Annotated in this window: 48 protein-coding genes and 4 tRNA genes (1 of these 52 running past the window's edge); 36 read left to right on the forward strand and 16 right to left on the reverse strand. The window is 74.6% G+C overall.

Annotation, left to right across the window (positions count from 1 at the left end; genetic code table 11):
• From GJV82_RS03905 to GJV82_RS03955, 11 genes are all read left to right on the forward strand, one after another.
• Positions 1–637, forward strand: a 637-nt coding sequence (locus GJV82_RS03905; RefSeq protein ID WP_155098339.1) for an FHA domain-containing protein, incomplete at its 5' end; no start/stop codon positions are given.
• Complete coding sequence (locus tag GJV82_RS03910) at positions 634–1,491, forward strand: PP2C family protein-serine/threonine phosphatase (RefSeq protein WP_115942038.1); 858 nt, start codon at positions 634–636, stop codon at positions 1,489–1,491. The genes GJV82_RS03905 and GJV82_RS03910, both read left to right, overlap by 4 nt.
• Positions 1,488–3,137 carry an FHA domain-containing protein gene (locus GJV82_RS19370; RefSeq protein ID WP_024842336.1) on the forward strand — a complete coding sequence of 550 codons (1,650 nt, stop codon included), beginning with the start codon at positions 1,488–1,490 and terminating at the stop codon, positions 3,135–3,137. The genes GJV82_RS03910 and GJV82_RS19370 overlap by 4 nt, the downstream gene beginning before the upstream one ends.
• Positions 3,134–4,903: a serine/threonine-protein kinase gene (locus GJV82_RS03920; RefSeq protein ID WP_318657253.1), complete on the forward strand. Its 1,770-nt coding sequence runs from the start codon at positions 3,134–3,136 to the stop codon at positions 4,901–4,903. Before GJV82_RS19370 ends, GJV82_RS03920 begins: the two co-directional genes overlap by 4 nt.
• Positions 4,900–5,598, forward strand: coding sequence for a hypothetical protein (locus GJV82_RS03925; RefSeq protein WP_115942041.1), 699 nt, complete (start codon positions 4,900–4,902; stop codon positions 5,596–5,598). The genes GJV82_RS03920 and GJV82_RS03925 overlap by 4 nt, the downstream gene beginning before the upstream one ends.
• 95 nt (positions 5,599–5,693) lie before the next feature.
• On the forward strand, positions 5,694–10,166 hold the full coding sequence (locus GJV82_RS03930) for an FtsK/SpoIIIE domain-containing protein (RefSeq protein ID WP_318657254.1): 4,473 nt from the start codon (positions 5,694–5,696) through the stop codon (positions 10,164–10,166).
• A gap of 135 nt (positions 10,167–10,301) precedes the next feature.
• The gene (locus tag GJV82_RS03935) at positions 10,302–10,574 is read left to right on the forward strand and encodes a WXG100 family type VII secretion target (RefSeq protein WP_021482523.1); all 273 of its coding nucleotides are present in this window, start codon (positions 10,302–10,304) and stop codon (positions 10,572–10,574) included.
• A 146-nt stretch (positions 10,575–10,720) separates the two neighbouring features.
• Positions 10,721–11,194 carry an LpqN/LpqT family lipoprotein gene (locus tag GJV82_RS03940; protein WP_115942043.1) on the forward strand — a complete coding sequence of 158 codons (474 nt, stop codon included), beginning with the start codon at positions 10,721–10,723 and terminating at the stop codon, positions 11,192–11,194.
• A 217-nt stretch (positions 11,195–11,411) separates the two neighbouring features.
• The gene (locus tag GJV82_RS03945; RefSeq protein ID WP_115942044.1) at positions 11,412–12,824 is read left to right on the forward strand and encodes an FAD-dependent oxidoreductase; all 1,413 of its coding nucleotides are present in this window, start codon (positions 11,412–11,414) and stop codon (positions 12,822–12,824) included.
• Positions 12,825–13,052: 228 nt separating this feature from the next.
• A complete protein-coding gene (gene htpX / locus GJV82_RS03950; protein WP_024842343.1) occupies positions 13,053–13,937 on the forward strand; it encodes a zinc metalloprotease HtpX in 885 nt (294 codons plus the stop codon).
• A 270-nt stretch (positions 13,938–14,207) separates the two neighbouring features.
• Positions 14,208–15,965 (forward strand): L-aspartate oxidase, encoded by a 1,758-nt coding sequence (locus tag GJV82_RS03955; protein ID WP_155098341.1) that lies wholly within the window; start codon positions 14,208–14,210, stop codon positions 15,963–15,965.
• On the opposite strand, the gene GJV82_RS03960 is transcribed toward GJV82_RS03955, so the two are convergent.
• Genes GJV82_RS03960 through rarD form a run of 3 tightly spaced genes read right to left on the reverse strand, consistent with a single transcriptional unit; the run spans position 15,918 to position 18,462 of the window.
• Positions 15,918–16,874, reverse strand: coding sequence for an HAD family hydrolase (locus GJV82_RS03960; RefSeq protein WP_155098403.1), 957 nt, complete (start codon positions 16,872–16,874; stop codon positions 15,918–15,920). The genes GJV82_RS03955 and GJV82_RS03960 overlap by 48 nt on opposite strands.
• 10 nt (positions 16,875–16,884) lie before the next feature.
• Positions 16,885–17,379: a YajQ family cyclic di-GMP-binding protein gene (locus GJV82_RS03965; protein ID WP_115942046.1), complete on the reverse strand. Its 495-nt coding sequence runs from the start codon at positions 17,377–17,379 to the stop codon at positions 16,885–16,887.
• Between the two features lie 57 nt (positions 17,380–17,436).
• On the reverse strand, positions 17,437–18,462 hold the full coding sequence (gene rarD, locus GJV82_RS03970; protein ID WP_404812918.1) for an EamA family transporter RarD: 1,026 nt from the start codon (positions 18,460–18,462) through the stop codon (positions 17,437–17,439).
• Positions 18,463–18,647: 185 nt separating this feature from the next.
• Between rarD and GJV82_RS03975 the strand changes: the two genes are divergently transcribed.
• The 7 genes from GJV82_RS03975 (at position 18,648) to GJV82_RS04005 (ending at position 22,048) form a co-directional block, all read left to right on the forward strand.
• Positions 18,648–18,729, forward strand: a tRNA-Tyr gene (locus GJV82_RS03975).
• 199 nt (positions 18,730–18,928) lie between these two features.
• Positions 18,929–19,001 (forward strand) — tRNA-Thr (locus tag GJV82_RS03980).
• Positions 19,002–19,063: 62 nt separating this feature from the next.
• Positions 19,064–19,140 (forward strand) — tRNA-Met (locus GJV82_RS03985).
• 86 nt (positions 19,141–19,226) lie between these two features.
• Positions 19,227–19,397 (forward strand): 50S ribosomal protein L33, encoded by a 171-nt coding sequence (gene rpmG / locus GJV82_RS19875; RefSeq protein ID WP_021482899.1) that lies wholly within the window; start codon positions 19,227–19,229, stop codon positions 19,395–19,397.
• A 28-nt stretch (positions 19,398–19,425) separates the two neighbouring features.
• The gene (locus tag GJV82_RS03995; protein WP_024840276.1) at positions 19,426–19,887 is read left to right on the forward strand and encodes an FAS1-like dehydratase domain-containing protein; all 462 of its coding nucleotides are present in this window, start codon (positions 19,426–19,428) and stop codon (positions 19,885–19,887) included.
• Positions 19,884–20,318: a MaoC family dehydratase gene (locus tag GJV82_RS04000; RefSeq protein WP_155098342.1), complete on the forward strand. Its 435-nt coding sequence runs from the start codon at positions 19,884–19,886 to the stop codon at positions 20,316–20,318. The genes GJV82_RS03995 and GJV82_RS04000 overlap by 4 nt, the downstream gene beginning before the upstream one ends.
• Positions 20,319–20,524: 206 nt before the next feature.
• Complete coding sequence (locus GJV82_RS04005) at positions 20,525–22,048, forward strand: Tat pathway signal sequence domain protein (RefSeq protein WP_155098343.1); 1,524 nt, start codon at positions 20,525–20,527, stop codon at positions 22,046–22,048.
• A 9-nt stretch (positions 22,049–22,057) separates the two neighbouring features.
• Here GJV82_RS04005 and GJV82_RS04010 read toward each other — a convergent pair whose 3' ends face one another.
• Positions 22,058–23,197, reverse strand: a complete 1,140-nt coding sequence (locus GJV82_RS04010) for a LacI family DNA-binding transcriptional regulator (protein ID WP_115942051.1) — start codon at positions 23,195–23,197, stop codon at positions 22,058–22,060.
• Positions 23,198–23,389: 192 nt separating this feature from the next.
• Between GJV82_RS04010 and GJV82_RS04015 the strand changes: the two genes are divergently transcribed.
• The 3 genes from GJV82_RS04015 to GJV82_RS04025 all read left to right on the forward strand — a co-directional run bounded on the left by GJV82_RS04015 (position 23,390) and on the right by GJV82_RS04025 (position 27,443).
• The gene (locus GJV82_RS04015; protein WP_318657255.1) at positions 23,390–24,826 is read left to right on the forward strand and encodes an MFS transporter; all 1,437 of its coding nucleotides are present in this window, start codon (positions 23,390–23,392) and stop codon (positions 24,824–24,826) included.
• On the forward strand, positions 24,823–26,139 hold the full coding sequence (locus tag GJV82_RS04020; RefSeq protein ID WP_155098344.1) for an MFS transporter: 1,317 nt from the start codon (positions 24,823–24,825) through the stop codon (positions 26,137–26,139). Before GJV82_RS04015 ends, GJV82_RS04020 begins: the two co-directional genes overlap by 4 nt.
• Positions 26,140–26,234: 95 nt before the next feature.
• Complete coding sequence (locus GJV82_RS04025) at positions 26,235–27,443, forward strand: UDP-N-acetylmuramate dehydrogenase (RefSeq protein ID WP_034604116.1); 1,209 nt, start codon at positions 26,235–26,237, stop codon at positions 27,441–27,443.
• Between the two features lie 19 nt (positions 27,444–27,462).
• Here the strand turns inward: GJV82_RS04025 and GJV82_RS04030 are convergent, their stop codons facing one another.
• From GJV82_RS04030 to GJV82_RS04040, 3 genes are all read right to left on the reverse strand, one after another.
• Positions 27,463–28,437 carry a L,D-transpeptidase family protein gene (locus tag GJV82_RS04030; protein ID WP_024840283.1) on the reverse strand — a complete coding sequence of 325 codons (975 nt, stop codon included), beginning with the start codon at positions 28,435–28,437 and terminating at the stop codon, positions 27,463–27,465.
• A gap of 224 nt (positions 28,438–28,661) precedes the next feature.
• Entirely contained in the window at positions 28,662–29,060 is a 399-nt protein-coding gene (locus tag GJV82_RS04035; protein ID WP_034604119.1) for a GntR family transcriptional regulator, read from the reverse strand.
• On the reverse strand, positions 29,047–30,027 hold the full coding sequence (locus GJV82_RS04040) for a hypothetical protein (protein WP_155098345.1): 981 nt from the start codon (positions 30,025–30,027) through the stop codon (positions 29,047–29,049). Before GJV82_RS04040 ends, GJV82_RS04035 begins: the two co-directional genes overlap by 14 nt.
• Before the next feature lie 124 nt (positions 30,028–30,151).
• Between GJV82_RS04040 and GJV82_RS04045 the strand changes: the two genes are divergently transcribed.
• Positions 30,152–31,471 (forward strand): phosphotransferase family protein, encoded by a 1,320-nt coding sequence (locus tag GJV82_RS04045; RefSeq protein ID WP_196217182.1) that lies wholly within the window; start codon positions 30,152–30,154, stop codon positions 31,469–31,471.
• A 64-nt stretch (positions 31,472–31,535) separates the two neighbouring features.
• Positions 31,536–31,952, forward strand: a complete 417-nt coding sequence (locus GJV82_RS04050; RefSeq protein WP_155098347.1) for a hypothetical protein — start codon at positions 31,536–31,538, stop codon at positions 31,950–31,952.
• A 138-nt stretch (positions 31,953–32,090) separates the two neighbouring features.
• On the opposite strand, the gene GJV82_RS04055 is transcribed toward GJV82_RS04050, so the two are convergent.
• The 8 genes from GJV82_RS04055 to GJV82_RS04090 are packed head-to-tail and all read right to left on the reverse strand — an operon-like array spanning position 32,091 to position 39,631.
• Entirely contained in the window at positions 32,091–32,756 is a 666-nt protein-coding gene (locus GJV82_RS04055) for a response regulator transcription factor (protein ID WP_024840287.1), read from the reverse strand.
• Positions 32,753–34,384: a sensor histidine kinase gene (locus GJV82_RS04060; protein ID WP_196217183.1), complete on the reverse strand. Its 1,632-nt coding sequence runs from the start codon at positions 34,382–34,384 to the stop codon at positions 32,753–32,755. The genes GJV82_RS04055 and GJV82_RS04060 overlap by 4 nt, the downstream gene beginning before the upstream one ends.
• A complete protein-coding gene (locus GJV82_RS04065) occupies positions 34,381–34,716 on the reverse strand; it encodes a hypothetical protein (protein WP_155098348.1) in 336 nt (111 codons plus the stop codon). Before GJV82_RS04065 ends, GJV82_RS04060 begins: the two co-directional genes overlap by 4 nt.
• A 46-nt stretch (positions 34,717–34,762) precedes the next feature.
• Positions 34,763–35,782 carry an adenosine deaminase gene (locus GJV82_RS04070; RefSeq protein ID WP_115942057.1) on the reverse strand — a complete coding sequence of 340 codons (1,020 nt, stop codon included), beginning with the start codon at positions 35,780–35,782 and terminating at the stop codon, positions 34,763–34,765.
• Positions 35,783–35,828: 46 nt separating this feature from the next.
• A complete protein-coding gene (locus tag GJV82_RS04075) occupies positions 35,829–36,488 on the reverse strand; it encodes a response regulator (RefSeq protein ID WP_155098349.1) in 660 nt (219 codons plus the stop codon).
• Entirely contained in the window at positions 36,485–37,783 is a 1,299-nt protein-coding gene (locus tag GJV82_RS20640) for a sensor histidine kinase (protein ID WP_081772305.1), read from the reverse strand. Before GJV82_RS20640 ends, GJV82_RS04075 begins: the two co-directional genes overlap by 4 nt.
• Positions 37,770–38,630 carry an ABC transporter permease gene (locus GJV82_RS04085; protein ID WP_115942058.1) on the reverse strand — a complete coding sequence of 287 codons (861 nt, stop codon included), beginning with the start codon at positions 38,628–38,630 and terminating at the stop codon, positions 37,770–37,772. The genes GJV82_RS20640 and GJV82_RS04085 overlap by 14 nt, the downstream gene beginning before the upstream one ends.
• Positions 38,627–39,631 (reverse strand): ABC transporter ATP-binding protein, encoded by a 1,005-nt coding sequence (locus GJV82_RS04090; protein WP_155098351.1) that lies wholly within the window; start codon positions 39,629–39,631, stop codon positions 38,627–38,629. The genes GJV82_RS04085 and GJV82_RS04090 overlap by 4 nt, the downstream gene beginning before the upstream one ends.
• A gap of 206 nt (positions 39,632–39,837) precedes the next feature.
• Here GJV82_RS04090 and GJV82_RS04095 point away from each other — a divergent pair.
• The 5 genes from GJV82_RS04095 (at position 39,838) to rplA (ending at position 42,621) form a co-directional block, all read left to right on the forward strand.
• A tRNA-Trp gene (locus GJV82_RS04095) sits at positions 39,838–39,910 on the forward strand.
• A 106-nt stretch (positions 39,911–40,016) separates the two neighbouring features.
• On the forward strand, positions 40,017–40,301 hold the full coding sequence (secE, locus tag GJV82_RS04100; RefSeq protein ID WP_024840295.1) for a preprotein translocase subunit SecE: 285 nt from the start codon (positions 40,017–40,019) through the stop codon (positions 40,299–40,301).
• A gap of 106 nt (positions 40,302–40,407) precedes the next feature.
• Complete coding sequence (gene nusG / locus GJV82_RS04105) at positions 40,408–41,211, forward strand: transcription termination/antitermination protein NusG (protein WP_318657256.1); 804 nt, start codon at positions 40,408–40,410, stop codon at positions 41,209–41,211.
• Between the two features lie 98 nt (positions 41,212–41,309).
• Positions 41,310–41,741, forward strand: coding sequence for a 50S ribosomal protein L11 (gene rplK, locus GJV82_RS04110; protein ID WP_155098352.1), 432 nt, complete (start codon positions 41,310–41,312; stop codon positions 41,739–41,741).
• Between the two features lie 163 nt (positions 41,742–41,904).
• Positions 41,905–42,621 carry a 50S ribosomal protein L1 gene (gene rplA / locus GJV82_RS04115; RefSeq protein WP_155098353.1) on the forward strand — a complete coding sequence of 239 codons (717 nt, stop codon included), beginning with the start codon at positions 41,905–41,907 and terminating at the stop codon, positions 42,619–42,621.
• 126 nt (positions 42,622–42,747) lie between these two features.
• Here the strand turns inward: rplA and GJV82_RS04120 are convergent, their stop codons facing one another.
• Positions 42,748–44,034: a glycosyl hydrolase family 18 protein gene (locus tag GJV82_RS04120; RefSeq protein WP_318657257.1), complete on the reverse strand. Its 1,287-nt coding sequence runs from the start codon at positions 44,032–44,034 to the stop codon at positions 42,748–42,750.
• Positions 44,035–44,474: 440 nt separating this feature from the next.
• On the opposite strand from GJV82_RS04120, the gene GJV82_RS04125 reads away from it, so the two are divergent.
• From GJV82_RS04125 to GJV82_RS04160, 8 genes are all read left to right on the forward strand, one after another.
• Positions 44,475–45,110: an RNA polymerase sigma factor gene (locus GJV82_RS04125; RefSeq protein ID WP_024840300.1), complete on the forward strand. Its 636-nt coding sequence runs from the start codon at positions 44,475–44,477 to the stop codon at positions 45,108–45,110.
• Positions 45,107–45,604: a hypothetical protein gene (locus tag GJV82_RS04130; protein ID WP_024840301.1), complete on the forward strand. Its 498-nt coding sequence runs from the start codon at positions 45,107–45,109 to the stop codon at positions 45,602–45,604. The genes GJV82_RS04125 and GJV82_RS04130 overlap by 4 nt, the downstream gene beginning before the upstream one ends.
• Before the next feature lie 138 nt (positions 45,605–45,742).
• A complete protein-coding gene (locus tag GJV82_RS04135; RefSeq protein WP_155098354.1) occupies positions 45,743–47,503 on the forward strand; it encodes a S8/S53 family peptidase in 1,761 nt (586 codons plus the stop codon).
• 18 nt (positions 47,504–47,521) lie between these two features.
• A complete protein-coding gene (locus GJV82_RS04140; RefSeq protein WP_155098355.1) occupies positions 47,522–50,095 on the forward strand; it encodes a CHAT domain-containing protein in 2,574 nt (857 codons plus the stop codon).
• A gap of 281 nt (positions 50,096–50,376) precedes the next feature.
• The gene (gene rplJ / locus GJV82_RS04145; RefSeq protein ID WP_024840304.1) at positions 50,377–50,907 is read left to right on the forward strand and encodes a 50S ribosomal protein L10; all 531 of its coding nucleotides are present in this window, start codon (positions 50,377–50,379) and stop codon (positions 50,905–50,907) included.
• 113 nt (positions 50,908–51,020) lie between these two features.
• On the forward strand, positions 51,021–51,413 hold the full coding sequence (rplL, locus tag GJV82_RS04150; protein WP_024840305.1) for a 50S ribosomal protein L7/L12: 393 nt from the start codon (positions 51,021–51,023) through the stop codon (positions 51,411–51,413).
• Between the two features lie 469 nt (positions 51,414–51,882).
• Entirely contained in the window at positions 51,883–55,395 is a 3,513-nt protein-coding gene (gene rpoB / locus GJV82_RS04155; RefSeq protein WP_024840306.1) for a DNA-directed RNA polymerase subunit beta, read from the forward strand.
• Positions 55,396–55,511: 116 nt separating this feature from the next.
• On the forward strand, positions 55,512–57,671 hold the 5' portion of the coding sequence (locus GJV82_RS04160; protein WP_155098356.1) for a DNA-directed RNA polymerase subunit beta'. It continues 1,722 nt past the right edge of the window; the window shows 2,160 of its 3,882 coding nt (coding positions 1–2,160); the start codon lies at positions 55,512–55,514; its stop codon lies off the right edge, out of view.

Here is a 57,671-nt window from a genome sequence, read left to right on the forward strand (position 1 = left end):
GCCGGGCCCGGCGCCCGCGGCGCCGTCGGCGCCCGAGAGCGACCCCTGGGCCTTCCCCTCGACGCCCGCACCCGCCTCCGGCGGCCTCATCACCGGCGTCCCGGGCGTCGGCGGCGGCGCGCCCTCCGCGCCCTCCGCGCCCTCCGCGCCCTCCGCGCCGGCACCTGCTCCCGCGACCCCCGCACCGGCCGCCGTGCCGCCCACGGCCGCGCCCGCCGCACCCACGGCCGAGCCGGACGAGGCGGAGTGGGACAGCACGCGCCTCACCGCGAGGGACGTGCGGGCGATGGACCCCGCGCCCGACGTCGCGGTCGTCATCGAGCTCGAGTCCGGCGAGCGCCGCCCGGTCGACCGCCCGACGCTCCTGGGCCGCAACCCGCAGGCTCCCGACGACGGCCCGTGGAACCTCGTCGCCGTCGACGACCCCACGCGCTCCGTCTCCAAGACGCACGCCGAGCTGCGCGTCGACCCGAGCGGCCTGTGGCTCACGGACCGCGGCTCGACCAACGGGACCGTCGTCTCCGTCCCCGGGGCCCCGCCGCGCGTCGCCGAGCCGGGCGCGCGCGTGCGCGTCCCCGTCGGCGCGACCATCCACGTGGGCGACCGGCGCATCGTCGTGCACCCGGGGGCCTCGTGACGAGCGACCAGCCCGCCGAGGTCCACCTCGCCTGGGGCGCGGCGTCGCACCGGGGCGCGCGGCGCCTGCTCAACGAGGACCGCTTCCTCGTCTCGCGCTCCGTCTTCTTCGTCGCCGACGGCATGGGCGGGCACGAGGCCGGCGAGGTCGCGAGCGCCACGGCCGTCGAGGCCCTGCGCCCGCTCGCCGACCTCGACGTCGTCACGCCCGACGCGGTGCGCGAGCGGATCGCCGTCGCGCAGGAGAACGTGCAGGCGATCGTCACCGAGCCCGGCCGGGGCGCCGGCACGACCGTGACGGGCGTCGTGGTCTCCGAGCAGGACGGCAACCCGTACTGGCTCGTCGTCAACGTCGGCGACTCGCGCACGTACCACCTCGCGGGCGGTCGGCTCGAGCAGGTGAGCGTGGACCACTCGGAGGTCCAGGAGATGGTCGACGCCGGGCTGCTCACCCCGGCCGAGGCCCTCACCCACCCGCGGAGGCACGTGGTCACGCGCGCGCTCGGCTCGCGCAACGCCCCCCAGGTCGACTTCTGGTACGTGCCGATCGAGCGCCACGACCGCGTCCTCGTCTGCTCGGACGGGCTCACGGGCGAGCTCGCGGACGAGCGCATCTGCGAGGTGCTCCTGTCCACGCCGGACCCCCAGGCCGCGGCGGAGCGACTGGTGACCGAGGCGATCACCGCCGGTGGCCGGGATAACATCACAGTCGTCGTCGTCGACGCGACGGGCGTGTCCGACGACACGAGCGGCGGGAGCACGACACCGCGGGACCAGTCCGGGGTGCCGGAGCCGGAGGTCGACGAGGACACGCTGCCCAGGGATGTTCGTCTGCAGATCGGGGGTCTGACGTGACGCTGCGCTACGTCACCGGAACGGCACGCGCCGTCGTGCGGGGTGGGACGGTCGTCGTCCTGCCCGGCCCGGTGGAGGCGTCGCTCGTCGAGCAGGTCTGGGACCAGCTCGGCGCCGACGCGGGCGTCGTCGAGGTGCTCCAGGTGCTCACGGGCGCGTTCGGGTCGAGCCTGCGCACGGTGCCGCCGTTCGTCGTCGCGGTCGTCACGGACCGCCGCGTGCACGTCGCGGCCCGGGGCCGCGTGTCGGTGACGCTCGAGCTCGACGGCGGCGAGCGCGTGCGCGTCGACGGCGAGGGCGTCACGACCTGGTCCGAGCGCGTCCTGGAGGACGTGGTCGAGCTGCTCGTCCGCGTCGACGCCGGCCTCGCGGGCACGCTCGACGAGGGCCCGGCCGGCGGTCCGCTGCTCGGGGACGCCGCCACGCTGCCCCTGGTCTCGGGCGTCGTGCTCGCGGGTGCGGTCGCCTGGCCGCTCGTCGAGCGACCCGCCGTCGCGCCGCGCGAGGACGAGACGCCCGCCGCGGCGGAGCCCGCGGGCACGCCCTCAGCGCCGACGGCGCCCGCGCCCGAGGCCGCCCCGACGGCCGCGCTCGCGGCGGAGCCCGCCGCCGCGCCCGTCGACGGGCTCGGGGCCACGCTGCGCCTGCCCGAGGAGACGATCGCGCCGGAGCCCGACGGCGTCCCGCACGATCCCGAGCCGGTCGCGACGGGCTCCGACGCGCCCGCGGCCCCCGACGCGCCGGCGGACGAGCCGGACGACGACTACGCCCACCTGTGGGGCTCCACGATCCTGCGGACCGTCGAGGACGCTGCCGTGCGCCTCGACGAGGAGGACGAGCACGACGAGCCCGAGGCGGCCGCCGCGCCCGTCCCGCCGCCCCCGGCCGCCCCGGCCGAGCCCGCTCCGGCGGAGCCGGCGGTTCCCGCGCCGCCCGTCGCGGACGGTCTCATCGCGGGCGTCCCGCGCGAGTGGACCGGCGCCACGCCCGCGGCGGCGCACCGGGCCGCGACCGTCGTCGACCCGGAGGGGGAGGGGGCCGCCGAGGCGGCCGGCCTCGACCACGACGGCCACACCGTGCTCTCGTCCGCGATCGCCGACCTGCGCGCCGCCGCCCAGGAGGCGGCGCCCGAGGCGGCGCCCCCGGCACCGCCGACGCCGTCGTTCACCGCCCCGCCCGCGCCGGGCCAGCAGCAGATCCTGGCGCGCACGTGCGCGCACGGGCACGCCAACCCGCCGTCGCGCGAGACGTGCGCGGTCTGCGACGCGCCGCTGGACGGCGACGCCGAGCTCGCGGTCCGCCCGCCGCTCGGGCGCGTCGTCGTGTCGACCGGGCAGACGGTCGAGCTCGACCGGCCCGTCGTCGTCGGTCGGCGCCCGCGCTCGCCGCGCACGCAGTCGGCCGAGCTGCCGCGGCTCGTCACGGTGCCGAGCCCGCAGCAGGACATCTCGCGCTCGCACCTCGAGATCACTCTCGAGGGGTGGCACGTGCTCGTGAGCGACATGGCGACGACCAACGGCACCACGCTCCTGCGCACGGGCCAGCCGCCGCGGCGCCTGCACCCGTCGGAGCCGGTGCTCGTCGTCGACGGCGACGTCGTCGACCTCGGCGACGGCGTGACCCTGGTGTTCGAGGGGATCCGGTGAGCACGAAGCGCGCACCGTCACCACCCCCGGAGATCACGGGCTTCGAGTACGTCTCGCTCATCGGCTCGGGCGGGTTCTCCGACGTCTTCCTGTACCAGCAGCAGCGGCCCCGCCGCCGTGTCGCCATCAAGGTCCTGCTGCACGAGTGGTCGAGCCACTCGCAGCGCGCGGCGTTCGACGCCGAGGCCGACCTCATGGCGACGCTCTCGACGCACCCGTCGATCGTCACGATGTACGAGGCGGACATCGCGGACGACGGCCGTCCGTACCTCGCGATGGAGTACTGCTCGCGCCCGAACCTCGGGGCGCGCTACCGCAGCGAGCGTCTCTCGGTCGCCGAGGCGCTGCGCACGGCCGTGCAGATCGCCGGCGCCGTGGAGACCGCGCACCGCGCGGGCATCCTGCACCGCGACATCAAGCCCGCGAACATCCTCGTCACCGAGTACGGGCACCCGGCGCTCACGGACTTCGGCATCTCCTCGACGGTCGACGACGCCGCGCGCGCCGAGGGGATGTCGATCCCGTGGTCGCCGCCGGAGTCGTTCGCGGAGCCGCCGCGCAGCGGGATCGCGACGGACGTCTGGGCGCTCGCCGCGACGACGTACACGCTGCTCGCGGGCCGCACGCCGTTCGAGGTGCCCGGCGGCTCGAACTCGAGCGCCAACCTCATCTCGCGCATCGAGAGCTCGCCGCTGCCGCCCACCGGTCGCACGGACGTGCCCGCGTCGCTCGAGCGCGTGCTCGCGACGGCGATGGCGAAGAACCCGGCGTCGCGCTACCCGACCGTCCTGGCGTTCGCGCGCGCCCTGCAGCAGGTGCAGAACGAGCTGTCGTACGCGGTCACGCCGATCGACCTGCTCGACGACTCGGGCCACGTGCAGGAGGAGGAGCCCGACGACGACGGCGGGACGCGCCTGCGCCAGGTCGTCTCGATCGACCCGTCGGGCGCCGGCGCGGCGGCGGGCACCTCCGCCCCGCCGCGCCCGACGCAGCCGACGACGCCCCTGCACCCCGCGACGCCCTGGCCGGGCCCGGCGCCCGCGCCCGGGGCGGGCCCGGCGCACGCCCCGTACCCGCCCGCGGCGTGGAGCCAGGGTGCGCCCGCCGGGACGTCGGGCACCGTGCCGACGACCGCCGTCGGGCAGGCCGGGCTCGCGCCCGTCGCGGAGCTCACGGACCCGTCGCGCCTGTACCCGGGGGCACGGCAGCCGGGCGCGTGGGGCGCCCCGCCGGTCGAGGACACGGTCCACCGCACGGCCGGGCCGGCCGAGGGCGAGGCCGAGGCGACGGGCACGGAGGAGCGCACCGGCCGGGGCGCGCTGTGGGCGACGCTCGCGGCGGTCGTCGGCGTCGCCGTCGCGGTCACGGGGTTCCTCGTGCTGCGCCCCGACGGGACGCCGGACGACACGACGCCGACCGCCGACGGCGAGAGCACGACGACCCCGGACGACGACTTCGTCCCGTCGGACAACCTGGGCGACCTCGTGCCGCCGGTGAACGACCTCGTGGGCACGTACGACCCCGAGCGCGAGGTCGCGACGTTCACGTGGGCGTACGACTCGGAGAAGGCGCAGGAGGGGGACATGTTCGCGTGGAAGAAGCTCGACGTGCTCGAGGACTCGCCCTACAAGGACGCGTTCGACGAGACCACGGTCGAGCTCCGGGCCAAGCCCGGCGAGCAGGTCTGCATCGAGGTCATCGTCGAGCGTGACGGCCGGTTCTCGGCGTCGCCCCAGAAGGCCTGCGTGACGGGGGAGGCGGCGTGAGCGAGCTCGCGGTCGAGTTCTGCGGCGAGTGGTTCCGCCCTTCCGTCGACGGGGAGCCGTTCGACATCGGGCGCGACGGGGACCTCGCGATCGAGGACAACCCGTACCTGCACCGGCGCTTCCTGCGCATCTCCCACGAGGCCGGCATCTGGTGGCTCGCCAACGTGGGGTCGCTCATCTCCGCGACGGTGTGCGACTCGGGCGGCGGCGTGCAGTCGTGGTTGTCGCCGGGCAACCGCTTGCCGATCGTCTTCCCGACGACGTCCATCGTGTTCACGGCCGGCCCGACGACGTACGAGCTCACCGCGCAGCTGCACGGCGCGCCGTACCAGGAGATCCGGTCGGAGGACCCGGACTCGGGCGCGACGACGATCGGCATGATCACGTTCACGACGAGCCAGAAGCAGCTCATCGTCGCCCTCGCCGAGCCGATGCTGCGGCGTGACGGCACGGGCCTGTCCGAGATCCCGTCGTCGGCGGCCGCGGCGGCGCGGCTCGGCTGGGCCACGACCCGCTTCAACCGCAAGCTCGACAACGTGTGCGACAAGCTCGACCGGATCGGCGTCAAGGGGCTGCGCGGCGGCCCGGGCGCGCTCGCGACGAACCGCCGCGCCCGCCTCGTCGAGTACGCCGTCGCGTCCCGGCTCGTCACCGCGGCCGACCTGCCCCTCCTCGACCTGACCGACGACGGCTGAGCGCGCCGGCCCCGGCGAGCGCCGCCGCGCGCTCCGCCGGGTCGCGCCCTCGGGCCGCCGCCGTCCCGCTCCTGCGAACCTGAACAGGAACCTTCGTGCGAATCAAGCTCACGCTGCACCGCCCCGACGCCAGCACGACCAACGTCGCCGTCACGGCCGACGCGACGGCCACCGTGCGCGACGTCGCGGAGGCGCTGTTCGCGGGCGACCCCACCCGCTCGGGCACCGCCGTCCCGGACCGGCTCACGCTCCAGGTCGGCACGTCCCCGGCGGGCTCGGGCCAGGGGCGCGTGCTGTCCCCGACGAGCGACCTCGTCGAGGCGGGCCTGCGGTCCGGGTCGACGGTCTCGATCGTGCGCGTGTCGGAGCACTTCGACGCCCCGGGTCAGGACCGCGGCGCGGCGGTCGCCGTCCTGCGCGTCCTCGAGGGCCCGGACGCGGGGCGCGAGTTCCCGCTGCCGGTCGGCACGAGCTACCTCGGCCGCGACCGCAACATGGACATCCGGCTGAGCGACCCGCAGGTGTCCAAGCGGCACGCGCGCATCACGGTCGGCGAGACGATCGAGATCACCGACACGAACTCGGCGAACGGCCTCGTCATGGGCGGGCAGCGCATGATGCGCTCGACGCTCACGTCCGCGGACACCGTGACGATCGGGAGCACGGTCGTGTCGGTCGTCGCGCTGCACCGCACGACGAGCCTCGCGCCGACGAGCCCGGTCGTGGAGTTCAACCGGTCGCCGCGCGTCGTCGCACGGTTCCCGGAACGCAAGCTCAAGGCGCCCAAGCCGCCGACCCCGCCGGAGCCGCAGCGCTTCCCGTACCTCGCGATGGTCGCGCCGCTGATCATGGGCACGATCCTCTACTCGGTCACGCGGAACATCCTGTCGATCGTCTTCATCGGGCTGAGCCCGATCCTCATGCTCGGCAACTACCTCGACCAGAAGGTGCAGGCGCGCCGCAAGCTCAAGGCGCAGCGCGAGCAGTTCGCGGCGGCCGTCGTGGCGATGCGCGACACGATCGAGCGCACGCACGCCGTCGAGCGCGCGGTGCGCCTGTCGGAGGCGCCGTCGGTCGCGGACACGGTCGACGCGGTGCGGCGGCTCGGCGGGCTGATGTGGACCCACCGCCCCGAGCACGAGGCGTTCCTCACGGTGCGCGTCGGGCTCGGCGCGGCGCCCGCGCGCACGCAGCTCGAGCAGCCGAGCGAGAACAACACGCTGCCGGAGTTCTGGAGCGAGCTCGAGAAGCTGCACGCGCAGTGCGCGACGATCTCGGGCGTGCCCGTCGTCGCGCGCCTGCGCACGGACGGCGCGCTCGGCGTCGCGGGCACCGGGTCGACGGTCGACGCCGTCGCGCGCGGCATCCTCGTCCAGCTCGCGGGCCTGCACTCGCCGTCGGAGCTCGTGCTCGCGGCGGTGACGTCGCAGCGCTCGCGCGCCGACTGGGAGTGGCTCGAGTGGCTGCCGCACACGGGCTCGCCGCACAGCCCGCTCGGCGGCGACCACCTCGCCGACAACCCCGGCGCGGCGCAGGCCCTGCTGTCCCAGCTCGAGGACCTCGTCGAGGCGCGGGGTGCCGACCTCGACACGCACGCCGAGCTGCGCGGCCCCATCGACCCCGAGGAGGGGGAGGACACCCCGAAGCCCGTCCTGCCGACGGTCGTCGTGCTCGTCGAGGACGACGCCCCGGTGGACCGGTCGCGCCTCACGCGGCTCGTCGAGCGCGGCGCGGACGCGGGCGTGCACGTCGTGTGGGTCGCGCCGACCGTCGAGCAGCTCCCGGCCGCGTGCCGCACGTTCGTGCTCGTCGACACCGCGGACGCGACCTCGGCCGGCACGGCGGGCGCGACGAGCGGCGAGGTCCGCGTCGGGCGCCTCACGTTCCCCGTGACGTGCGAGACGGTGGACCTGCCCACGGCCCACGAGGTCGCGCGCATCCTCGCGCCGGTCGTCGACGTCGGTGCCCCGGTCGACGACGACTCCGACCTGCCGCGCTCCGTCTCCTACCTCACGCTCGCGGGCACCGCGCTCGCCGAGGACCCGGGCCGCCTCATCGACGCGTGGCGCGAGAACGGGTCCCTCACGCCGCGCGACGGCTCGCCGCCCGTGCGGCGCAAGGCGCCCACGAACCTGCGCGGCCTCGTCGGGCACTCGGGCACGGAGCCGCTCTACCTCGACCTGCGCACCCAGGGCCCGCACGCGCTCGTCGGCGGGACGACGGGCGCGGGCAAGTCCGAGTTCCTCCAGTCGTGGGTGCTCGGCATGGCGGCGGCCCACAGCCCGGACCGCGTGACGTTCCTCTTCGTCGACTACAAGGGCGGCGCCGCGTTCGCGGACTGCGTCGACCTGCCGCACACCGTCGGCCTCGTGACCGACCTCTCGCCGCACCTCGTGCGCCGCGCGCTCACGTCGCTGCGCGCGGAGCTGCGCTACCGCGAGCACCTGCTCAACCGGAAGAAGGCCAAGGACCTCGCGTCGCTCGAGCGCACGGGCGACCCCGACGCCCCGCCGAGCCTGCTGATCGTGGTCGACGAGTTCGCCGCCCTCGTCAACGAGGTCCCCGAGTTCGTCGACGGCGTCGTGGACGTCGCGCAGCGCGGGCGCTCGCTCGGCCTGCACCTCATCCTCGCGACCCAGCGACCCGCGGGCGTCATCAAGGACAACCTGCGCGCGAACACGAACCTGCGCGTCGCGCTGCGCATGGCGGACGAGGACGACTCGACCGACATCCTCGGCATCCCCATGGCCGCGCACTTCGACCCGTCGATCCCCGGCCGCGGCGCCGTGAAGACCGGCCCCGGCCGCATCACGCCGTTCCAGACGGGCTACGCGGGCGGCTGGACGACGTCGCGGCCCGAGCGCCCGCGCATCGACGTCCAGGAGATGGCGTTCGGCTCCGACATCCGCTGGGAGCTGCCCGAGCCGGAGGTCGAGGAGGTCACCGACCCCGGGCCGAACGACATCGCGCGCATCGTCGCGACGATCTCGCGCGCGGCGACCGAGGCGGCGGTGCCGATGCCGCGCAAGCCGTGGCTGCCCGAGCTCGCGCCCACGTACGACCTCGCGCGCCTGCCGAACCCGCGGACGGACACGATGCTGCTCCTCGGCGTCGAGGACGACCCGACGACCCAGGCGCAGCCGACCGTCTTCTACGAGCCGGACCGCGACGGCAACATGGCGATCTACGGCACCGGTGGCTCCGGCAAGAGCGCGACCCTGCGCACGATCGCGGTCTCGGCCGCTATCACGGCGCGCGGCGGCCCCGTGCAGGTGTACGCGATCGACGCCGGCGCGAGCGGTCTGCGCATGCTCGAGGACCTCCCGCACGTCGGCGCGGTCATCTCCGGCGACGACGAGGAGCGCGTCCAGCGCGTGCTGCGGACGCTGCGCGACCTCGTCGACGAGCGCTCGGCGCGGTACGCCGCCGTGCGCGCGGGCAGCCTCGACGAGTACCGGCGCCTGGCGAACGCGCCCGACGAGCCGCGCATCCTCCTGCTCGTCGACGGCATCGGCGCGTTCCGCGAGTCCTACGAGTTCCGGCCCGCGCACGCGTTCCCGGTGTGGGGCGCGTTCACGGCCGTCGCGACGGACGGCCGCCAGGTCGGCGTGCACGTCGTCGTCGCGGGCGACCGCGCGGCGTCGGTGCCGACGTCGCTCGGCTCGACGATCCAGAAGCGCCTCGTGCTGCGCCTCGCGAGCGAGGACGACTACCTGACGCTGGGCGTGCCGAAGGACGTGCTCTCGCTGACGTCCCCGCCCGGCCGCGGCGTGCTCGACGAGAACGAGGTCCAGGTCGCGGTGCTCGGCGGCGACCCGAACGTCGCGCTCCAGGCGCGCGAGCTCGGCAAGCTGCGCGACGCGATGGTGCGCCTCGGCATCCCGCAGGCGCCCGGCGTCGAGCGGCTCCCGGACAGCTTCACGCTCGACGCGCTGCCGGAGCTCGCGGGCGACCGCCCGGCGATCGGCCTGGACGACCTCGACATCGCGCCCGTGGGCCTGCCCGCGCGCGGCACGTTCATGCTCTCCGGCCCGCCCGGGGGCGGGCGCACGACGGCGCTCGTCACGATCGCGCAGGCCGTGCGCCGGGCGCGCGCGGGCCGGGTCGTGTACCTGTCACCGCGCCGCACGAGCATCTCGGCGCTCGACGTCTGGGACACGGCCGCGACGTCGCCGGAGGAGGTCGTGACGCTCCTGGAGTCGCTCACGCAGGCCCTCGACGGCGGGTCGCTGCGCCCGGGCGCGCTCACGGTCCTCGTCGAGTCGGTGACGGAGTTCACCGGCACGCCCGCGGAGCAGCCGCTCGTCGCGTTCGTGCGGGCCGCGACGCGCGCCGAGCAGCTCGTCGTGGGCGAGGCGGAGTCGTCGACGTGGGGGCAGGCGTGGGCGATCGCGCAGCCGTTCAAGGCCGGCCGCACCGGGCTCCTGCTCACGCCGGGCGACCTCGACGGCGACACCCTGCTCGGCACCGGCCTCGGCCGGATCCGCCGGGCGGACTTCCCGCCCGGGCGCGGCTTCCTCGTCGTCTCCGGCCGGGCGCGCAAGCTGCACGTCGCACTCCCGAGGTAGCGACGTGACGACCACGGGCACGTCATGGGGACACCTCCCCATCGACGGCGCTCGTGGCCCGATGGTTGAGTACTTCCATCGACAACGGGACGACGTCCACGCAGGGTGGGGGTCGAGAGACAGAAGGAGAACACCATGGCTGGTGGCATGTGGGGCGCTAACGTCGAGGAGCTGCGCGGGCTGGGTCAGACCCTGCAGCAGAAGGCGGACGAGATCCGCACGACGATGCAGAACCTGAACTCCCAGATCCAGAGCGTGCCGTGGGAGGGCCCCGACGCCCAGCAGTTCAAGGGCAGCGACTGGCCGGCTGCGCAGACGCAGCTCAACAACGTCGCGCAGACGCTGACGGACGCCGGCCAGAAGGCCACGCAGAACGCGCAGCAGCAGGAGCAGGCCTCGAACAGCTGACCTGCTCGGCTCCACCGAGGGCGCGGCACCCGCACGGGTGCCGCGCCCTCGGTGTGTCTGGGGGCGGCGCGGCCCGCGCGGCGTCGGTCTGCGAGACTGCGGGGACGCCGGCCCGACCGGCGGCCCCCGAGGAGAGGACCTGACGCATGGCCGAGCTGCGCTTCCCGAGCGACGACTTCCCCGCCCCGGTGGGGGTCCGGGTCGACGCGCCGGACCGCTGGGTCCCCCTGCCGCACGTCGCCCTCCCGCTCGCGCTCGGCCGCGAGGTGGAGGAGGGGGAGTTCAACCCGAACGTCATCGTCGTGGTCTCGCGCATCCGTGCCGACCACACGCTCGACGACGCGCACGCGGAGGTGCTGCGCAAGCTCAAGCCGCTGCCGCGGATGCGCCGGCTCGACGGCGGCGACGTCGACGTCGACGGCCTCCCGGGGCGCTGGGTCGAGGCGTCGTTCAAGGGCGGCGGGGGCTCGGTCCTCGTGCAGTCGGTGCGGACGGTCGTCGTCCCCCGCGGGCCGGTCGCGGACCTCGTCCAGACGACGGGCACGTGCACGCTGACGCAGCACCCGTGGGCCGCGGCGGAGATCCGGGCGGTCCAGGAGAGCCTGCGCGTCGACCGCTGAGCCGGCGTTACATTGGCCCGGATCACAAGACGGGGTATCCACCTGGCGAGACCGGTGCGACCCTGGTCACGGAGGAGAGGGTCCGAGTGAGGCGACCCTCACCCCAGTCGTACAATCGAGAGGTCTCCTGCGGCCGGTACCCCACCGGTCGACGCGGAAACGGCCCGTCGGCCGCGCGGGAGAGACCCCCGTCCTCGACCGGAAGGCGCCCTGTCCTGTGAGCAGCATCCGTCCACTGCGCGTCGCGATCGTCGGCGCTGGTCCCGCCGGGATCTACGCCGCGGACATCCTGTCCAAGACCGACCTCGACGTGAGCATCGACCTGTTCGAGCGCCTGCCCGCGCCGTTCGGTCTCGTGCGCTACGGCGTCGCGCCCGACCACCCGCGCATCAAGCAGATCATCGTCGCGCTCCACAAGGTGCTGAGCCGCGGCGACATCCGCCTCCTCGCGAACGTGGACTACGGCGTCGACCTCAAGCTGGACGACCTGCGCCAGTACTACGACGCGGTGATCTTCTCGACCGGCTCGATCCGCGACGCGGCGCTCCCGATCGAGGGCATCGACCTGCCGGGCTCCTACGGCGCGGCCGACTTCGTCTCGTGGTACGACGGCCACCCCGACGTCCCGCGCACCTGGCCGCTCGAGGCCGAGCAGGTCGCGGTCATCGGCGCCGGCAACGTCGCGCTCGACGTCGCGCGCGTGCTCGCGAAGCACGCGGACGACCTGCTGCCGACCGAGGTCCCGCAGAACGTCTACGAGATCCTCAAGGCGTCGCCCGTGACGGACGTCCACGTGTTCGCGCGCCGCGGCCCGGCGCAGGTGAAGTTCTCGCCGCTGGAGCTGCGAGAGCTGGGCCACGTGCCGGACGTCGACGTGATCGTCTACCCCGAGGACTTCGAGTTCGACGAGGGCTCGATGGCGGCGATCAGCTCGTCCAACCAGACCAAGCAGGTCGTCAAGACCCTGACGGACTGGACGCTCAAGGACCCGAGCCAGAACACCGCCTCGCGTCGCCTGCACCTGCACTTCCTCCACGCCCCGGCCGCCGTGCTCGGCGACGGCAAGGTCGAGGCGCTGCGCACCGAGCGCACCCGGCTCAACGGCGACGGCACCGTCTCCGGCACCGGCGAGTTCCACGAGTGGCCCGTGCAGGCCGTCTACCGCGCGGTCGGCTACTTCGGCTCCCCGCTCCCGGAGATCCCCTTCGACGAGCTCAAGGGCGTCATCCCGAACCGCGAGGGTCGCGTCATCGACATCGACGGCGAGCACATCCCCGGCGTCTACGCGACGGGCTGGATCAAGCGCGGCCCCGTGGGCCTCATCGGGCACACGAAGTCCGACGCGTCCGAGACCGTCCGGCACCTCGTGGAGGACGTCACGGGCGCGGGCGACGGCGGCGACGTCGCGGCGGCCGACCTCGCGGGCGGGCGCGTCGCGCCGCACGGCGACCCCGAGGCGATCGTCGAGTTCCTCCGCGAGCGCGGCGTCGACCACGTCGAGTGGTCCGGCTGGGAGCTCCTCGACGCGTACGAGCGCTCGCTCGGCGAGCCGCACGGGCGCGAGCGCATCAAGGTCGTGCCGCGCGAGGAGATGATCCGCATCGCGCGCGGCGAGGCCCAGGTCGGCTGACCTGCCGCTCCGCACGACCGCAGGACCTACGACGGCGCCCCACCCACCCGGGTGGGGCGCCGTCGTCGTCCCCGGGGTCGGGCCGCCCGCCCGCCGGCGCGACGTGAGCAGGGCGCGGGAACGGGACGGTCGCCTCGGGCGTTCACCAGGTGGGCGTCGACCGGGTCGGCGCCCGTCGGGCGCCTGCGCGAACCGCGCGGGGCGCCCGGGCACGGAAGGGAGCGCAGCGTGGGACGCCAGCACTACAACGGTCTCAAGACGGCAGGCCTGTTCGGCCTCATGTGGGCCATCGTCCTGGGGCTGTGGGCGCTGTTCGGCGCCCGGGCGAACCTGCTGTGGCTGTTCGTCGGCATCGGCCTCGTGACGACGTTCTACGGGTACTGGAACTCCGACAAGATCGCGATCCGCGCGATGCACGCGCGCCCGGTCAGCGAGCTCGAGCAGCCCGCGATGTACCGGATCGTGCGTGAGCTGTCGACGCAGGCGCGCCAGCCCATGCCCCGCCTGTACGTCTCGCCCACGCAGGCGCCCAACGCGTTCGCCACGGGCCGCAACCCCAAGAACGCGGCCGTGTGCTGCACCGAGGGGATCCTGCGCCTCCTCGACGAGCGCGAGCTGCGCGGCGTGCTCGGCCACGAGCTCATGCACGTGTACAACCGCGACATCCTCACGTCCTCCGTCGCGGGCGCGCTCGCGGGCGTCATCACCTCGCTCGCGCAGTTCCTGCTGATCTTCGGCGGCGACCGCGACCGCGGGGGGAACCCGGTCGCGGCCCTCGCGATGGTCGTCCTCGCGCCGCTCGCGGCGATGCTCGTGCAGCTCGCGATCTCGCGCACGCGCGAGTACGACGCCGACGAGGACGGCGCGAGGCTCACGGGTGACCCGCTCGCTCTCGCGTCCGCGCTGCGCAAGCTCGACGCCGGCACGCAGCGCGCCCCGCTCCCGCAGAACCGGGACCTCGTCGACGTGTCCCACCTCATGATCGCCAACCCGTTCCGCGGCGCGGGCGTCGCGAAGATGTTCGCGACCCACCCGCCGATGACCGAGCGCATCAAGCGCCTCGAGGCGATGGCCGGCCACGGCCCGGGCTACGGCGGCATCACGTACCACTGAACCGCCGTCCGACCCACCGCTCCTCCCGCCCGTGTGATCCACCGGCGTGACCGGCGCGCGTGACCCAGCAGCGTGACCCAGCAGCGTGACCCAAGAGCGTGACCCAGGAGCGTGACCCAGCGGCGTGACGCACCGGCCGCGTGAGCCACCTCACCACCCGGTCCGGGGACGGTCCCGCCGACCTAGCGTGGGACGTGGACCCGAGCCGCTCGGGCCCGTCTCCGCGGTCGGAGCCGCGGGGACCCGCGGTGCTCCGACGGAGGTCTCCCCATGCAGTCGAGTCATCGACGTCTCGCGACGAACGTCCTGGTCATCGGAACGGGGGGCGCAGGGCTGCGCGCCTCGATCGAGCTCGCGGAGCGGGGTGTGGACGTCCTCGCGGTCGGCAAGCGCCGGCGCCACGACGCCCACACGAGCCTCGCCGCGGGCGGGATCAACGCGGCGCTCGCGACGATGGACCCGCAGGACTCGTGGCAGCAGCACGCGGCCGACACGATCACGGAGTCCTACCTCCTGGCCGACCCGGAGGTCGTGCAGGTCGTCACGCAGAACGCGGCGCGCGGCATCGAGGACCTCGCGCGGTGGGGCATGCCGTTCGCGCGCGAGGCGGACGGACGCCTCAGCCAGCGCTTCTTCGGCGCGCACACGTACCGACGCACGGCATTCGCGGGGGACTACACGGGCCTCGAGATCCAGCGCACGCTCGTGCGGCGCGCGAGCGAGCTGCACGTGCCGGTGCTGGACACGGTCTACGTGACGCGGCTGCTCACGGCGGGCGGGCGCGTGTTCGGCGCGTACGGGTTCGACGTGACCGACGGCACGCGCGTGACGATCCACGCGGACGCCGTGATCCTCGCCGCGGGCGGGCACACCCGGATCTGGCGCCGGACGTCGTCGCGGCGGGACGAGAACACGGGCGACTCGTGGCGCCTCGCCGTCGAGGCGGGCGCGAGCCTGCGCGACGCGGAGCTCGTCCAGTTCCACCCCTCGGGCATCCTCGAGCCCGACGACGCGGCGGGGACCCTGGTCTCCGAGGCGGCGCGCGGGGAGGGCGGCGTCCTGCGCAACGCGCTCGGCGAGCGCTTCATGGAGCGCTACGACCCGGAGCGGCTCGAGCTCTCGACGCGCGACCGCGTCGCGCTCGCGAACTTCACCGAGATCGCCGAGGGGCGAGGCACGGCGAAGGGCGGCGTCCTCCTGGACGTCTCCCACCTGCCGCGCGAGCAGGTGCTGGAGCGGCTCCCGCGCGTCTACCGCATGATGCTCGACCTGCAGATGCTCGACATCACGACGACGCCGATGGAGGTCGCCCCGACCGCCCACTACTCGATGGGCGGGGTGCGGGTCGCCGCGGCCGACCACGCGACGGACGTCGAGGGTCTCTACGTCATCGGCGAGGCGGCCAGCGGCCTGCACGGCGAGAACCGCCTCGGTGGCAACTCGCTCATCGAGCTGCTCGTGTACGGGCGCCTCACGGGCGCTGCCGCCGCGGACTTCGCCGTCGGGTCTGACGCGCCCCGGCGCGACCGCGGCGCCGTCGCCGAGGCCGCGCACGAGGTGGACCTCGCGCTCGGGCTGGGGACCGCCGTCGGCTCCGAGCCGGCGGCGCAGGAGAACGCGCGGCGGCTGCAGCGCGCCGTGCGCGACGTCATGACCGAGCACGCGGGCGTGGTCCGGTCCGCGGACGGGCTCACGAAGGGTCTGCGGCTCCTCGGCGAGGTCGAGGACCGGGCGCGGGCCGTCGTCGCGCACCCGGACATCGCCGGGTACGACGACCTCGCGCACGTGTTCGACCTCAAGGGGTCCCTGCTCGCGGCGCGCGCGACGCTCGACTCGGCGCTCGCGCGCCGCGAGACGCGCGGGTGCCACAACCGGTCCGACTTCCCGGAGACCGACCCGGCGCTGCAGGTGAACCTCGTGTGGTCGCCCGGCACCGGAGTCACGACCGAGGAGATCCCGCCCGTGCCCGCCGAGATCGCGTCACTCGTGCGCCACGACGACTCCGTGGTGGGCAAGCTCGTCGAGTAGGGCGCGCGCGACGCCGTCGTCGTCGTTCGCCGCGGTGACGTCCGTCGCCGCGGCGAGCACGTCGGGGTGGGCGTTCGCGACGGCGAACGAGCGGCCTGCCCAGCGCAGCATGGGCAGGTCGTTGGGCATGTCCCCGAACGCCCAGACGTCGCGCGCGTCGACGCCGAGGCGGGTGCACCAGCGCGCGAGCGCGGCGTCCTTGGTCACCGCGGGCGCGAGCAGCTCGGCGAGTCCGGCGGCGCCGGAGTAGGCGAGGTGGGCGCGGTCCCCGACGGCGTCGCGCACGCGCGCGAAGAACGTCTCCTGCGCGGGCGTCTGCGCGTCGGCGACGACGACGGGCTGCGTCGCGGGTGCGTCGTCCACGGGGGAGCGCGGGTCGCGCGCGAGGATCTTCCCGACCGGCTGCCGCGCCGGGCCGCCCGGTGCGGCGCCGTGCGGGCCGAGCGTGGTCTCGACCGCGGCGACGTCCGCGGCGTCGTCGTCCGGCGTCGAGCGGAACCCCGGGTCGAACGTGGGGCCGTCGACGCGCTCGAACGCGAGCGCGACGCCCGGGACGGCCGCGCGGAGGTCGGCGACGAGCGCCGCCGCCTCCGCGGCCGTGAAGCCGCACACGTCGAGCGGGCTCGCCGTCGCCAGGTCCCAGACCGCCGCGCCGCCGAGGCAGATGACGTGCCCGTGCCCGCCGACGACGTCGGCGAGCGGCCCGAGCCAGCGCGGAGGTCGCGCCGTGACGAAGACGACCTCGACCCCCGCGTCCTCGGCGGCGCGCAGGGCGGACCGGGTGCGCGCGGAGACGCTCCCGTCGGAGCGCAGGAGCGTCCCGTCGAGGTCCGTCGCGACGACGCGCGGGAGCCCGGGCACGGCCCCGGGGCGGCCCGGGACGGACGCGCGCGGGCCGCCGTCGGGCAGGGGCACGGGGCTACCGGTAGTTCGTGAACTGCAGCGCGACGTCGAGGTCGGAGCCCTTGAGCAGCGCGATCACGGCCTGCAGGTCGTCGCGCGACTTGCTCGTGACCCGGACCTCGTCGCCCGTGATCTGCGTCTTCACGGCCTTGGGGCCCTCGTCGCGGATGATCTTGGTGATCTTCTTCGCGTTCTCGCTCGACAGCCCCTCCTTGAGGGTCGCCGCGAGCCGGTACTCCTTGCCCGACGCCTTGGGCTCCTTGTCGCCCGTGTCGAGCGCCTTGAGGGAGATGCCCCGCTTGACGAGCTTGGTCTCGAACACGTCGAGGATCGCGAGCACGCGCTCCGCCGAGTTCGCGACCATGAGGATGCTGTCGCCGCTCCACGCGATCGACGCGCCGACGTTGCGGAAGTCGTAGCGCTGCGAGACCTCCTTGGCGGCCTGGTTGAGCGCGTTGTCGACCTCCTGGCGGTCGACCTTGCTGACGATGTCGAACGACGAGTCGGCCATGGGTGGTCCTCTCTCGGGCCGGGTACGGGTGCTGGGACCCACCGTAGTCGAGCGTGCTCAGGACCGGGCCGCGAGGCGCGTCGCGCGCGCCGTGCGCAGGCCGTCGACCGAGAGCACGACGAGCGCGAGCCACACGAGGCCGAAGCCCGCCCACCGCGTGGCGGACATGGGCTCGTGGAAGACGAGCAGGCCGAACACGAACTGCAGCGCCGGGCCGAGGTACTGCAGCAGGCCGACGACGCTCAGGGGCAGCCGCCGCGCGGCGGCGCTGAAGAGCAGGAGCGGCAGGGCGGTGACGACGCCCGCCGACGCGAGCAGGAGCGCGTGGCCCGTGCCCTCGGCGCCGAACGTGCCGACGCCCGTCGCGGCGAGCCACCCGAGGTACGCGAGCGCGAGGGGCGTGAGCACCGTCGTCTCGACGGCGAGGCCGGGCAGTGCCTCGACCGTGCGGCCCACCCGGTTCTTCACGAGGCCGTAGAGGCCGAACGAGCACGCGAGGACGAGCGCGACCCAGGGCAGGCCGCCCGTCCCCGTGCTGAGCACGACGACCGCCGCCGCCCCGACGCCCACCGCGACCCACTGAGCGGGGCGCAGGCGCTCGCGCAGGACCACGACGGCGAGCAGCACGGTGACGAGCGGGTTGATGAAGTACCCGAGCGCGGCGTCGAGCACGTGCCCGCTGAGGACGCCGTACACGTACGTCGTCCAGTTGACGACGATGAGGACCGCGGCCACGGCGAGCACCCCGAGCGTGCGAGGGGTGCGCAGCGCCGCGACGTACCCGCCGAGCTGGCGCGTGGCGGCGAGGAGCACGAGGCAGAAGACGAGGCTCCACACGACGCGGTGCGCGATGATCTCGACCGGGGCGGCGGGCTCGAGCAGCGGGAAGTAGAGCGGCATGGCGCCCCACAGGAAGAACGCGCCGGCGCCGAGGAGGAGGCCCCACCGGTCGGTCGGCGCGGCCGGGCCCGTGCGGGCGCCGGACGACGCGGGGGCGGCCGGGGGAGCGGTGGCGCCGGTGGGCGCGGGCTCGGGCGTCCCGGGGCCCGGGAGGTGGCCCGGGGCGGGGGAGGGGTGGCTCACCGGACCACTGTACGGACGGGCGCCGACACCGTCGCGGGCCACCTCCTGCCGGCCGCGGCGGAGGGCCGTGCCGGGCCTCGCGAGGGGCGGATTTCGCACCTGGTGCGACGGGGCTGTATCGTGAGTGCGCTCGCACAGCGAGGACGGCACGACGTGTCGTCCTGGCGGGGCGCGCAGCTCCACATGGCAGGTTGCCCGAGCGGCCAAAGGGATCTGACTGTAAATCAGACGGCTCAGCCTTCGGGGGTTCGAATCCCTCACCTGCCACCGGAGCGACGGGGCGTCACCCATCGGGTGACGCCCCGTCGTCGTTCCCGGCACGCCGCCGCGCGGACCGGTCCCGGGTTGCCGGACGCCGCCGCGCGGGTCTCCCGGGAGGTCGTCGTCCCAGGGTCCTGGAGCCCAGGAACGGCGGAACGACGCCGATTTCGTTCGGCGCCGTGTTCCGTGTAGAGTTTTCCGCGCTGCCCCGATAGCTCAGTCGGCAGAGCATCTCCATGGTAAGGAGAAGGTCAAGGGTTCGATTCCCTTTCGGGGCTCTGTGGTGACGCGGGGTCGTTTCGCTGGAATACTGGCGAGACGGCCTCGCGTTCAGTCACGCGGCGGGGTAGCTCAGATGGTTAGAGCGCACGACTCATAATCGTGAGGTCGCGGGTTCGATCCCCGCCTCCGCTACCACTTTCGACAACCTCGCACGGCGGCCGGCGTCGTGCGACCTGCACAGCACATGCGCCCTCCGGAGGCGCGAGAGGTGGCTCACTACCGTGGCAAGCAAGAGCGCTGACGTTCGCCCCAAGATCACGCTGGCCTGCGTGGACTGCAAGGAGCGCAACTACATCACGAAGAAGAACCGTCGCAACGACCCGGACCGCCTGGAGCTCGCGAAGTTCTGCCCGCGCTGCGGCAAGCACACCGCGCACCGCGAGACCCGCTGAGCCTCCGGCTCCGCACCTGCGCACGCCCGTGAGCGTCAACCCGGCCTACGTCGGCCGCGAGTACCCCGCCAACGCGCCGTACTCGGTGGGACGCGAGAAGCTGCGCGAGTTCTCCGGCGCCGTCGGCGCCTCCCACCCCGTGCACCACGACCTCGTGGCGGCGCGGGGTGCGGGCTATCCGGACCTGGTCGCGCCGCCGACCTTCGCCGTCGTCGTCGCCCAGCGCGCGGAGAGCCAGCTGATCGAGGACCCCGAGGCGGGCATCGACTTCTCGCGCGTCGTCCACGCGGACGAGCGCTTCACGCACCACCGGCCGATCGTCGCGGGCGACGAGCTCGTGACCGTGCTGCACGTGGACTCGATCGTCGAGCGGGCCGGCCTCGCGATGGTCACCACGCGCTGCGAGATCGCGGCGCTCCTGCCCGACGGCGGCACCGAGCCGGTCTCGACCGTCACCTCGACCCTCGCGGTCCGGGGGGAGGGCGCATGAGCACCGAGGCCACCCGCCCCGCCCTGGCCGACCTGTCGGTCGGTGACGTGATCGGCACCCGCACGGTCGAGGTCGACCGCGCCCGCCTCGTGCGGTACGCCGGCGCGAGCGGCGACTTCAACCCGATCCACTGGAACGACGCGTTCGCCGCCGAGGTGGGCCTGCCCGGCGTCATCGCCCACGGCATGTTCACGATGGGCGCCGCGGTGGCCCTCGTCGAGGACTGGGCCGGCGACCCGGGCGCCGTCGTCGACTACCAGACGCGCTTCACGCGCCCCGTGCCCGTGCCGAACCCCGGCGTCGCGACGCTCGAGGTGACGGGGGCCGTGGGCGCCGTGGATGCGGACGCCGGCACCGTCCGCATCGACCTCACCGTGACGTTCGAGGGTGCCCGCGTGCTCGGCAAGACGCAGGCGGTCGTCCGTCTCTGACGCCGTGCCGCCGCGGCGGCACGCTCACGACGCCCCGAGGGCGCCGCACCCGGCCGGGTGCGGCGCCCTCGTCGTTCCCGGGCGGCCGCTCGCGTGCCGCGCACCCGGACGGCCCGGCCCCCACCTCCGGACGGCGACCCCCTTCCGTCGTGAGAGCGCTCCCACTAGGGTGGGGCGCGCCAGCCACGACGTCGAAGGAGACGCTCATGACCCAGCACGGCGACCGTCCCGCACGCCTCGACCCGCCCGCCCCGGAGCCCGGCCCCGCACCCGCGCGGGGCATCGACCGCCGCACCGTGCTCGCCCTGGGCGGCGCGCTCGCACTCGCCGGGCTCACCGCGACGCCCGCCGCGGCGCGGCCGGGCGGCGCACCGCCCGCGCCGGGGCGACCCGGTGGCGGACCGGACCGCGGGAGCGCCGGGTCGGTCGGGCGCGCCCACGACTTCCTCGGGGCAGCCCTCGACGCCTACCCGGAGGTCGGCCCCGGCCCCCGTCTCGCGCAGTCGTACGCCGACCAGCTCGGGCTGTTCTCGACCGCCTTCGTCTACGACAACGCGCTCGCGGTCCTCGCGAGCCTCACCGCCGGGCGCCGCTATCTCGACCGGGCGCGCGCGCTCGGCGACGGGCTCGTGTTCGCGCTCGAGCACGACCCCGAGCACGACGACGGCCGGCTGCGCCAGGCGTACAACGTCGGGCCGTACGTCTTCTACGACGGCACGCCCCAGGACCACGGGCTCGTGCTCCCGGACGGCACCGCGAACGTCGGGTGGCAGTTCGGGTTCCTCGGCACCGCGGTGGGCGACATGGCGTGGCCGGGCATCGCCCTGCTGCACCTGCACGCCGTCACGCGCGACCGGCGCTACCTCGACGCCGCCCGCCGGATCGCCGGGTGGGTCGTCGCGAACACGTGGTCGCACGAGCCCCTGGGCGGGTTCTCGTTCGGGGTGGACGGGGCGAACGCCCCGGTCCCCAACGGCTCGACCGAGCACAACATCGACTGCGTCGCGTTCTTCCGGCAGCTCGGCGCGGCCACGCGCGAGCGCCGCTGGACCGAGGCCGCCGCGCACGCGCGCGCGTTCGTCGACCGCATGTGGGAGCCCGACGGCGGCTACTGGTACACGGGCACGAACGACGGCGTCGAGATCAACCGGGACCCGCTCCCGCTCGACCCGCAGACGTGGGGGTGGCTCGCGCTGCGCGACCGCCGGCACGCCCGTGCGCTCGACTGGGCGGACGACACGCTCGCGACGCGCGACGTCGCGGGGGACGGGCTCTCGCAGCTCCCCGCGGGCACCGTCGTGGAGGGCGTGACGTTCTCGAGCGCGAGCCTGACGTCGACGGCGACGTACAACGACCGGCAGGTGCACCCGCAGGGCGTGTGGCTCGAGGGGACGGCGCAGCTCGCGTCGGCGCTCGCGGACCGCGGGGCGCGCGGACGCGGGAGCCGTGACGACCGCCGCCGGGGCCGGCGAGGCTGCGAGCGGCACGACGACCGCGACCGGGCCGAGGGCCTGCTGCGGGAGGTCCGGCTCGTGCAGGACCGCGTCGGGGCGGGCCAGACGATGGGCGGGGCGCCGCTCCCGGAGCGGTCGGGCGTCGTGGCGGCGTCGAGCCTCCTCGACTCGGGCTTCGGCTTCGGGTACTTCCCGGTCCAGCACGTCGGCGCGACGTCGTGGTACCTGCTCGCGGCGGCGCGCGCGAACCCGCTGCAGCCGGGCCGGCTCGGCTGACGCGCGGCGTCAGGTGGTGGGGGCGGGGCCGGTCGTCGTCCCCACCACGAGCTCCACGTCGAGCTCGACGGTCGTCGGGGTCTCCCCGGCGAGCTGGCGGATGACGGCCCGCCCGAGCTCGGCGCCCTTGCGCGCGAGCGGCTGGTGGACGGTCGTGAGCACGTCCGGGGCGAGCCACGGCAGGTCGAGCCCGTCGAACCCGGCCACGGAGACGTCGTCGGGCACGCGCAGGCCGAGCTCGCGCGCGGCGAGCAGGGCTCCGGCGGCCAGGAGGTCGGAGTGCGCGATGACGGCGGTGGGCCGGGTGCTCGGGTCGGCCGCGACGGTCGCGCCGTCCGCGCCGGGACGCCCGAGCAGGGCGAGCGTCGCGGAGCGGCCGTGCTCGACGAGCGACGCCTCGGTCTCCCAGCTCGCCACGGGCTCGACGACGTCGCGCACGCCCGCGAGCCGGTTGGCCGTCGGCGTCCGGTCCACCTGCGCGAGCCGCTCGGCGTCGATCGGGCCGCTGCGGTCGGTGGTGTCGAGGGGGAGCGAGACCTCGGCGACGCGCGTGTGCCCGAGGTCGACGAGGTGGCGCACGACGGCGGCCGTGCCCGACCGGTCGCGGATGGCGACGAGCGGCGCGCCCTCGACCTCGCGGCCCTCGCCGACGACCACGGGCACGCCGCGCCGCTGCAGCGCGGCGAGCGTCGCGTCGTCGGTGCCGACGCCCCACACGAGGACGGCGACGTCCATCGCCGCGCTCTCGACGAGCGGGTCGACGGCGCGCGCCGGGTCGTCGGACGGGATGCCGGGGATGAGGAGCACGCCCAGGCCGTTCTCGCCGAGCGTCGAGACGAGACCGTCGAGGACCTGGACGGCGACGGGGTCGCGGAACGCGCGGCGCAGCTGGTCGCCCACGACGACGCCGACGACGCCCGAGCGGCCCGACCGCAGCTGGCGGCCGAGCGGGTTGGGTCCGGTGTACCCGAGCTCCTTCGCGGCGTCGAGCACGCGCGCGCGGGTCTCGGGCGTGATGGGCCCGGCGCCGGAGAACGCGAGCGACGCGGTCGAGACGGACACGCCCGCGAGCTCGGCGACCTTGGCGAGCGTGGGGCGGTGGCCGGACGCGGCGGTCCCGGGCTCCCGGTTGCCGGGGGTGTCGCTCATCACGCTCCCTGCCTCCCGCGCGTGCGGGATTCTCGATTGACGCGCGGCCAGCGTACCCGCACACTGGTGACCATGCCTCGAATCGATTCGAAGCGCTCTCTTCTCCGTCGGATCGAATCGATTCGAGGAGGTGCTGCGCAGTCCTCGCCCGACCCCTCGCACGACGCCCGCGCCCTGGCCAGGGCCCGCTGGGTGCTCCTCGGCGTGTTCGCGCTCAACGGCGTGATGATGTCGAGCTGGCTCGCGCGCATCCCCTCGGTGCGCGACGCGCTCGACCTCACCGCCGCGGACCTCGGCGTCGTGCTCCTCGCCGGGGCCGTCGGCGCCCTCGCCACCGTCACGGCGGCCGGCCCCTTCGTCGCGCGCTTCGGCGGCCGCGTCGCGTTCACCGTGTCGGCGCTGCTGTTCGGCGTCGCGTTCCTGCTGCTCGGCCTCGGGCCCGCGACCGGGTCGGTCGCGCTCCTCGCGGCGGGCATCTTCGTCAACGGGATGGCGTTCGCCCTCGGCAACGTGCCCATGAACGTGGAGAGCGCGGGCATCGAGCGCCGCGTCGGCCGCACGATCCTGCCCCAGTTCCACGCCGCGTTCTCCGTCGGCGCCGTCGTCGGGTCCCTCGTCGGCGCGGCGTGCGCGCACGCCCACGTGCCCGTGCTCGTCCAGTTCGTCGCGACCGGTGCCGTCGCCACGGTGTGGCGCCTCGCCGCGATCCCGGCGACCGTCCACGACACGCTCCCGGTCCGGACCCCCGCGCCGACCGCCCCCGCTCCGGTCGAGTCGCTCGGCGACGCGGTCGTCGACGTCGAGACCGCGGGCCTGCGGTCGCGCCTCGCGCGCCGCGGCGCCCGCCTCGGTGCCGCGCTCTCCGCGTGGCGCGAGCCCCGCACGCTGCTCATCGGCCTCGTCATCCTCTCGGCCGCGCTCTCCGAGGGGTCGGCGAACGACTGGCTGTCGCTCGCCGTCGTCGACGGGTTCGCCCAGACCGAGGCCGTCGGAGCCGTCGTGTTCGGCACGTTCGTCGCCGCGATGACCGTCATGCGCCTCGCCGGCACGCGGCTCATCGACCGCTTCGGGCGCGTCACCGTGCTGCGCGCCTCGGGCGTCGCGTCGATCGCCGGCCTCCTGCTCTTCGGCTTCGCGCCGACCCTCGGGCTCGCGGGCGTCGGCGTCGTGCTGTGGGGGTTCGGCGCGGCGCTCGCGGTGCCCGTCGGGATCGCCGCGGCCTCCGACGAGCCCCTGCGCGCCGCCGGCCGCGTGTCCGTCGTCTCCGCGTTCGCCTCGATGGCCTCGCTCGCCGCGCCCCCGCTGCTCGGGCTCGCCGCCGAGGCCGTGGGCGCCCGCCACGCGCTCGTGCTCATCGTCGGCGCGATGCTCCTCAGCGTCGTCCTCGCGCGTCAGGTCGCGCCGCTGCGCGCCGCGGCACCCGCGTCCGGGGCGTCGCGCCCCGCCCCGACCGCGGGGGACGTGACGCCGGACGGGGTGGAGGATGGTCCGGTGACCGACGCGCCCCGCCCCCGCCGGCCGCGCCGGCCCCGGACCGCCCGCGCCGGGTCGTCCGCCACCCGCCACCGTGCCGCGGCACGGCGCCCCCGAACCCGCCCGTCGCACCGCCGCGAGGAGACCTCCGCATGACCGCCCGCACCGACCGCCGCGCCGTCGCCCTGGCCACCTGGGCCGTGTTCGCGGTCTTCTTCCTCAACGGCTTCAACTTCGCGACCTGGGCGTCGCGCCTGCCCGCCGTGCGCGACTCGCTCGGGTTCACCGAGGCGCAGATGGGCCTGCTGCTGCTCTTCATGGCCGTCGGGTCGCTGCTCGCGCTCCCGCTCTCGGGCATGGTCGTGCAGCGCCTCGGCGCCTCGAAGGCCGTGACGCTGTTCGCGGTCGCGAACGTCGTCGGCCTCGTCACCGCCGTCACCGGCGTCGCGACCGGCGAGGACCTCGTCGTGCGCGTCGGGCTCTTCCTCGCGGGCGTCGGCACCGGGGTGTGGGACGCCGCGATGAACCTCGAGGGGGCCGCCGTCGAGCAGCGCCTCGGCAAGGCGATCATGCCGCGCTTCCACGCCGGCTTCTCCTTCGGCACGATGGCGGGCGCGGGCGTCGGCGCCGTCATGGCCGGGCTGCACGTCCCGGTCCAGGCCCACCTCACGGGCGCCGTCGTGCTCAGCCTCGTCGGCGTCCTGTGGTCCGTCCGGTTCTTCCTCCCCGCCGGGAAGGTCGACGACGCCCCCGAGGCGGCCGTCGAGACCGCGCAGGACGCCGCGGGCGCCGACCCGGCCGCCGCGGCCGGCAGCGGCGCGCCCCGCACCGCGGGCCAGGAGGCGCGCGGCGCGCTGAGCGCCTGGACCGAGCCGCGGACCCTGCTCATCGGCCTCGTCGTGCTCGCCGCCGCGCTCACCGAGGGCGCCGCGAACGACTGGGTGAGCCTCGCCGTCGTGGACGGCTTCGAGACGTCCGACGCCATGGGCGCGGTCGGGCTCGCCGTCTTCCTCACGGCGATGACGGGCATGCGCCTGCTCGGCACCGGGCTCCTCGACCGCTACGGCCGCGTCGTCGTGCTGCGGCTCTCCGCCGCGCTCGCACTCGTGGGCCTCCTGCTCTTCACGCTCGCGCCGAGCATCTGGCTCGCGCTGCTGGGCGTCGTCGCGTGGGGCCTGGGGGCCGCGCTCGGGTTCCCGGTCGGGATGAGCGCCGCGTCCGACGACCCGGCCCGCGCCGCGGTGCGCGTGAGCGTCGTCGCGACGATCGGGTACTCGGCGTTCTTCATGGGGCCGCCCCTCATCGGCTTCCTCGCCGAGCACGTCGGCTACCGCGGCGCGCTGCTCGTCATCGCGGTGCCGGTCCTCGTCGGACTGCTCGTGGTGGGCGCGACGCGCCCGCTCCCGACGGCCGCGGGGTCGGCCGGCCGGCAGGCCGCGCGGAGCTCCCAGGAGACCCCCGGCCGCTGACGCGCCCGCGCGCGAACTACGCTGGGTCGGTGACCTGTGAACCCGCCGCCCCCGTCGACCGCGACCGCCCCGAGATCGCCGGGACGGCTCCCGGACTGCTCCCCGAGGCCGTCGGCACGCCCGCGCTCGCCGAGCTGACGACGCTGCGCGTGGGCGGGCCCGTCGACCGCTACGTCGAGGCGCACAGCGAGGCGGAGCTCGTCGAGACCGTGCGCGCCGCGGACGACGCGGGGGAGCCGCTGCTCGTCATCGGCGGCGGGTCGAACCTGCTCGTCGGCGACGCCGGGTTCGGCGGGGTCGTCGTGCGCGACCTGCGGCGCGGCATCACCGTCGACGCGGAGGACTCGTGCGGCGGCGCGAGCTTCCACGCGCCCGCCGGGCAGGACTGGGACGAGCTCGTGGCGCGCGCCGTCGCGGAGGAGTGGGTGGGCGTCGAGGCGCTCTCCGGCATCCCCGGGACCGTCGGCGCCGCGCCCGTGCAGAACATCGGCGCGTACGGGCAGGAGGTGTCGGGCGTCGTGTCGACCGTGCGCGTGTGGGACCGGGCGCGCTCGCGCGTGCGGACCCTCGCGGTCGGCGAGCTCGCGTTCGGGTACCGGACGTCGCTGCTCAAGCGGAGCATGCACGCGGCGGGGGAGAGCGGCGGGGACGGCGAGACGGGCGGCCCCTGGTACCCGACGCCCCGGTACGTCGTGCTCGACGTCGGCTTCCAGGCGCGGCTCGGGTCGCTCTCCGCGCCGGTCGCGTACCCCGAGCTCGCGCGGACGCTCGGCGTGCAGGTGGGCGACCGCGCCCCGAGCGCCGACGTGCGCGACGCCGTGCTCGCGCTGCGCGCGCGCAAGGGCATGCTGCTCGACGGCGTCGGGCCGGACGTCGCGACGGCGGACGGCGACGGGACCACCGGCCCGGACCACGACCGCTGGAGCGCCGGGTCGTTCTTCACCAACCCGGTCGTGCCCGCCGACCAGGCGGACCTCCTCCCGGCGGACGCGCCGCGCTACCCGGTGCGGACGGCGACGCCGAGCCGGACGACCGGGCCGAGCCTCGGGGAGATCGACCCGACGCTCGTGAAGACGTCGGCGGCGTGGCTCATCGAGCGCGCCGGGTTCGCCCGCGGCTTCGGCGTGCACGGGCCCGCGAGCCCCGCCCGCCTGTCCACGAAGCACACGCTCGCGCTGACGAACCGCGGCGGCGCGAGCGCGGAGGACCTCGTCGAGCTCGCGCGCGCGGTGCGCGACGGCGTCGCGGAGACGTTCGGCGTGGAGCTCGTCCCCGAGCCGGTGCTCGTCGGCGTCTCCCTCTGACGCCCCCGGCGGGTCGCGGTCAGTAGACGAGGACCGTGGTGCCCGGGTCGGCGTGCCAGGAGTCCCAGAGCCAGTTCATCGCGGAGTTCGCCACGCGCACGCACCCGTGCGACGCGGGCCACGGCGGGATCGAGCCGGAGCCGTGCACGGCGATGCCGCCCGTGAAGAACTTCGGGCGCCACATGTCGCCGAGCTCGAGGCTCGAGGAGTGGTTGCCGTCGACCTGCCGGCCCACGTGGAACGTGCCGCGCGGCGTGGTCGCGCGGTAGGTGCGGCCCTTCGCCTCGTACGACTCGCCGTTCCCGGACGACGCGTTGACGACCGTGACGACGCGGCCGTCCTCGACGGCGAGGAGGAGCTGGCGGTCGAGGTCGATCTCGACGACCTTGCCGGAGCCGCTGCGCGGCTGCGGCGTGACGCCCTGGTCGAGCGCGGCCTGCGTCGCCGGGCCGACGACGCCGTCGCGCGAGAGGCCGGCGGCCTTCTGCAGCGCCCACACGGCCTGCTGCGTCCCCGGGCCGAAGTCGCCGTCGGGCGCGCCGATGAAGTAGCCGAGGTCGGCGAGGCGCTGCTGGAGCGCGACGACGCGCTCGCCCGTCGCGCCCCGGGCGAGCTCCGCGGGCTCCTCCGGGGCCGGCGGGGGATCGGGCGTCGGCTCGGGCGCGGGCGGCGGTGTGCTCGGCTCGGGGTCCGGCGTGGGCTCGGGCGTCTCGGTCTCGGCGGGGGAGGGCTCGGGCTCGGTGGTCGGCTCGGCGCTCGGCCCGGTGGTCGTCGGCTCCGGGTCCGGCGTCGTGGGCGCGTCGGCGGTCGCTGACGGCGTCCGCCCGGGCTCGAGGTCGGGCAGCCCGGCCTGGCACCCGGCGAGCGCGAGCGCTGCGACGAGCGCGGGCACGACGGCGCGCGCGAGGACTCCAGGGTTGCGCCCTCCCCGGCGCGGCAACCGCGCCGCCTCGACCCGGGTCCCCGACGTGCCGGTCGTCGCTCCGTGCTCCACGTTCTCCCCCTCCGTGTCCCGCGGTACGCGCCGCGGAGGTCCATCATGCGCCGTGCCGGGCCCCGGGACGGTGCGGTTCCGCGATCGGCGGCGGATCGTGACCCTGTCGTGACGCACGGGCGGCTTCGTGCCCTCGTCGCGCGCGCACTCGTCATCCGTGCCGTCCTCTCGCGCGGCGTCGGGTGCGCGGCTCGGCACCGGTCCGGGGCCTCCCGCGGTGCGGCTCAGCGCCGGCCCGGGTCGTCCGGGGGCGCGTCGAGCAGGGCCGCGCGCACGACGTCGAGGATCGCCTCGTCCGCCAGACCCGCCTCGCGTCCGGCGCGGACGACCTCGTGCGCGGCGTGGCGTGCGGCGACGTCCGCGGGGGAGACGCCGTCGGCGACGACGGTGCCTGCGCGGCGGCGGCTCGTGACGACGCCGGACGCCTCGAGCTCGCGGTACGCGCGCGCGACGGTCCCGGGCGCGAGGCCGAGGTCGGTCGCGAGGGCGCGGATCGTCGGGAGCCGGTCGCCCACGCGCAGCCGCCCCGCGGCGACGTGCGCGACGACCTGGCTCCGGATCTGCTCGTACGGCGCGACCCCGGAGCGCAGGTCGATCTCGACGCGGAGCTCAGGCGACGGCACGGCCGCCTCCCGCCGCGTCGGGCGCGGCACCGGCCTCCCCGGCCGACGCGTCCGGGTCCGGCGCGGGGCGGACGACGACCGCGACGGCCGCCACGGCGAGCACGACCGCGACGACGACGAGGACCACGGCACCGGGGTAGCCCGCGCGCGCCGCGGCGTTCGCGCCGACGCCGAGCGTCCCGGCGGCCGTGAGGCCGAGCGCGAGCTGCGTGCCGCGCAGGACCCGGTGCGCGGACGCGCGGCGCAGGCCCATGTCCCAGGCGGCGTCGACCTGCGCGACGGCGGGGCGTCGCGCGACGAGGCGTAGCACGCCCTCGGCGCCCGCGACGAGCAGCACCGCGGCGAGCGCGAGCCACGTGCCGTAGAACCAGCCCGGGTAGGGGCCGGCCGTGGAGGTCACGTCACCCGCGACGCGCGTCACCGACCGGCCGTCGGCGCCGGCCGTGAGCCCGCCGACGACGGCGAGCAGCACGACGAGCGCCGCGAGCGACCACGTGAGGCGCCGCAGACCGCGGGGTGCGACGTCGGCGGCCGTCCGCGGGCGCAGCGTGGCCGCGCGCACGGCGGTGCGGGGGCGGGGCCACGTGAGCTCCCCGACGGCGTGCGCGCCGAGGAGCGCCAGTCCGACGACGGCGGGGGCCAGGCCCACGAGCACGCCCTCCGCGAGCCCGCCCACGACGTCCGTGACCGCCTGCGTGAGCGCCGCGCCCGCGAGGACGGCCGCGGCGACCGCGGCGACGCTCACCGTGGTCGCGTGCCGCCGCGCGGCCCGGCGGACCGGGTCAGCCCCGGCGACGTCGGCGAGCGTCGGCCCGGACGAGCGCGCCACGGCCCGGACTGCGAGCACGACGACGAGCGCGAGCGTCGCGAGCGCGGCGACCACCGCGCCGCTCCACAGCACGTCGTACGCGGCGGGCAGGAACAGGTCGACCGCGGGCGGTTGCTCGGTCGTCGTTTGTACCAACATATGAATACATTCGCACGCGTGGGGTCGCCCGCGCAAGGCCGTGCTGCCCGCGCCGGGATCGCGGATGAGAGAGCTCTCATCGCGGTCTCACCGTCGGCCCACCCGGACGGGGTTGCCTGGCCCCATGACGCTCGCCGCTCCCGCGCCCGACCAGCGCGCCTGGCTCGACCTGCTCACCGCCCCGGAGGCGGGCGAGCTCCTCGCCGTGGCGCTCGGCGCCGACGGCGCGAGCCTCGACACGTGGCGCGTCCACCAGGTCCACGCACGCCCGGGCGCGGAGGTGACGGTCGGCTACGACGTCGTCGCGCGCCGCGCGCTCGCCCCCCGCTCCGGCGCGTCCGTCGACGCCTCCGAGTACCTCCTCGCGACGACGGCGCCCCTGTCGCCCGACGCCGCCGGGCCCGGGGTCGTCCGCCTCGCGGACGGCCCACGCGTCGTGCACGTGTGGCGGCACCCGGCCGACCCGCTGCTGCCCGGCCTCGCGGCGGCCTGCGACGGGCACGAGCTCACGCGCCGGCTCGACGCCGCGGGCGCTCTCGCGCCGGGCGAGACCGTCGACGCCGTCGAGATGGTCGCCTACCGGCCGCTGCGGCGCGCGGTGCTGCGCGCGCGCACCGCGGCGCGCACCGTGTACGTCAAGGTCGTCCGGCCCGACCGCACCCGCTCGCTCGTCCGCCGCCACGACCTCCTGCGCACCACCGCGGTGCGCGCCCCGCGCTGCCTCGCGTGGGACGACGACGGCGTGGTCGTCCTCGCCGAGGCGCGCGGCACCTCGCTCGCGCAGCACCTCACGGACGCGGGGCCGACCGGCCAGCCCACCGCGATCGACCCGCGCGAGCTCGTCCGCGCGCTCGACGCGCTCCCGGCGCGCGCGACGACCCTGCGGCGCCGCCCCGCGTGGTCCGAGCGCGTCGAGCACTACGCGGCCTCGGCGCTCGCGGTCCACGGCCTCGACGGCGCGCGCGTCGGGCGCGTGGCGCGCGGCGTCCGCGCGGCGGTCGACGCGCTCGACCCCGGCCCCGTCGTCGCGACGCACGGCGACTTCTACGAGGCGAACCTCCTGCTCGAGCCCGGCTCGTCCCACGTCGGGGTCCTGCTCGACGTCGACACCCTCGGCCCCGGGCACCGCGTGGACGACCTCGCGTGCCTCGTCGCGCACCTCGCCGTGCTGCCCGCGCTCGCCCCCGACGTGTACGCGGGCGTGCCCGCGCTCGTCGAGCGGTGCCTCGTGGTGTTCGGGGAGGACGTCGACCCCGCGGGGCTTCGGGCGCGCGCGGCGGGCGTCGTGTTGTCCCTGACGACCGGCGCGGCCACCCGCGACCTCGCCGACGCCTGGCTCGGCGTCGCGGAGGCGCTGCTCGACGCGGCGGGCGCACCCGCCCTCGCGTCCGCGCCGCTTCCTGAGAGCACTCTCATCGGCTCCTCCTCGAGGTCTCACGCGTGAGCGAGAGGCTCGAGCCGTGCACGACCGAGGGGTCGTGCCCACCACCGGACGAAGGAGAAGGATCATGAAGGCACGCAGCGCGTGGATCGTCACCGGGGCGCTCGGCGCGGTCGGTCTCGGGGCCACGGTGGCCACCGCCCAGGGTGTGTTCGACGCCCCCGAGCCCGCGACCGTCTCGCCGTCGGTCGAGGTGGGCACGCCGGGGAGCACGTCCACGAGCTCGCCGACCGACGCGCCGACGTCGTCCGCGACCCCGAGCCCGACGGACGTGCAGAACGGGACGTCGATCACGACCGTCACCGCGAACACGTCGCCGTCGCCGAACACCTCCGGCTCGCCGAACACGTCCGGCTCGCCCGTGACGAGCCAGACGGCGAACACGGCGCCGACGCCGAACACGCCGAACACGCCGAACACCCCGAACACGCCGAACACGCCGCCGAGCCCCGTGACGCCGCCGTCGCCGCAGTCCGCGGACTGACGCGACCGGCCGCCCGCACGACGACGCCCGCCCCGGGATCCCGGGGCGGGCGTCGTCGCGCCCGGGGGCCGCGGGGCCGCTCGCGCACGGGGTCGCCGCGTCGGGGGCGGGGAGCGGGTGCGGCGGGCGGACCCCGGGTCAGCGGGCGTCGGCGAGCCGGTAGCCCATGCCGCGCACGGTGACGAAGTGCTCCGCGCCGAGCTTGTTGCGCAGGTAGCGCACGTACACGTCGACCACGTTGGACCCGGGGTCGAAGTCGTAGCCCCACACGCGCGACAGGAGCTGCTCGCGGCTGAGCACCTGACCGGGGTTGCGCAGGAACGCCTCGGCGAGCGCGAACTCGCGCGCGGACAGGTCCACCTCGCGGTCGGCGGTCCGTGCCCGGCGCGTGCGCAGGTCGAGGCTGAGGCCCCCGTGGGACAGCACGGTGACCTCGCCCGCGGGCTCGCTGCGCAGGCGCAGCCGGATGCGCGCGAGGAGCTCCTCGAACCGGAACGGCTTGGCCATGTAGTCGTCGGCGCCGCCCTCGAGCCCCGCGACGGTGTCCGTGACGGACGTGCGCGCGGTGAGGATGATGACGGGGATCGCGTTGCCGGTCTCGCGCAGGCGGCGCAGCACCGTGAAGCCGTCCTGGTCGGGGAGCCCGAGGTCGAGCACGAGGAGGGCGAAGTCGCCCGTGCTCGCGAGGTCGAACGCCTCGCGCCCGGTCGTCACCGTCGTGCTCGCGTAGCCCGCGGCGCGCAGGCCCTTGGCCACGAACGCCGCGATGCGGGTCTCGTCCTCCGCGACGAGGATCTGGCTCACCGGGTGGTCCTTCCGTCGGGGGCGGGGTGCGGGGAGTCGTCGGGGCGCTGCCCGGGCCCGTCACCGGGCAGTGCCGGGGTGGGGGCGGACGGGGCGCTCGGCACCGTCGGGGCGGTCGGCGCGACCGGGCCGGGAGGCGCCGCGGCGGCCGGGCCGGGGCCCTCGTCCGCCGGCACCGGGACGAGCGGCAGGTCGAGCGTGAACGTCGACCCGACGCCCGGCGTCGACGCGACGAGGACCCGGCCGCCGTGGCCCGCCGCGATGGCCGCGACGATCGCGAGCCCGAGGCCCGCGCCCTCGGGGTGGGCCCGGCCGGGCGTCGTCGCCTGGGCGAAGCGCTCGAAGATGCGCGAGTGCTCGTCCGGCGCGATCCCGACGCCCTCGTCGCGGACCCATACGCGCACGTGCGCGCCGTCGTCCGACACGGCCGAGCCGAGCGCGACGACCGACCCGGGAGCCGAGAACTTCACCGCGTTGGCCGCGAGCTGCAGGAGCGCCTGGGTGAGGCGCTGCGCGTCGACGCGCGCGGCGACGTCGGCCCGCGCGTCGACGAGCCAGCGGCGGTCGCCGAGCGTGCGCACCTTGTCGTGCACGTCGTCGAGCAGGCGGCCGAGGTCGACGTCGAGGGGTCGGACGAAGTCGGGGCGCCCCGCCGTCGCGAGCGTCGCGAGGTCGTCCACGAGGCGGTTCATGCGGTCGAGCTCGTCGAGCGCGAGGTCGCGCGTCTCGGACGCGTCCGCGGCGTCGTGCGGGTCCATGAGCTCGAGGTGGCCGCGGACCACGGTGAGCGGCGTGCGCAGCTCGTGCCCGACGTCGTCGAGGAGCCTGCGCTGCGACTCGAACGCCCCCTCGAGGCGGTCGAGCATCCCGTTGACGGTGCGCGAGAGGTCGGAGAGGTCGTCGTTGCCCGTGACGGGGATGCGCGCGGACAGGTCCGTGTCGCCGATGCGCTGCGCGGTGCGCGACAGCGCGCGGATCGGCTGCAGGAGGCGGCCCGCGACGACCCACCCGACGACGCCGATGAGCACGAGCGCGCCGAGCGCGACGACCGCGTACGTCCGGAAGACCTGGGCGAACTCCGCGTGCTCGGCGCCGCGGTCGTAGGCGAGCACGAGCGCCGCGGGCTCCTGACCGGCGCCCGCGGCGCCCACGGCGTCGACGGACCGCACGGGCGCCACGAGGGCGCGGTAGTCGCCCGTCGCCGTGCGCGGCGAGCGCAGCACGACGTCGTCGCCGCCCACGAGCGGGGCGAGCGCGGCGACGAGCTCGGCGTCGTCCTCGAGCCGCAGCCGCACGTCCTGCTGCGAGACGAGCGGGGCGCGGCCCTCGCGCAGCCCGAGGATGCCCTCGTTGTGCGCCGGGACGGTGAGCTGGATCGCCGCGACGACGACGTCCTCCGGCGACGTGAAGGGCTCGCCCGTCACCGGGTTGACGCCCGACGCGGCGAGCGTCGCGAGCTCCTCGGCGCTGCGCTCGAGGCTGTCCTCGATGCGGGCGTCGACCTGCTCGCGCTGCAGGAACCACGCCGCGCCGCCCGCGAGCAGGAGCGCGAGGGCGGACAGCCCGAGGAACGCCGCGAGCATGCGCGTGCGGACGGTGAGCCCGGCGCCGCGCGTCCGCCGGCTCATCCGTCGCCCCGGTCGGAGCCGCTGCGGTCGTCGTCGTCCTCGTCGTGATCGTCGTCGTCGCTCGACGGCGGGACGGGGGTCACGCGGTCGTCGTCATCGTCGTCCGCGTCGTCGTCATCGTCGTGGTCCGCGTCGTCGTCGGGCGACGTGCTCGGTGTCGGGTCGGGGACCGGCGTCCGCGTGGGCGACGGCGACGCCGGCACGGGCGTCACGACGACGGCGCCCCCGACCTCGCGGTCGTCGGGCCGCGTCGCGACGGCAGCCGCCGCGGCCGCGCCGCCCAGGACGAGCACGAGCACGCCCACGATCCACGCGACGGTCCGGCGAGTCATGCGTCCAGTATCCGAGAGGCGGATGAGACGCACATGAGAGAGCCGGTCAGGGCGCCGCGAGCCAGTCGTCGACACCGGCCAGCAGCCGCTGCTTCGTCGCCGCCGACGCGCGGCTCGCCCGGATCGACGACCGCGCGAGCGCGGCGAGCTCCTCGTCGGAGAAGCCGTGCTCGTCGCGCGCGGTCTCGTACTGCGCGACGAGCCGCGACCCGAAGAGCAAGGGGTCGTCGGCGCCGAGCGCGACGCGCGCCCCCGCGTCCACGAGCGCGCCGAGCGGTACCTGCGTCGCGTCCTCGTACACCCCGAGCGAGACGTTCGACGCCGGGCACACCTCGAGCGCGATCCCGCGGTCCACGAGGTCGTCGAGCACGCGGCGGTCCTCGGCCGACCGCACGCCGTGGCCGAGCCGGTCCGGCACGAGCTCGCGCACGACGTCGTGCACGTGCCCCGGGCCCAGCAGCTCCCCGCCGTGCGGCACCGACGCGAGCCCCGCCCGGCGCGCGATCGCGAACGCGCGCGCGAACTCCGCCGTGTCGCCCCGCCGCTCGTCGTTGCTCAGGCCGAAACCCACGACCTCCCCGGCGCCCTCGCCCGCGTACTGCGCCGCGAGCCGCGCGAGCGTGCGCGCGTCGAGCGGGTGGCGCGTGCGGGACGCCGCGACGACGACCGCGACCTCCGTCCCCGTCGCGGCGCTCGCGGACCGCGCGGCGTCGAGCACGATCTCCACAGCCGGGGTGATGCCGCCCACGAACGGGGCGTACGACGTCGGGTCCACCTGGATCTCGAGCCGGCCCGACCCCTCCGCGGCGTCGTCCTGCGCGGCCTCCAGCACGATCCGCCGCATGTCCGCCTCCGAGCGCACGCACGCGCGCGCCGCGTCGTACAGGCGCTGGAACCGGAACCACCCCCGTTCGGTGGGGGGCAGCCGCAGCGGGTCGCCGTCGACGAGCGCGTGCGGGAGGCGCACGTCGTACTGCGCGGCGAGGTCGCGCAGCGTGTCCGGGCGCATCGAGCCGGTGAAGTGCAGGTGCAGGTGGGCCTTCGGGAGCGTCGCCAGGTCTCGCACACCGGGGAGTGTGTCACGCGGACGCGACGCCCGCCGTCGGCGCGCGTCACACGGCGGGCAGGAAGCCCCGCTGCATCGCGACCGTCACGGCGGCCGTGCGGTCGTCGACGCCCAGCTTCGCGAACGCGCGCAGCAGGTGCGTCTTGACCGTCGCCTCCGTGATGAACAGCTCGCGCCCCACCGCCGCGTTCGACAGGCCGCGCGCCACGAGGCGCAGCACCTCGACCTCGCGGTCCGTGAGGCGGTCCGTGCCCCGGACCGAGGTCACGAGGCGCGTCGCGACGCTCGGCGCGAGCACCGTCTGGCCGCGCGCGGCCGCGCGGACCCCTGCGACGAGCTCGTCACGCGGCGTGTCCTTGAGCAGGTAGCCCGTCGCGCCCGCCTCGACCGCGCGCAGGATGTCCGCGTCCGTCTCGTACGTCGTGAGCACCACCACGCGCGGCGCGGTCCCGCCCGCGGCGCCCCGGCCGGGGCTCGCGAGGATCGCCGTCGTCGCGCCCACCCCGTCCAGGACGGGCATCCGCAGGTCCATGAGCACGACGTCGGGCGCCACCTCGGCCGCGAGCCGCACCGCCTGCTCGCCGTCGCCCGCCTCCCCGACGACCTCGAGGTCCGGCTCGGCGGCGAGCATGCCGACGATGCCGGACCGCACGACGGGGTGGTCGTCCACGACGAGCACCCGCACCACGGCGCCGTCCCGGCTCATCGTGACCCTCCCGTCGGCGACGGGGCGGCGCTCGGCGCGGTCGCCGCCGGGCCGAGCGGCCCCCGCTCGCGGGCCGGCAGCCGCACCACGACGCGCGTGCCGCCGCCCGGCGCCGGACCCACGTGCATGCTCCCGCCCTCGGCCGCCGCGCGCTCGCGCATGCCGCGCAGGCCGTACCCCTCGACGACGCCGTCCGGCAGCCCGCGCCCGTCGTCCGTCACCTCGAGCACCGTCCCGTCCTCGTCCTGGCGCAGCGCCACGCGCACCGCGCGCGCCGCCGCGTGCCGCCGCACGTTCGTCAGCGCCTCCTGCGCCGAGCGCAGCAGCACGACCTCCTCCGCGCTCGACAGCGCGGGCACCTCGACCCCCGCGAGCTCCGCGCGCGTGCCCGTCTCCTCCGCGAAGCGCGCCACGAGGCGGCGCAGCGCCTGGCCGAGCGTCCCGTCCTGCAGGGGCGCGGGCGCCGACGCGGCGACGAGCGCGCGCGCCTCCGCGAGGTTGTCCCGCGCCGTCGACTCCACGAGCCCCAGGCGCTCGCGCGCGTCGTCGACGGCGCCGCGGTCGAGGTCGGCGCTCGCGGCCTGCGCGAGCATGACGACGCTCGTGAACCCCTGGGCGAGCGTGTCGTGGATCTCCTGCGCCACGCGCTCGCGCTCGGCCAGGACCCCCGCGTCGTGCGACGTCCGGGCGAGCTCGGCCTGCGTCGCGCGCAGCTCGTCCACGAGCCGGGCGTGCCGCTCGGCCTGGCGCATCGTGTGCGCGGTCCACAGGCCGAGGCTCAGCGCGAACGCGAGCGCGACGCCCATCTGCGGCGCCGTGCTCGCGAGGTCGCCCGCCTCGACCCGACCCGTCGCCGGGTCGAACGCGAGCGCGAGGGCCGTCCCCGCGGCGAGCGCGGTGCACAGCGCCACCTGCGCCCACAGGTGCTCCGACAGCATCCAGATCTGCGTGAACACCGCGAACAGCAGGAGCGTGCCGAGCGAGTCCTGGCCCACGACCACGACCGTGCCCGCGATCGCGACGAGCAGGTAGGCGTGCGCCGTCACCTGGTCGCGCGAGCGCGCCGCGCGCCGGCCCCAGCCGACGTAGCCCACGACGATCGCCACGATCGCGGCGACGGACACGGCGAGCGCCGTGCCCCGGATCCCCGCGGTGAGCAGCGCGAGCGCGCTGAGCGCCGCGATGACGTAGAACGCGACGTCCCACCAGCGCACGTCGCGCGCCCACGTCCCGTCGAGCTCGGCGGCGGCCTCGGCGCCCGGGCCGCCGCCGGGAGGCGTCTCAGCCGTCGTCACGGCGCCGCCACCGGAACGTGCGCGCACCGACCACGAGTCCCACGACCAGCCATGCGACCAGTACAGCAGCGGTCGCGCCGTGCTGCCACGACCCCGACGGCTCCAGCGCCGCGGCCTGCTCCGGGAGGAACACCGAGCGCATGCCCTGCGCCATCCACTTGAGGGGGAACACCGACGCGACGGTCTGCATCCACGTCGGCAGCGCGAAGAAGGCGAAGAACACCCCGGAGATGAACTGCAGGACGAGCACGACCGGCGTGATGACCGCCGTCGCGGACCTGCCCGAGCGGGGCAGCGACGAGAACGCGACGCCGCACACCGCGCCCGCGGCGCACCCGAGCACGAACACCCACGCGAAGGTCGCGAGGCGTCCCGCGGCGTCCGGCATGTCCCACGGCATCGGCACGTCGTAGACGACGGCCGCGAGCGCGAGCAGGAGCGCCGTCTGCACGACCGACGTCGCGAGCACGAGGCCGACCTTGCCGTAGAAGTACGCCGCCGCCGGCAGGGGCGTCGCGCGCAGCCGCTTGAGGCTGCCGTCGTCGCGCTCGACGGCGATCGAGATCGCGAGCGACTGGAAGCTCGTGAGCATGACGCCCGTCGCGATCATGCCGGGCAGGAAGTACTGCGCGAACGGCACGGAGTAGTCGCCCGTGCCCTGGTCCTGGCCGTCGAACACCGTCGCGAAGATCGCGAGCATGATGAGCGGGTACGTGAAGATGAAGATCACGGCGTCGCGCTCGCGGAAGAACGCGCGCAGCTCGGCGCGCGTGCGCTCGACGCCGAGGCGGCCGGTCCCGGGCAGGGCGGCCGCGCGCGGGGCACGGACGGTCGGGGCTGCGGTCACGGTCGGGCCTCCTCGGGGACGACGGCGCGCGGGCCGTCGGGCGTGCGGGCGTCGGTGGGCGCGGGGCGCGTCGGCGCGGCGGGGGCCGGGCCGGCACCCGCGGCCGGCTCGCCGATGAGCTCGAGGTAGACGTCCTCGAGGGTCGGGCGCGCGACCTCGAGCCCCGGGACCTCGCCGTCGGGTCCGGCGAGGCGCGCGGCGAGCGACGCGACCAGCGCCGTGGGGGAGTCGGTGCGCTCCGAGCGCCGCACCCCGCCGTCGAGCCACCGCACGACGGGGCGCCGCGCGGCGGGCCCGCCGAGCCGGTCGGGCGCGTCGAGCGCGACGACCCGGCCCGCGCGCACGACGGCGGCGCGGTCCGCGAGGTGCGCCGCCTCGTCGAGGTAGTGGGTCGTCAGGAGGATCGTCGTGCCGTCCTCGCGCAGCGACCGCACGAGGGCCCAGAACGAGCGGCGCGCCTGCGGGTCGAAGCCCGTCGTCGGCTCGTCGAGGAACAGCAGCTCGGGTCGACCGACGATGCCGAGCGCGACGTCGAGCCGGCGGCGCTGACCGCCGGAGAGCTGGCGCGTGCGCGTGCGGGCCTTCTCGCGCAGCCCGACGGCGTCGATCACCTCGTCGGGGTCGCGCGGGCGCGGGTAGAACGTCGCGAAGTGCCGCACGAGCTCGGCGACCGTGAGCTCGGCCTGGTCGCGCGAGTCCTGCAGCACGACGCCGAGGCGCGAGCGCCAGGCGCGCCCGGCGGTCTGCGGGTCCTCGCCGAGCACGCGGACCTCGCCCGCGTCGCGGTGGCGGAACCCCTCGAGGATCTCGACGGTCGTCGTCTTGCCGGCGCCGTTCGGGCCGAGGACCGCGAAGATCTCGCCGCGCTCGACCCGCAGGTCGATGCCGTCCACGGCGCGCTTGGCGCCGTAGCTCTTGCGCAGGCCGCGCACGTCCACGGCCGGTCCGCCGGGCCCGGGACCGGTGCCGCCGGAGCCGGGGGAAGGGTGTGTCGTCGTCATGCGACCAGCGTCCCGCGGCGCGCCCGGCGCCCGCGACGGCCGTTCGTCCGGACCGCGCGTCCACCGATCGGTGGACGGTGGTTCGACCAGGGGCCGCGCGTCGCGTACAGTAATCCCTCGGTGGTTGACGCCCGCCACGCTGGTCCGCGCCCGTGAGACGTGTTCTCGCCCGGGACGAACCGCGTGCACGGTGCCGTCGAGCACGAAGGGTAGTGGCGCAATTGGTAGCGCAGCGGTCTCCAAAACCGCAGGTTGCAGGTTCGAGTCCTGTCTACCCTGCACGACGTGGCTCCCGGAGGGACTCCCCGGGGACCGCGCGCGGCCCGGCACCGGGTCGCACCGAGGGTTCGAGCAGGTCCCGTACGTGAGCGATGGGGAAGAACGAGTGAGCGAATCGCCGTCAGAGGCCGTGGGTGCAGGCGGCGCACGCGCCGACGAGGTGAAGAAGAAGGGCCGTCCGTCCACGGACAAGAAGCCCAACGTCTTCGCGCGCATCGCCCTCTTCGTCCGCCAGGTCGTCGCCGAGCTCCGCAAGGTGGTCACGCCGACGCGGTCCGAGCTCATCACGTACACGTCCGTCGTTCTCGTCTTCGTGGTCGTGGTCATGGCGTTCGTGACCGTGCTCGACTTCCTCATCGGGAAGGGCACCCTGTGGCTGTTCGGGAACTAGCCCGGACCAGCACCGCGTAGGACCACCGGTCGTCGGCGCCCCTCGGGGCGCCTTCGGCGCTTCCAGAAGAAGTCATCGAGCAATTCGCCAGAAAGCAGGTTCGTTCGTGTCCCAGGAGTCGCTGGACCAGACGGAGAACGTCGACCCGACGCAGCCCGAGGGTGCCCAGGACGACGTGGACGAGACCACGGACGTCCCGGAGGCCGACGAGCAGGCGGACGAGGCCGACGACGCGACGGACGCCGAGCCCGCGGACGCGGACGACGAGCCCGCCGACGAGCGCCCGGTCGACGAGGACGGCGACGTCATCGAGGACCCGGTCGAGGAGTTCAAGCGCACGCTGCGCTCGCAGCCGGGCGACTGGTACGTCATCCACTCCTACGCGGGCTACGAGAACCGTGTGAAGGCCAACCTGGAGAACCGCATCCAGAGCCTGAACATGGAGGACTACATCTTCCAGATCGAGGTCCCCATGGAGGAGGTGGCCGAGATCAAGAACGCCCAGAAGAAGATCGTCCGACGCGTCCGCATCCCCGGCTACGTCCTCGTGCGCATGGACCTCACCGACGAGTCGTGGGGCGCGGTGCGCCACACGCCCGGCGTCACCGGGTTCGTCGGCCACACCCACCAGCCCGTGCCGCTGACGCTCGACGAGGTCTTCTCGATGCTCGCGCCGATGCTGGCCCCCGCCCCGGAGCCCGGCAAGCCCGCCCAGGCCGCCGCGAAGGATCCCGTCGAGGTCGACTTCACGGTCGGCGAGTCGGTCACCGTCACGGACGGTCCGTTCGACACGCTGCCCGCCACGATCTCCGAGATCAACGTCGAGAACCAGAAGCTCAAGGTCCTCGTCTCCATCTTCGGCCGGGAGACCCCGGTCGAGCTGTCGTTCAACCAGGTCGCCAAGATCTGACGCGCCGCACGGCACCGGCCGTGCGCGCGTGAGCGCAGTACTGCAACCGGGTCATCGCCCACGGCGTCGGCCCACGAGAAGAAAGTCAGGGAAGAGTCATGCCTCCCAAGAAGAAGGTCTCCGGCCTCATCAAGCTCCAGATCCAGGCCGGTGCGGCGACGCCCGCCCCGCCGATCGGCCCCGCGCTCGGTCAGCACGGCGTGAACATCATGGAGTTCTGCAAGGCGTACAACGCGGCGACCGAGTCGCAGCGCGGCAACGTCATCCCGGTGGAGATCACGGTCTACGAGGACCGCTCCTTCACCTTCGTGACGAAGACCCCGCCGGCCGCGGAGCTCATCAAGAAGGCCGCGGGCGTCCAGAAGGGCTCGGCCACGCCGCACACCGTCAAGGTCGCGAAGATCACCGCGGACCAGGTGCGCGAGATCGCCCAGACCAAGCTCGAGGACCTCAACGCGAACGACATCGACGCCGCGTCGAAGATCATCGCGGGCACGGCCCGCTCGATGGGCATCACCGTCGAGGGCTGACGACAGACCACGTCCGTCCGGGTCGCTCCACGCCTCCCGGACGACGTACCGGGGCCGGCGCGCATCCGCGTGCCGGCCTCGGGCACGACGTCGATCCGCACCCGCGGACGACGGTGGCAGGGTCCGCGCGGACCCGCTGACCACGACTGCAGAGGAGAAGCAGATGGCAACGCGCAGCAAGGCGTACCGCAACGCCGAGGAGAAGATCGACCGCGAGCGTCTCTACGCGCCGCTCGAGGCGATCCGTCTCGCCAAGGAGACGTCGACCGTGAAGTACGACGCGACCGTCGAGGTCGTGTTCCGCCTGGGTGTCGACCCGCGCAAGGCGGACCAGATGGTCCGCGGCACGGTCAACCTGCCCCACGGCACGGGCAAGACCGCCCGCGTCATCGTCTTCGCGAACGCCGCGAAGGCGGAGGAGGCCCGTGCGGCCGGTGCCGACGAGGTCGGCGGCGACGACCTCATCGAGAAGGTCGCCGGTGGCTACACCGACTTCGACGCCGCCGTGGCGACGCCGGACCTCATGGGCAAGGTCGGCCGCCTGGGCAAGGTGCTCGGCCCCCGCGGTCTCATGCCGAACCCGAAGACCGGCACCGTGACGATGGACGTGGCGAAGGCCGTGTCCGACATCAAGGGCGGCAAGATCGAGTTCCGCGTCGACAAGCACGCGAACCTGCACTTCATCATCGGCAAGGTCTCGTTCGACGAGAAGGCGCTCGTGGAGAACTACGCGGCGGCTCTCGACGAGGTCCTGCGTCTCAAGCCGACGTCGTCGAAGGGCCGATACATCACCAAGGCCACGCTGACGACGACGATGGGCCCCGGCATCCCGCTGGACCCGTCCAAGACGACGAAGCTGCTCGAGGACGACGCCGCCTGACGGCAGTCCTCCCGTGGGCGGACTCTCCGCCCGCACCCCGCACGACGGCGCGGCACCCTCCGAGGGTGCCGCGCCGTCGTCGTCTGCGTCGTGCCCCGGATCAGACCTCCCCGGGGCGGGGAGGTGTCAGCAGGCGCCCAGGTCCTTCCAGACGCCCCACTGCCCGCTCTGCGTCGGGTTCTCGTTGGTCGTCCACCACTTCGCCTCGTACGTGCGGCCCTGGTAGGAGACGCGGTTGCCGCCCGTGTAGACGGCCGACGCCGACCACGCGGGTGCGGTGCACTCGCCGGGGTCGGTCGGGTCGGTCGGGTCGGTGGGGTCGGTCGGGTCGGTGGGGTCGGTCGGGTCCGTGGGGTCGGTCGGGTCGGTCGGACCGCTCGCGAGGCGCGCGCCGACGACCGAGGCGAGCTCGTAGCCGTTCGTCTTGTCCCAGTTGATCGACCAGGTCATGACGCCGCCGATCGTGCCGTACGGCGTGGCGGGGCGGAACGATCCGCACCCCGTGCCGACCTCGAGGCAGTCGACGGCCCTCACGACGTTCGCGAGCGGCTGGTAGCCGCCGCCCGCGGCCTGCGGCACGGCGGGGACGCCGATGCCGACCTGGTCCGGGCGCAGCCCCATCTCGAGCTGGATGCACGAGAGCGCGGTGAGGAAGTCGACCGTGCCCTGCCCGTAGACCTGCTGGTCGCAGCCCATCATCGAGCCCGAGTTGTAGTACTGCGTGTTGACGATCGTCAGGATGTCCTTGATCGCCAGCGTGAGCTGGTAGTACCCCATGCTCGGCGCCTGGTAGTCGATGGTCTGGGGCGCCATCGTCAGGATGAGGTCCGGGCCCGCCTTCGCGGCGAGCTGGTGCAGCGCGCTCGACATGTAGGTGGCGTTGATGCCGTGCTCGAGGTCGATGTCGACGCCGTCGAAGCCGTACTCCTGCATGAGGTCGTACGCGGTGTCCGCGAAGTTCTTCGCCTCGGTCGCGTTGGACACGACGACGTTGCCCTTCTCACCGCCGACGGACAGGACGACCTTGCGGCCCTGCGAGCGGATCGTGGCGACGTCGGCCTTGAACTGGGCCTCGGTGTAGCCGTCGAGCTCCGCGCTCGCGAGGTTGAACGTGATGCCGCCGGGCGTCCCGGCGAGATTGTCGGCGAACGCGATCGCGACGAGGTTGTACGCCTGCGGGATCTCCGACAGACGCATCGTCACCGAGCCGTTGTCGAAGTTGTGCCAGTAGCCGGTGAGCCACTGCGGGCTGCTCGACGACGCGGAGGCGGGGGCGGCCGCCGGCGCGGCGGTCGCGGGCGCCGTGGCGAGCGCTCCGCCCGCGGCGACGGCCACGGCGGCGACCGCGGTGGCGAGGGTGCGCAGGGCGCGCCGGGTGCGGCCGCGCGTGCGGCCGGGAGGGATCGTGGTCACGGAAGTGCTCCTCGTGCTCGGGCGTGCCGCGACGTCGCGCCACGCCGGGCCGCACCCGCGGTGGGTGCAGGGGTCGTCTCGACGCTAGGAGCCCGGGCGCCGCCGTGGCATGAGGGGATTCCCGGCAGTTGGCCTGACCAGGTACGGGAGAACGCGTAGCCGGGCGCCGGCCCGGACCGAGCGCGGGGTGTGCGAGATCTCCGTGCCGCCCGATGTATCACGGACGCGACCCGTCCCTCTCGTCCGGGTGGAGGAGCGTCGACCCGGTGCTCCCGCCCGCCACGTCGAAGGAGCGAGATGGGACCGAGCAGCACGAGCCGAGAGGGGCGTGACCAGTGACGATGGTTGTCGACCCCACCGGCCCGGCCGTAGAATCAGGCGCTTCCGGGGACCCCCCGCCGATGCCTGACCGGACGAGCGTGCCGAGGACAGTGCCCCCCATGACCAGAACCACCGACGAGGTTCCCGACACCGACGAACCGGGCCTCAGCCTGGGGGACCGCGGCGCGTTCGCACTCCTCGAGTACCGTGACGGCCGGCCGCAGGCCCTGGGCGACTTCGTGCGCGAGGCCACGCCGCTGCTGTGGCACACGGTCCGCGCGCAGGGCGTCGACCGCGAGCAGGCGGACGACATCGTGCAGACCGTGTGGGTCGCGCTCGTGCGCAACGCGATGACCATCAAGGAGCCCCACGCCGTCCTCAAGTGGCTGCTCATCACCGCGAAGCGCGCGGCCTGGGAGGCCGTGCGCAAGCACCGCGACGAGGTGCGACGCCGCACCGAGCTCCCCGACGACACCGACGAGGGCGTCCCGGAGCTCCCCTCGGGGGACCCGACGCCCGACGTCGAGGTGCTCCGCAACGAGCGGGACCGCATCCTGTGGGCCGCTCTCGACCGGCTGCCCGACCGCTGCCGCCGCCTGCTGCAGCTCGTGTCGCTGGCCGACCGACCCGACTACAAGGCCATCTCGGCCGCCATCGGCATGCCGGTGGGGAGCATCGGCTCCACGCGTGGCCGCTGCCTCGCCAAGCTCCGCGACATCATCGACGACCAGGGGGAATCGTGGGAAGCATCATGAGCACCGAGCCGACGCACAGCCCGGACGAACCCCTCGACGCCGTCGACCTCGCCCTGCTCGCGGACCTCGCGCGCATCGCCGAGGAGATCGACCCCGTGCCGGACGGCCTCGTCGAGCGGTCCCTGTTCGCGATCACGCTCGCGGGCCTCGAGGCCGAGGTCATGGAGCTGGAGTACGTCCAGGTCCCGGAGATGTCCGTGCGCGGCGACGCCCCGCCGGTCGAGGCGCGCACCATCACGTTCACGTCCGAGTCCGTCACGGTGATGATCTCGCTGTCGGCGACGGACGACGGGCGCGTCCGCATCGACGGCTGGGCCGCCCCGGCGACCGCGCTGCGGGTCGAGCTGCACCGCCCCGGCACCGTGAGCGAGACCGCGAGCGACGAGGACGGACGGTTCGTCTTCGACGCCGTGGACCGCGGCCCGGCGAGCCTCGTCGTGCGCCGCGCCGACGGCGCCGGCGGTGCGGTGAGCACCCCGGTCGTCGAGCTGTGACCGCGTCGTGCCGCGGGCGCACCGTCGCCCGCGGCACGACGCCGAGCCCCCCTTTCTTCCGCGCGCAGCCGCGGTCCGCCCGCCGTCGTCGTCGACGCGCCCGCGGCCGCCCGCGCGTCGACCCCTGAGGAGAAGCACGTGAGCGAGACCCCCGGAACGCCCGCCCCGAACCTGCGCAGCGGCCGCTACTACGGCGACCGTCCGAGCCGCCTGCAGTGGCGCACGCGGACCATCGACCCCGTCACCGCGCCCCGGCGGTCGGGGCAGCAGTCGCCGCACCCGACCTGGTACGTCGGCGACCGGCTGCTCATCCCGGACTCGCACTGCGGCGACCGTCGGCTCGCGAGGATCCGCGAGGCCGCGGCCCGGCTCGACCTCGACGTCGAGATCGAGCCGGAGAGCGAGCACGACGCGGCGCTCGTGCGCGAGGCCGGGCTCGACGAGGCGACCACGCGCGACCTGCTCCGGGTGTTCGGCGTCTCCCTGCGCCTCACGCCGCGCGAGGGCACGCCGCGCGCGCTGCCCGACGCGTGGGCCGTCGTCGAGGCCGTCGGGGGCCGCGTCCAGGTCGACGACGCCGACGCCGCCCTGCGCATCGGCCTCGACCACATCGTCGTGCCGTCGACGTTCATCGGCGGTGCGCCGTACGCGCAGCCGGCGGCGTTCACGCACGCGCAGCCGTACGGCCAGCCGCACCCCTACGGCCAGCCGCACCCCTACGGCCAGCCGCACCCGTACGGCGGGATGGCGGAGTACGCGGCGGCGGGCAGCGGCGGGCGCACGCCCGTGAACTGGATCGGCGGCGCGCCGCGGCGCGACCTCGTGCCCGGCGAGGACCCCTGGACGTCGCAGGACGGCGTCCGCCGCCCCGTCGTCGCCGTGCTCGACTCGGGGGTCGGGGAGCACGAGTGGTTCGACGACGTCCCGGGGCGCGGCGTCGTCGTCGTGCGCGACCCGGACCTGCTCGGGGAGCCGCTGTCGGTCCTCCCGGAGCCGGAGTACGCGTACGAGGACCCGGAGATCGGCGGCGTCTCGGTCTCGCCGCTCACCGGCCCGCTGGACCCGGTCGCCGGCCACGGCACGTTCATCGCCGGCCTCGTGCACCAGAAGTGCCCGGACGCGGTGATCCTCGCCCCGCGCCTCTACGGGGGGTCGGGGGTCATCCCGGAGCGCGACATGCTGCGGTCGCTGCGCCGGCTCCTCCTGTGGCACGTCCTCGGCCTCGTGGGCCGGGAGGGCTACGCGCCCGTCGACGTGCTCGTGCTCTCGTTCGGCTACTACCACGAGCGCCCGGGCGACTCGGACTTCGACGCCCCGCTCGGCGCCGTCCTCGACGCGCTGCGCCGGTACGGCGTCGTGGTCGTCGTCTCGTCGGGCAACGACGGCCAGACCCGCCCGATGTTCCCCGCCGGCTTCGCCCCGCGCGTACGTCGTCACGACAACCGCGCGACGGCGATCGACCCCGCGGACGTGCCGCTCGCCAAGCCGCCGATCCTCGCGGTCGGCGCGCAGAACCCGGACGACACGACCTCGCTCTTCAGCAACGACGGGCCCTGGATCACGTGCGTGCGCCCGGGGGCGGCGGTGGTCTCCACGGCGCCGCGCACGATCGACGGCGCCGTCGCGCCGTCGCGGAGCGTCAAGGAGCTGTGGTCGAACGGCCGCCGCGCCACGATCGACCCCGAGGGGTTCCAGGGTGGGTTCGCCACGTGGAGCGGCACGTCGTTCGCCGCGCCCGTGCTCGGCGGGGAGATCGCCGCGCTACTGTTGGCGGATGCTGGGCAGGACCCCACGAGGAGCGACGGTGCGGTGGAGCCCGGCGCAGGCACGCCGCGACGGTGCGAGTGGCTGTGGGGTGCGATCACGCGGGCGACGGGCCTGGAACCCACCGTGCCGTAGCAGGGTGGCAGGAGACGGATGACGGGGCGGCCCGGGGCGGCGGAGCTCGTCGCGCGTGCGCAGGGGGCGTCGCAGCGTGGCCGGTACGTCGACGCGGTGCGCCACTACGAGCGTGCGCTCCGCCGGCTCGGGGAGCTCCCGGACGACGACGAGCGCCGCTACCTCCTCGTGCGCTGCCATGTCGGGGCGGCCGCGTGCGGCTTCGAGCTCGACGGCGACCTGCCGACGGCGCTCGCCCGCCTCGACGAGGCCCGACGGCTGATCGCGGACGGCGCGGCGGGTGCCGAGGAGCGGGCCCGGCTCGCCCTGCTCGTCGAGGGTCAGGAGGGGTTCCTCAGCTGGCGGCGCGGCGACCCCCGGACCGCCGACGAGCGGTTCTCCCTCGCGCTCGCGCACGCGCGCCGCGTCGGGGGACCGGACGTCGCGATCGTGCTGCTCAACCGGGGCTCCCTGCTGCTCGAGCTCGGCGACGTCGAGCGCGCGCGCGTCGACCTCTCCGAGGCGGTCGAGAAGGCCGAGGCGGCGGGCGACGTCCTGCTCGTCTCCAAGGCGCGGCACAACCTGGGCTACGTCGAGTACCTGCGCGGCGACCTGCCCACCGCGCTCGCCGCGATGGACGAGGCCGCCGCGCAGGCGCCGGACCGGCACGCCGCCGTCGGGCTCATCGACCGCGCCCAGGTGCTCCTCGACGCGGGGCTGCTCACCGAGGCCGACGACGCGCTGCGGGAGGCGCGCGAGCACCTCGCGCACCACCGGATGGTGCGCGACCTCGCGGAGGTCGAGCTCGTGCGGTCCCGCGTCGTCGTCGGCCTGCGCCGCTACGCCGACGCGCGGCGGCTCGCCCGGTCGGCGTCGCGTCGCTTCGAGCGCCTCGGCAACACCCCGTGGATGCTGCGCGCCCGGGTCGCGGAGCTGCAGGCCGCGCTCAGCGAGGACCGCGCGGACTCGGTCACCCCCGCGGTCGGGCGGCGGCACGCGGGCTGGGCGCTGGACGTGGCGCGCTCGGGCGCGGAGCTCGGGAGCGTCGCCGGGCTGGGCGTCGCGATCCCCGCCCGGCTGCTCGCCGCCGAGTGGCTCCTCACCGCGGGCGACCTCCCGGCCGCGCGCGAGGTGCTGCGCGCCGTGCCCGCGCGCCTCGACCGCGCGCCGCTGCCGGTCCGCCTCCAGCACACGGCCGTCGTGGCCCAGCTCGCGTTTGCCGCGGGCGACCGCCGCGGGGGCGTGCGCGCGGTGCGGCGGGGCCAGGCGACGCTCGCCGAGCACCGGGCCCGCCTGGGCTCGGTGGACGCCGTGACGGCGTCGGCGGTGCACGGGGTCCGGCTCGGGAACGTCGACGTCGAAGCCGCCCTGCGCACGCGCCGGCCGGGTGCGGTCTTCGACGCGGTCGAGCGGGGCCGTGCGGCCTTCGCCGGGTCGGGCCGCGTGCGTCCGCCGGCGGACCCGGTCCTCGCCGACCTCCTCCTCTCGGCCCGCCGCGAGGTCGAGGCGGCGCGCGCGCTCGGCGCGACGTCGGACGCGTCGTCGCTCGCGCGCCGCCAGGAGCACCAGCGCGCAGCCCGCCGGCTCCAGGAGGACGCGCGGCGACGGGCCTGGCGGCTCGGGGGCGGGGCGGAGACCCCCGTCGCGGCGACCGAGCGGCGGCTGCGCGCCGCGCTCGAGGCCCGCGCGTCCGACGCCGTCGTGGCCGACCTCGTCCTCGACGGCGACGACGTGCTCGCCGTGCGCGTCAGCGCGACCGGCTCGCGCCTGGTGCGCCTCGCGCCGCAGGCCGCGGTGGCCGAGCAGGTGCGCCGGGCGCGGGCCGACTTCGCGGTGCTGTCCAACGTCCTCATCCCCGTGCCCATGCGCGAGGCCGCCGTCGCGTCGATCGGGCGCACGCTGGCCGCGCTCGACGACGTGCTCGTCGCCCCGCTCGAGGCGGACGGGGACCTCCACGTCGCGGCGCGCGACCTCCTGCTCGCGGTCCCGTGGGCGTCGCTGCCGTCGCGCCGCGGCCGACGGACGTGGGCCAACTCGTGGGTGGACCTGCGCGTGGGGGAGTCCGGGCGGCGCGCGGACGACGCGCTCGTCGTCGCGGGACCGGGCCTGCGGTTCTCGAGCGCGGAGGCGAAGCTCGTCGCGTCCGTGTGGGACGGCTCCGACGCGCTGACGGGTGAGGACGCGACGTGCGCCGCGGTGCTCGACGGCCTGGGCACGGCCGGGGTCGTGCACCTCGCGGCCCACGGGACGCACGAGACCGACAACCCGCTGTTCTCCTCGCTGCGGCTCGCGGACGGCCCGCTCTTCGCCCACGAGCTGGACGGGACCGACCTGCGCGGCGTCGTCGTCGTGCTCTCGGCGTGCGAGGTCGGGCTCTCGACGCCCCGGATCGGCGGCGAGTCGCTGGGGCTGACGAGCGTCCTGCTGCGCCTCGGCGCGCGCGCGGTCGTCGCGAGCGTCGCGCCGCTGCGCGACGACGTGGCCGCGCGCGTGATGCCCGCGCTCCACGCCGAGCTGCGCGACGGGGCGATGCCCGGCACGGCGCTCGCCCGCGCGATCGCCGACGAGCCGGAGCCGGTCCCCCTCGTGTGCTTCGGCCCGTTGGTGCTCTGAGCCCGGGTGCAGGTGCAGGGCGGCCGCGGTTTGGAGCACGCGCCGTCGTCCCGTACGATGGGCGTGTACCCAAGACCGCCGGTCGTCCGACGCTGCCCGCAGACTCCGTCTGCAGGACGTGACGGACCGAAGTCCCACCCCGAGGTGGAGGCCAGCGCAGGTAGCGAATCGACGACGTCCGCCCGGCCCCGCCGCGCGTGCGACCGCGAGCCCCGCGCCTGCGCGGGGCTCTTTCTCGTTCCGGGACGGACGCCGGTGGTACCACCACCGGAAGGATTGCCATGGCGAGGCCGGACAAGGCAGCCGCAGTCGCCGAGATCTCGGAGAAGTTCCGCGACTCGAACGCTGCCGTGCTGACCGAGTACCGCGGGCTCACCGTCGCGCAGCTCAAGCAGCTGCGTCGGTCGCTCAGCGGCAACGCAACCTACGCCGTGGTGAAGAACACGCTGACCGCCATCGCGGCCAAGGAGGCCGGTGTCGAGGGACTCGACGCCGACCTGCAGGGCCCTTCGGCCATCGCCTTCGTCACCGGGGACCCGGTCGAGGCAGCCAAGGGTCTGCGTGACTTTGCCAAGGCGAACCCCGCGCTGGTCATCAAGGGCGGTGTCCTCGACGGGCGCCCCCTGACCGCCGCGGAGGTCACGAAGCTCGCGGACCTCGAGTCCCGCGAGGTCCTGCTGGCCAAGGCGGCCGGCGCGATGAAGGCCAAGCTCTTCCAGGCTGCCTACGTCTTCACCGCGAACACCGCCCAGGCCGCCCGCGTCATCGATGCCCTGCGTCAGAAGCAGGAATCGGAGGGCGCTGCCGCCTGATCCGGTCCCGGGGCTCGCCCCGGGAGCGCGATCCACGCAGCGCAAGCACACACCCCGCTTCTGGCAGGCCCGCACCGGGCCGCTGCCGAGCACCGACCGAAAGGAACGCCATCATGGCGAAGCTCAGCACCGACGAGCTCATCGAGCAGTTCAAGGGCCTCACCCTCATCGAGCTCAACGAGTTCGTGAAGGCCTTCGAGGAGACCTTCGAGGTCACCGCCGCCGCCCCCGCCGCCGTCGCGGTCGCCGCCCCCGCGGGTGGCGCCGGTGGCGACGCCCCGGCCGAGGAGGAGAAGGACGAGTTCGACGTCATCCTCGAGGCCGCCGGCGACAAGAAGATCCAGGTCATCAAGGAGGTGCGCGCGCTCACGTCCCTCGGCCTGAAGGAGGCGAAGGACCTCGTGGACGGTGCCCCGAAGCCGGTCCTGGAGGGCGCGAACAAGGAGACGGCCGAGAAGGCCAAGGCTGCCCTCGAGGGCGCCGGCGCCACGGTCACCCTCAAGTGATCGCCCGCCGGTCCTGAGCGGACCGGCCAGCACGCCGCACGAGGCCCGCACCCCGCCCGGGGTGCGGGCCTCGTCGTGCCTGCGGAGGTCGCGCGGCGCGCGCGTCGTCGCACCGGCTTCACGGAACGGCCACGAGTGTGCCACCATGTGCGGGTCGACGACGCAGGACAGCGAGGTCGACGCCAGCAGGTTCGCGGCCCGTCGTCGGGCCGCAGGCGGGCGACGAGGCCCGCGGAAGTACCGGCAGGGCCGTCCCGGCCCCGGGCCGGGTGGGGTGGCGCGCCCCCGGGGTTGTGTCGTGATGCGTGTCTGGGGTATGCTCACGCTTTGCGCTGTCCTGTGCCCCCGATCTCATATACCCCCGACCACCTCGTCGACGTACGTGCGCGTCCGCGAGGTGTCGTGGCGGCGGTGATCGTGTCCAGCCCGGCGGTGCAGCGTTCTTTCGATCTGCAGGGAAGGACCCCTCTTGGCTGCCTCGCGCACCCCTTCTGCTCCGTCCGCCGACGCCATCGCGAACCGCACCGCGTCGCGTCGCCTCTCCTTCGCCAAGATCTTCGAGCCCCTCGAGGTCCCCGACCTGCTGGGCCTCCAGACCGAGAGCTTCGACTGGCTGCTCGGCAACGAGGCGTGGCAGGCGCGCGTCGCCGCCGCGGCCGAGGCCGGCCGCCAGGACGTGCCCTCGACGTCGGGCCTCGAGGAGATCTTCGAGGAGATCTCCCCGATCGAGGACTTCGGGTCCTCGATGTCCCTGTCGTTCTCCAACCACCGGTTCGAGCCGCCGAAGTACACGGCCGACGAGTGCAAGGAGAAGGACTTCACGTACGCCGCGCCGCTCTTCGTCACCGCGGAGTTCGTCAACTACAACACCGGTGAGATCAAGAGCCAGACGGTCTTCATGGGCGACTTCCCGCTCATGACCGAGCGCGGCACGTTCATCATCAACGGCACCGAGCGCGTCGTCGTCTCGCAGCTCGTCCGCTCGCCGGGCGTCTACTTCGAGCGCGCGGCGGACAAGACGAGCGACAAGGACATCTTCTCCGCGAAGATCATCCCGTCGCGCGGCGCCTGGCTCGAGTTCGAGATCGACAAGCGCGACGCCGTCGGCGTGCGCGTCGACCGCAAGCGCAAGCAGTCGGTCACCGTGCTGCTCAAGGCGCTCGGCCTGTCCGAGTCGGAGATCCGCGAGGAGTTCGCGGACTTCCCGTCGGTGCTCGACACGCTCGAGAAGGACCACGTCCACACGCAGGACGAGGCGCTCGTCGACCTGTACCGCAAGATCCGCCCGGGCGAGCCGCCGACCGTCGAGGCCGGCCGCGCGCTGCTCGAGAACTTCTACTTCAACCCCAAGCGCTACGACCTCGCGAAGGTCGGCCGCTACAAGGCGAACAAGAAGCTCGGCATCGACGCGCCGCTCACGGACTCGACGCTGTCGGTCTCGGACGTCGTCGCGACGATCAAGTACCTCGCGGCCCTGCACGCCGACCACGCGTCCATCCCGGGCACGCGCAACGGCGAGGCCGTCGACGTCCGCGTCGAGACGGACGACATCGACCACTTCGGCAACCGCCGCATCCGCGCCGTCGGCGAGCTCATCCAGAACCAGGTCCGCACGGGCCTGTCCCGGATGGAGCGCGTCGTGCGCGAGCGCATGACGACGCAGGACGTCGAGGCGATCACGCCGCAGACGCTCATCAACATCCGCCCGGTCGTGGCGTCCATCCGCGAGTTCTTCGGCACGTCGCAGCTCTCGCAGTTCATGGACCAGAACAACCCGCTCGCGGGCCTGACGCACAAGCGTCGCCTCTCGGCCCTCGGCCCGGGTGGTCTGTCGCGCGACCGCGCCGGCATGGAGGTCCGTGACGTCCACCCGTCGCACTACGGCCGCATGTGCCCGATCGAGACCCCCGAGGGCCCGAACATCGGCCTCATCGGCTCGCTCGCGTCCTACGGGCGGATCAACCCGTTCGGGTTCATCGAGACGCCGTACCGCAAGGTCGAGGCGGGCAAGGTGACCGACGAGGTCGTCTACCTCACGGCCGACGACGAGGACCGCTACATCATCGCGCAGGCGAACACGCCGCTGACCGCGGACGGCCGGTTCTCCGAGCCGCGCGTCCTCGTGCGCACCAAGGGCGGCGAGACGTCCGACGTGCCGGGCGAGCAGGTCGACTACATGGACGTGTCCCCGCGCCAGATGGTGTCGGTCGCGACCGCGCTCATCCCGTTCCTCGAGCACGACGACGCCAACCGCGCCCTCATGGGTGCGAACATGCAGCGCCAGGCCGTGCCGCTGGTCCGCTCCGAGGCCCCGCTCGTCGGGACCGGCATGGAGTGGCGCGCGGCGGTCGACGCGGGCGACGTCGTCGTCGCGTCGAAGCCCGGTGTGGTCACCGAGGTCTCGGCCGACCTCGTGCTCGTCGCGAACGACGACGGCACGACCGGCAGCTACCGCATCGCGAAGTTCCGCCGCTCGAACCAGGGCACGAGCTACAACCAGCGCGTGCTCGTCGACGAGGGCCAGCGCGTCGAGCCCGGCTCCGTCCTCGCGGACGGCCCGGCGACCGACGAGGGCGAGCTCGCGCTCGGCCGCAACCTCCTCGTGGCGTTCATGTCGTGGGAGGGCCACAACTACGAGGACGCGATCATCCTCAGCCAGCGTCTCGTGCAGGACGACGTGCTCTCCTCGATCCACATCGAGGAGCACGAGGTCGACGCGCGCGACACCAAGCTCGGCCCGGAGGAGATCACGCGGGACATCCCGAACGTCTCCGAGGACGTCCTCGCGGACCTCGACGAGCGCGGCATCATCCGCATCGGTGCCGAGGTCGGCGCGGGCGACGTCCTGGTCGGCAAGGTCACCCCGAAGGGTGAGACCGAGCTGACCCCGGAGGAGCGCCTGCTCCGCGCGATCTTCGGCGAGAAGGCGCGCGAGGTGCGCGACACCTCGCTCAAGGTGCCCCACGGCGAGTCCGGCACGGTCATCGGCGTGCGCGAGTTCAACCGCGAGGACGGCGACGAGCTGCCCGCGGGCGTGAACCAGCTCGTGCGCGTCTACATCGCGCAGCGCCGCAAGATCACGGACGGCGACAAGCTCGCCGGCCGTCACGGCAACAAGGGCGTCATCTCGAAGATCCTGCCGGTCGAGGACATGCCGTTCCTCCCCGACGGGACGCCGGTCGACGTCGTCCTCAACCCGCTGGGCGTCCCCGGCCGCATGAACGTGGGCCAGGTCCTCGAGACGCACCTCGGGTGGGTCGCGAAGCAGGGCTGGGACATCTCGCTCGCCGAGGGCAAGGACCTCTCCTGGAAGGAGAACGTCCCGGAGATCGCGGCGACGTCCGAGCCGGGCCGCCCCGTCGCCACCCCGGTGTTCGACGGCGTCCACGAGGACGCGCTCCAGGGCCTGCTCTCGACGACGATCCCGAACCGCGACGGCGACCGCATGGTCGGCGCCGACGGCAAGGCCCGTCTGTTCGACGGCCGCTCCGGCGAGCCGTTCCCGGAGCCGGTGTCCGTGGGCTACATGTACATCCTCAAGCTCCACCACCTGGTCGACGACAAGATCCACGCGCGCTCGACCGGCCCGTACTCGATGATCACCCAGCAGCCGCTCGGTGGTAAGGCGCAGTTCGGCGGTCAGCGCTTCGGCGAGATGGAGGTGTGGGCCCTCGAGGCGTACGGCGCGGCCTACACGCTGCAGGAGCTCCTCACGATCAAGTCGGACGACGTGCCCGGCCGCGTGAAGGTGTACGAGGCGATCGTCAAGGGCGAGAACATCCCGGACTCGGGCATCCCGGAGTCCTTCAAGGTTCTCCTCAAGGAGATGCAGTCGCTGTGCCTGAACGTCGAGGTGCTCTCGAGCGACGGCGTGTCCATCGAGATGCGGGAGTCGGACGACGACGTGTACCGCGCAGCCGAAGAGCTCGGCATCGACCTGTCGCGCCGCCCCAACGCGGCGTCCAGCGTCGACGAGATCTGATCTCGGGCAGGCGGGAGCGGGTCACCCCGCTCCCGCCGACGACCCCCACACCAACCGTCTTTTTGGCGTCGGGTCCGGCCACGGCCGGTCCCGGCAGGCGAAGGAAGTAGGACAACTTGCTCGACGTCAACGTCTTCGACGAGCTGCGTATCGGCCTGGCCACGGCCGACGACATCCGTGCGTGGTCGCACGGTGAGGTGAAGAAGCCCGAGACCATCAACTACCGCACCCTCAAGCCCGAGAAGGACGGCCTCTTCTGCGAGAAGATCTTCGGCCCCACCCGGGACTGGGAGTGCTACTGCGGCAAGTACAAGCGCGTGCGCTTCAAGGGCATCATCTGCGAGCGCTGCGGCGTCGAGGTGACGCGCTCGAAGGTGCGCCGTGAGCGCATGGGCCACATCGAGCTCGCCGCGCCGGTCACGCACATCTGGTTCTTCAAGGGCGTGCCCTCGCGCCTCGGCTACCTGCTGGACCTCGCCCCGAAGGACCTGGAGAAGGTCATCTACTTCGCGGCGTACATGATCACCTCGGTCGACGAGGAGGGTCGCCAGGAGGACCTCCCCAACCTCCAGAACGAGATCGACCTGGAGAAGAAGGAGATCGCGGACGCCCGCGACAACGACATCAACGCCCGCGCCCAGAAGCTCGAGGCCGACCTGGCCGAGCTCGAGGCCGAGGGCGCCAAGGCCGACGCGCGCCGCAAGGTCCGCGACTCGGCCGAGCGCGAGATGGCGCAGATCCGCAAGCGCGCGGACGCCCAGCTCGACCGCCTCGAGCAGGTCTGGGACCGGTTCAAGAACCTCAAGGTCGCCGACCTCGAGGGCGACGAGATGCTCTACCGCGCCCTCCAGGACCGCTACGGCACGTACTTCGAGGGCTCGATGGGCGCGGCGGCGATCCAGAAGCGACTCCAGGACTTCGACCTGGAGGCCGAGGCCGAGGCCCTGCGCGAGACCATCCGCACGGGCAAGGGCCAGCGCAAGACGCGTGCCCTCAAGCGCCTCAAGGTCGTCAACGCGTTCCTCACGACGACCAACTCGCCCACGGGCATGGTGCTCGACGCCGTCCCGGTCATCCCGCCGGACCTGCGCCCGATGGTGCAGCTCGACGGTGGCCGCTTCGCGACGAGCGACCTCAACGACCTGTACCGCCGCGTGATCAACCGGAACAACCGCCTCAAGCGTCTCCTCGACCTGGGCGCCCCGGAGATCATCGTCAACAACGAGAAGCGGATGCTCCAGGAGGCCGTGGACTCGCTGTTCGACAACGGCCGCCGTGGCCGCCCGGTGACGGGCCCGGGCAACCGCCCGCTGAAGTCCATCTCGGACATGCTCAAGGGCAAGCAGGGTCGTTTCCGCCAGAACCTGCTCGGCAAGCGCGTCGACTACTCGGGCCGTTCGGTCATCGTCGTCGGCCCGCAGCTCAAGCTGCACCAGTGCGGCCTGCCGAAGCAGATGGCGCTCGAGCTGTTCAAGCCGTTCGTCATGAAGCGCCTCGTGGACCTCAACCACGCGCAGAACATCAAGAGCGCCAAGCGCATGGTCGAGCGTGCCCGCCCGGTCGTGTGGGACGTGCTCGAGGAGGTCATCACCGAGCACCCCGTGCTGCTCAACCGTGCGCCGACGCTGCACCGCCTGGGCATCCAGGCGTTCGAGCCGCAGCTCGTCGAGGGCAAGGCGATCCACCTGCACCCGCTCGTGTGCGCCGCGTTCAACGCGGACTTCGACGGCGACCAGATGGCCGTCCACCTGCCCCTGAGCGCCGAGGCGCAGGCCGAGGCCCGCATCCTCATGCTCTCGAGCAACAACATCCTCAAGCCGTCGGACGGTCGTCCGGTGACCATGCCCTCGCAGGACATGATCATCGGCCTGTACCACCTGACGAGCGACCGCGAGGGCGCCGAGGGCGAGGGCCGTGCGTTCGCGTCGGTCGCCGAGGCGATCATGGCGTTCGACCAGGGCACCCTGGACCTCAACGCCAAGGTCAAGATCCGCACGACGGACCTCGTCCCGCCGGTCTCCGGCTTCGAGGCACCCGAGGGCTGGGAGGAGGGTCAGCCGATCCTCTTCGAGACCACGCTCGGTCGCGCGCTGTTCAACGAGACGCTGCCCGTCGACTACCCGTACGTGAACTCGGTGGTCGACAAGAAGCGCCTCTCGGCGATCGTCAACGAGCTCGCGGAGCGCTACCCGAAGGTCGAGGTCGCGGCGTCGCTCGACGCGCTGAAGGCCGCCGGCTTCCGCTGGGCGACCCGCTCGGGCGTCACGATCGCGATC

This window comes from Cellulosimicrobium composti (genome assembly GCF_009711085.1).
GTDB classification, from domain to species: domain Bacteria; phylum Actinomycetota; class Actinomycetes; order Actinomycetales; family Cellulomonadaceae; genus Cellulosimicrobium; species Cellulosimicrobium composti.

Bases quoted from the DNA above. Each gene is read 5' to 3' on its own strand.
- GJV82_RS03935 (WP_021482523.1), top strand. From the start codon at position 10,302: ATGGCTGGTGGCATGTGGGGCGCTAACGTCGAGGAGCTGCGCGGGCTG.
- GJV82_RS03940 (WP_115942043.1), top strand. From the start codon at position 10,721: ATGGCCGAGCTGCGCTTCCCGAGCGACGACTTCCCCGCCCCGGTGGGG.
- GJV82_RS03955 (WP_155098341.1), top strand. From the start codon at position 14,208: ATGCAGTCGAGTCATCGACGTCTCGCGACGAACGTCCTGGTCATCGGA.
- GJV82_RS03965 (WP_115942046.1), bottom strand. From the start codon at position 17,379: ATGGCCGACTCGTCGTTCGACATCGTCAGCAAGGTCGACCGCCAGGAG.
- GJV82_RS04000 (WP_155098342.1), top strand. From the start codon at position 19,884: ATGAGCACCGAGGCCACCCGCCCCGCCCTGGCCGACCTGTCGGTCGGT.
- GJV82_RS04005 (WP_155098343.1), top strand. From the start codon at position 20,525: ATGACCCAGCACGGCGACCGTCCCGCACGCCTCGACCCGCCCGCCCCG.
- GJV82_RS04010 (WP_115942051.1), bottom strand. From the start codon at position 23,197: ATGAGCGACACCCCCGGCAACCGGGAGCCCGGGACCGCCGCGTCCGGC.
- GJV82_RS04020 (WP_155098344.1), top strand. From the start codon at position 24,823: ATGACCGCCCGCACCGACCGCCGCGCCGTCGCCCTGGCCACCTGGGCC.
- GJV82_RS04040 (WP_155098345.1), bottom strand. From the start codon at position 30,027: ATGTTGGTACAAACGACGACCGAGCAACCGCCCGCGGTCGACCTGTTC.
- GJV82_RS04045 (WP_196217182.1), top strand. From the start codon at position 30,152: ATGACGCTCGCCGCTCCCGCGCCCGACCAGCGCGCCTGGCTCGACCTG.
- GJV82_RS04050 (WP_155098347.1), top strand. From the start codon at position 31,536: ATGAAGGCACGCAGCGCGTGGATCGTCACCGGGGCGCTCGGCGCGGTC.
- GJV82_RS04060 (WP_196217183.1), bottom strand. From the start codon at position 34,384: ATGAGCCGGCGGACGCGCGGCGCCGGGCTCACCGTCCGCACGCGCATG.
- GJV82_RS04065 (WP_155098348.1), bottom strand. From the start codon at position 34,716: ATGACTCGCCGGACCGTCGCGTGGATCGTGGGCGTGCTCGTGCTCGTC.
- GJV82_RS04075 (WP_155098349.1), bottom strand. From the start codon at position 36,488: ATGAGCCGGGACGGCGCCGTGGTGCGGGTGCTCGTCGTGGACGACCAC.
- GJV82_RS04090 (WP_155098351.1), bottom strand. From the start codon at position 39,631: ATGACGACGACACACCCTTCCCCCGGCTCCGGCGGCACCGGTCCCGGG.
- rplK (WP_155098352.1), top strand. From the start codon at position 41,310: ATGCCTCCCAAGAAGAAGGTCTCCGGCCTCATCAAGCTCCAGATCCAG.
- rplA (WP_155098353.1), top strand. From the start codon at position 41,905: ATGGCAACGCGCAGCAAGGCGTACCGCAACGCCGAGGAGAAGATCGAC.
- GJV82_RS04125 (WP_024840300.1), top strand. From the start codon at position 44,475: ATGACCAGAACCACCGACGAGGTTCCCGACACCGACGAACCGGGCCTC.
- GJV82_RS04130 (WP_024840301.1), top strand. From the start codon at position 45,107: ATGAGCACCGAGCCGACGCACAGCCCGGACGAACCCCTCGACGCCGTC.
- GJV82_RS04140 (WP_155098355.1), top strand. From the start codon at position 47,522: ATGACGGGGCGGCCCGGGGCGGCGGAGCTCGTCGCGCGTGCGCAGGGG.
- rplJ (WP_024840304.1), top strand. From the start codon at position 50,377: ATGGCGAGGCCGGACAAGGCAGCCGCAGTCGCCGAGATCTCGGAGAAG.
- rplL (WP_024840305.1), top strand. From the start codon at position 51,021: ATGGCGAAGCTCAGCACCGACGAGCTCATCGAGCAGTTCAAGGGCCTC.